Here is a 51,205-nt window from a genome sequence, read left to right on the forward strand (position 1 = left end):
TGTGCCTGCTTCCTCAAGCCTATTCTAACAAATTACGACTGGCTGCGTTAGAGGTACCGGGTTTCATATTCCTTTGGTGCCTTGGAGCGCAGCGGAAAGGAATGGTCATAAATATGAAACTGGTTATTGTAGACCTTGACGGTACCCTATTTGACACAAAAGATGTAAATTACCATGCTTATAAAGAAGCGATTGCACCATATGGGTATGATATGGATTATAAATATTATTGCGAATTCTGTAATGGACGGCACTATCTGGATTTTTTGCCGCAGATTACTACCGATGATAAGGAAATCCTAACTGCAATACACAAGGCAAAAAAGATGGCCTATAGGAATCATCTGGATAAGGCAAAATTGAATAAAGGTCTGGTCGATATTATTAAGCTAATGAAGTCAGAGTATAAAACCGCACTTGTGACAACTGCATCAAGAGAAAACTGTTATGAAATATTGAAGCGTTTTGACCTTGTTAGACTATTTGATCTGATTTTGACACATGATGATGTTACACAAACAAAGCCAAATCCAGAAGGGTTTATAAAAGCAATGAACCACTTTGACATAGCACCAGAGGCAACAATTGTTTTCGAAGATTCTGACGTTGGGTTAGAAGCAGCGAAGAGGAGCGGTGCTTATTATTATAGAACGTATTGTTTTAATTAAAGGAGCACGACATGAAAAAGAAAACAACACAGACGATAAAAGGTGTAGCAATACTGATTATGATTATGCATCATTTTATCGTGATTCCATTTTCTGAGTTGCCATATGTTGTTACTTTGTTTGGGTATGCGTGCAAAATATGTGTGGCAATTTATGCTGTGTTGTCGGGGTATGGATATTTTTTTGCCAAACAGAAAACAGTTAGATATGGATTAAAGAAAATCTGGGGTTTGCTCCAGATCTACTGGCTATCATTGTTTACTTTATTTATCCCCGCTGCTATACTCGGAGGATGGGAATTATCACCGTGGCAGTTAGTGGTCCAATTGTTTGGGTTGTTACCAAATTTGAACTGGTTTGCATGGTATGTTTTTTTCTATTGTTTCTGTATGTTGGTAATGCCTTTACTTTGTAGGTTAGATGTGTTCCGTTTTAAACCGGTGGTAAATCTTTTCCTCATGCTATTTGTTCCAAATATTTTCGTACTAGCTTTAAGTACGATGCCTAATTTTATGCAGGATTTGTACACATGCTTTTTGTATTTTCCGTGTTTCTTAATTGGATATTGGATGGCAGAAAATCGTGTGCTGGAATGGAGTAGCAAAGTAAGATTGTTGCATAATCCCATCATGTGCGTACTGGGAGTTTTTGCGATATTTGCAGCAAGAATTTTGGTTCGCTCTGTTGGTGTTTTTTTGCTTGATGTATTTTACGCACCTGCACTAATCTGTATTCTTGTTAACCTGAGTGAGACATTTGATTGTAAACTAATTTCTGCGTCATTGAATTGCCTGGGGAAGTACTCGACAGGAATTTGGTTTTTTCATGCAGTGTTTTTCTCGACGTATGTTTGTGAGTGGTTTCAACCCATACTACGGTTCGTTTCATGGCCACCCCTTATGTTTGTGTGGCTTGTTGTACTAAGCCTGGGCGGAGCATTTATCTATCAGAAGGTGTTGGATGGATTGCGTGCCTTGCCGCAGCTTGTGAAAAGGAGTTTGTAATGGTCTCTGTTCTTATTCCAGCTTATAATGCAGAAAAAACGATATGTCGCTGTTTAAATAGTGTTTTATCCCAGACGTTTCATGATTTCGAAGTAATTGTTGTAAATGATGGCTCTAAAGACACTACGCTCAGTATGATAAGAGGATATTCAGAGAAGGATGCACGTGTCAAAGTTGTTGATCAGCCAAATCAAGGTGTCGCCACAGCTAGAAATGTGGCTCTGGAACATGCATGTGGGGAATACATCCTTTATGTGGATGCCGACGACTGGATTGAGCCGAACATGCTTGAAAGATTGCTGGAGTTGAGTGATGACGCGGACATTGTTTTTTGCGGGAATGATAATGCAGACACCCCCAGAGAGAAAAAGGAAATAGGTGTGGTAGCGATAGAGTATTGGGATCAACACCAACAAATGTTAGAGTTCATGAAGCATAGACGTATGACGGGTATGCTTTGGAATAAGTTGCTTCGGCGCAGTACCACACAAGGTTGTCGATTTAATGAAAAAACAGGATATGGTGAAGATGCAGAGTTTCTGTGGCAGGTGCTGAAAAAATCGAAGAAGATGGTCGTGACCAGTGAGATTCTTTACCATCACACGTTAGATGAACATAGTATTTCCCACCGTTCGTTTTCAGCTCAGAAATATTCGGCCATTCCAATGTGGGAAGGAATCGTGGAAGAAGTAACGGTAAAATTTCCTGAGTTAGTGCCTCTAGCAAAAGAAAGATTGATGTGCGCAGCAGTATATAGTTTGTATGAAGCTCGTTGCTGCGGATATAACAACCAGTATTATATGAAACATATGAGAAATGTGGTTAGGAAGCAAATTTGCAAGTTTGTTATGTCGAAAAAAATATCGATTAAGTTTAAAATATATGCTTTAGCCGCATGTTTAGGGTATTAATTTTCAACGCATAGTAACTTATAGAGGGGAGAAATACTGTGTCAAATAAAATTGAGGTTTCTGTATATTGTTTGGCATATAACCATGAACCCATTATTAGGAAATGTCTCGATGGGATTGTTATGCAAAAAACGAATTTTCGCTACGAAGTGATTGTCCACGATGATGCTTCAACTGATAATACTGCAAGTATCATTAAAGAGTATGCGGAAAGATTTCCAGACATCATAAAGCCAATTTACCAAACAGAGAATCAGTATTCTCGTGGTGTTAAAATAGTTACAACGTATATTTTTCCTAAGTGCCAGGGAAAATATTTGGCTGTTTGTGAAGGCGATGATTTTTGGACTGATGAAAATAAACTGCAGAAACAATACGATATGATGGAAAGGAATAAAGATATTGTACTATGCGTTCATAGGGCCAAACAAATAAACCTTAAAACGGGGGTGGAGTCTCTGTATCCTCAAGCTCAAAGAGCAGAGGGATACGTGTCTGTTGAGGAAGCCATTTTCTTGGGAGGGGGATATTTCCCAACCTGTAGTTTCTTTTATAGATACCCTTTTAAAATGCTACCTAATGCACACGGTTATGTAACAGGGGATTATCTAACTATTGTATCAGCTGCGGTATATGGAAAAGTATATTTTATGGATGAGTGTATGGCGACGAAAACGTTTCTATTACCATCTTCTTGGGCATATAGGCATCAGAAGGATGTTAGTGCGTATATCAGACATCTTCAGGAACTCAAGCTATGGATGGATGAGATTGACCGAAGTACAGATGGATGCTACGTTGCAAGTATTGAACTGCGAAAACTAAAACTTGATTTTGAAATAGATAGAGCAAATGACAAATATCGGAACTTATTAAGTGAAAAATATAAGCCGATTTTGCGCAAGTTGCCTATTGAAACACAAATAGCCACAAGGGTTCGTGCGTACTTTCCTAAAACTTGCTGTCTCCTTAAACAGACTGTGGTGTGGCTGAAGTCAAGAAAGGGAGGCAATCGCCTTTAAAAATGGTAATCATTTAAGAAATTTGCATGCTATAATAATTACTATGTATAGATAGCTATATGTTTTGTTAAGGATGAAAAAAGCAATTATTTTATAGCATTTGAGATATTTGATAAGCTTTAGAGGGATGACTATGGCTAATAAAAACAATTTGCGAAATCAGGTTATGGGGAATTTAGCCTGGAGATTTGCTGAGAGGTGTGGTGCCCAAGGGGTATCTTTTATTGTATCTATTATTTTGGCAAGGTTATTAGGGCCATCTGACTATGGAACGGTTGCACTGTTGACCGTTTTTATAACCATACTAAATGTATTTGTTGATAGCGGGTTGGGGAATGCCCTAATTCAAAAAAAGGACGCAGATAACCTAGACTTCTCTACTGTATTTGTATTTAATATGATCATGTGTATTGTCCTCTACATTGCTCTATTTTTCCTATCGCCCCTGATTGCTAGTTTTTATGGAGACAGTACATTAACACCACTGATGCGAGCCTTAGGGCTAACATTGGTTATTTCAGGTATCAAGAATATTCAGCAGGCATATGTTTCTAGAAATTTAATATTCAAACGATTCTTTTATGCTACGTTGGGCGGCACGATTATTGCAGCTGTTGTTGGTATTGCGTTGGCCTATCATGGGTTTGGAGCCTGGGCCTTGGTGGTGCAGCATGTTCTGAATGCAACAATTGATACAGCAATACTATATATTACTGTGCGATGGAGACCTCATCTGCAGTTTTCGTGGATGCGCTTTAAGGGATTGTTCGATTATGGGTGGAAACTTCTTGCATCTGGATTGTTAGATACAGTATATAACAATATCCGTCAATTGATTATCGGGAGGTTTTATTCCTCCGAGGACTTGGCCTTCTACAATCAGGGAGTGAAATATCCCCAATTTGTTGTGGGTAACATTAACACAGCGATAGATAGTGTCTTGCTACCCGCCATGTCCAAAGAGCAAGATGATCAGAATAGAGTCAAGGCTATGACCCGCCGCTCAATTGTAACAAGTACATATATTATGGCTCCGATTATGATAGGCATTGCAGTTACCGCAGAACCACTTGTGAATCTTTTATTGACCGATAAATGGTTGCCATGTGTGTTATATTTAAGAATCTTTTGTATTACTTATATGTTTTTCCCTGTACATACAGCAAATTTGAATGCAATTAGGGCAATGGGTAGAAGTGACGTGTTTTTAAGAATGGAAATCGTTAAGAAGATAGTGGGGTTGAGCCTCATGTTTTCTACTATTTTCATTAGTGTAGAGGCCATGGCATATAGTCTTTTATTGACCACGATTATTAGTACGGTTATTAATGCCTTCCCCAACAAAACACTTTTGGGGTATAGTTGGAGTGAGCAGATGAGAGATATACTTCCGGGCATTATGTTAGCAGTTGTTATGGGGGGCTGTGTTTATCCACTTCAGTGGCTTGAGCTTTCTGATATTGCGATTTTGTGCATACAGGTTATACTGGGGATGGGAATCTATATTGGTGGGTCGGCGTTATTAAAACTGGATAGTTTTCAATATATATATGGACTTGTCCAGCCAGTAATTAAGGGGTTTCACCAAAGAGAAGGAAAGCAGTGATTGTATTTGAATATATAGTGGCATGAAAACTCGTTGATTCAGATGCATGTAGACAGTAAAAAATGTGAAATGTTTAGAGGGAGACATATGCGTACATATTCACCAGTCATGAGATGTTATGGTATCGAATTAAGTAATGAAATTTACATAAAGCGTGACGACCTAATCCCGTTTGCATTTGGGGGGAATAAGGCACGAATTGCCGAAGAGTTCTTCGCAGACATGAAAAGAAGCGGTAAGAACTGTATGATTGGATATGGCAGTACGAAATCAAATCTATGCCGGGTTTTAGCCAATATGTGCTATTCCAAAGGTATAAAATGTCATATTATTAACTCTGAAGAGAATGCAGATGCTTGTACTGAAACAAACAACAGTCGTTTGGTTAAAGCATGTGGGGCAACTGTACATTATTGCACAAAAAACAATGTAGCGGAAATAGTAGAACAAGTTATGCTGCAATGTGAGGCAGAAGGATATTCGCCATATTATATATATGGGAATAAATTCGGGAAGGGCAATGAAGCAGTTCCAGTACAGGCGTATGTAAAAGCACATTCAGAAATAACGGGACAGTATGATTATATTTTCTTGGCAACAGGGACTGGAATGACACAGGCTGGACTCTTAGCCGGGAAGAGATTAAATGGTACAAATGAAAAGATTGTTGGGATATCTGTTGCAAGAGGCAAGATACAGGCCACCGACACAATTAGAGAATATTTATCCGCATACTATGAAAACCAAGGCCTGCATATAGATTTGGATGATGAAATACTAGTAGAAGATAGCTACTCGGAGGGGTACGGTTTATACACGCCGTATATATTGGATACGATTAAGCTAATGTATTTAACCAACGGGATTCCTTTAGACACTACGTATACAGGAAAAGCTTTTGCGGGGATGCTATCTTATATTAAAGAGAACCATATTGTCGGGAAAAGAATTCTTTTTCTACATACAGGTGGCACACCGTTGTTTTGGGATAATGTGGACGATATTTTTCGTCAGAGAATTACTCGTTCAATGCTTGAGGAGTTTGTTCGAGAAATTGATTTAGAGTTACCAGTACCACTTTCGCAGAGAGTTGATATAGAAAAGTATGTGGATAAACTCTATGAGAAAGCCCATATTGTTGCGAAAGTGGAGAACGGCAAAGTTGTTTCGGCTGTGATTGGCTATACAGAAAATCTTACTGGGAATATGTCATATATAACTTTGGTCGGTACGTTACCTGAGGGTAGACATAAGGGGTACGCTGCCGAGGTACTTGAAGAGTACATGTCAGATTGCAAGACAAAAAACATTGATGGTATTCACTTGCATACGGAACTAAACAATGCCTCTGCAATTTGTTTATACAAAAAACACGGGTTTACTTGTTGTACGGATGAATGCGAAGGGAATAGTAGGAAGTTGCACATGGTTTGTCGATTTTAATAGGGAGAAATAGATGAATATACTACTGACTTCTGTAGGCCGTCGGGCCTACATGGTAAAATACTTTCAGAAGGCTTTGGCAGGGACTGGGGAGGTGCACGTCTGCAACTCAGACGATTTAACAGTGGCTTTTCAGTATGCGGACAAAAGCGTAATTTCACCACTCATTTACGATAAAGAGTATATTCCGTTTTTGTTGGAGTATTGCCAAAAGAATAAGATATCGGTTTTGCTTTCCTTGTTTGATATTGATCTTTTAGTGCTGGCAAAACATAAGAAAGAGTTTGAAAGTATCGGGACAAAAGTTGTTGTTTCAGATGAAGAATTTGTTTCAATTTGTAACGATAAATGGGAAACATATTTATTTTTGAAAAACAACGGGGTTAATGTGCCAAAAACATATCTGTCCTTAAGTAATGTGCGACAAGCAATTAATAAAGGTGAGATTAATTTTCCTGTCATTGTAAAACCGCGTTTTGGTTGCGGTTCTATAGCAATGGCTATTGCTGAAGATGACGCTGCATTGACATATCTTTATAATCACGCAATCAAATCTATTGAAAAGAGCTATCTGAAATATGAATCAGCCATTGCCGAGGAAAAGGTCATTTTTCAGGAATTCTTATGTGGACAGGAATATGGCGCAGATATTATAAATGATTTGAATGGACATCATATCAATGCTGTGATTAAGAAAAAAATTGCCATGCGTGCTGGTGAAACTGACATTGCCGAAACAGTGAAAAAGCCAGAAATTAAAGCGGTTGCCCAAAAACTTGGAAGAATGAGCCACCATATCGGGAATCTTGATTGCGACATTTTTGAGGTTAACGGAGTTCCATACATTCTCGAAATGAATGCTCGTTTTGGAGGTGGATATCCGTTCAGTCATGTTGCTGGGTGCGATTTGCCAGGGGCGATTGTTAAGTGGTGTCAGGGAGAGAAAGTTCCAAATGAGATGCTCTCTGCTAATATAGGGGTAAGAGCATTTAAGGAACTGACGTTGAGTGTATATTGAATGTGAGGGGTTAGCATGTCTCAAATTAATGTTACTCGCTCCTCAATGCCCACATTTGAGGAATACTGCGAGGAAATCAAAGAACTGTGGGATAGTCGTTGGCTGACCAACATGGGAGCGAAGCACAAGCAATTGGAGGCAAATCTATTGGAGTACCTCCACGCCGACCATGTGAAGCTGTATGTCAACGGTCATCTGGCATTGGAGAATATCTTGGCGGGCATGTCCTTGCCTAAGGGCGGCGAGGTGATTACAACACCCTTTACCTTTGCCTCTACCACCCATGCCATTGTGCGAAGCGGCTTGGTGCCGGTGATGTGTGATATTAATCCTCAGAATTATACAATAGATGTCAATCAAATAGAGGAACTGATTACGGATAAGACCGTGGCCATTGTGCCAGTACATGTATATGGAAATCTGTGTGATGTGGAGCGCATTGACGAGATTGCAAAGAAACATGGATTGAAGATCATCTACGATGCAGCACATGCTTTTGCAGTAAAGTATAATGGAGTGAGTTCCGCCATGTTTGGGGATGCATCTATGTTCAGCTTCCATGCAACTAAGGTGTTTCACAGCATTGAGGGTGGAGCAGTGTTCTATCGGGATGATTCTTTGGGGAAAAAATTGGACGAGCTAAAGAACTTTGGACTGGCGGGGCAGGAGACAGTTGCTTGGGTTGGTGGCAATGCCAAGATGAACGAATTTGCAGCAGCTATGGGAATCTGCAACCTTCGTCACCTGGATGGAGAGATTGAAAAGAGGCGTAAGGTATTTGAGCGCTATCACAAAAATTTAGATGGTGTTCAGGGGCTCAAGCTTGCACAAGTACAGGAGGGCGTGCAACCCAATTATGCCTACTACCCTGTGGTATTTGATGGATACAAATACAATCGGGACCAGGTTTTTGAGATGCTGAAGGGTGCCAATATTGTTGCCAGAAAATATTTCTATCCCCTTGTAAACAGTTTTGACTGTTATAAAGAATATGCTTTTTATGGTAGTGAGAAAACTCCTGTGGCAAAATACATCTCAGATCGGGTTCTAACCCTGCCGATGTATGCAGATTTGTGTGAGACCGATGTGGATAGAATATGTGAGATTATACTGGGGAAATCAACAGCCGATTGACATAGCAAATATGAGTGTTTCTCTTGAGAATAATTGATTCATTGATGTGTGGAAGACAGCTGAGTGCTTGCTGCTAACTTTTACGCACCATCAGAAGACAAAGTGAAAATGGTGCCAGAACGTCGATTGATAGATAGAGGAGAATAGAGATGAAAGGTATTATTTTAGCAGGTGGGTCAGGCACCAGGTTATACCCCCTGACGAAGGTGACATCCAAACAATTGCTACCCATTTATGATAAGCCGATGATATATTATCCGCTGTCGACGTTGATGTTGGCAGGCATTCGAGATATTTTGATTATTTCCACGCCGAATGATACACCAAGATTTCGGGAACTCCTTGGAGATGGCTCGCAGTTTGGTATTCAATTAACATATGCTGTCCAGCCCAGCCCGGATGGTTTGGCTCAGGCATTCCTTATTGGCGAAGAATTTATTGGGAATGAACCTTGCGCCATGATTCTGGGAGATAATATTTTCTATGGCGGTTGGTTTAGAAAGAATCTGAAGCAAGCGGTGGATGATGCTGTGAATGGGTATGCTACCATTTTTGGATACTATGTCAAGGACCCAGAACGCTTTGGAATCGTGGAATTCGACGAGAAGCGAAGGGTTATATCCGTGGAAGAAAAACCAGAGCATCCAAAATCTAACTATAGTATTACTGGACTGTATTTTTATGATAACCGTGTAACTGATCTTGCGAAAAGAGTTCGCCCATCCCAACGTGGTGAATTGGAGATCACAGATTTAAATAAACTGTATTTAGATGAGAACCGCTTAAAGGTACAGGTTCTCGGAAGAGGATTTGCCTGGATGGACACGGGAACTATGGACAGTTTGATGGAAGCTGCTTCATTTGTGGAGAACGTGCAGAAACGGCAAGATGTTGTTATATCAGCTCCAGAAGAGGTTGCTTATTACGAAGGCTGGATTACGAAGGAAAAGCTTTTAGAGGCCGCAGATGCCTATGGAAAATCTCCCTATGGAGAACACCTGAGACGTGTGGCAGAAGATAGATTTGTATTTTAAGAGGGGAACATCATGAATATTGTTGTAACAGGCGGTGCAGGCTTCATTGGAAGTAATTTTATCTTCCATATGTTGAAAACGCATAAAGACTATCGTATTATCTGCTTTGACAAGCTGACATATGCAGGGAATTTGTCAACTCTGAGCAAAGTAATGGAAAACCCGCAATTCGCCTTTATCAGAGGTGATATTTGTGACCGCAAGGCGGTGGATGAGCTGTTCCAAAAGGAACATCCGGATATTATTGTCAATTTTGCTGCAGAGTCTCATGTGGACCGCTCCATTGAACAGCCGGATATCTTCTTGCAGACAAATGTCATGGGCACTGTCGTACTCATGGATGCTTGCAGAAAGTATGGCATTACCCGGTATCACCAGGTATCGACAGATGAGGTTTATGGGGATCTCCCACTGGATAGACCGGATATGTTGTTTACGGAGCAGACCCCCCTGCACACAAGCAGTCCCTATTCCGCTTCCAAAGCATCCGCTGACTTGATGGTGATGGCATACCACCGTACATATGGATTGCCCGTGTCTATTAGCCGATGCTCTAATAACTATGGCCCATATCATTTTCCAGAAAAATTGATTCCCTTGATGATTGTAAATGCCCTCCATGATAAGCCGCTCCCAGTTTATGGCGAGGGCTTGAATGTACGGGATTGGTTGTATGTCGAGGATCACTGCAAAGCTATTGATATGATTCTTCACGGTCAGTGCAATGGAGAAGTGTACAATATTGGTGGACATAATGAAATGAAGAATATCGATATTGTTAAATTGATCTGTAAGCATCTTGGCAAAAGTGAGGACCTCATCACTTATGTTACAGACAGAAAGGGCCATGATCTACGCTATGCCATTGATCCATCCAAGATAACACGAGATTTGGGATGGTGTCCGGAAACTAAATTCGAAGATGGAATTAAAAAGACCATCCAATGGTATCTAGAACATCAAGAGTGGTGGAGAGATATTATCAGTGGAGAATATCAAAATTATTACAAAAAAATGTATGAGAATCGATAATTATTTTTATAAGTAATTGAGTATATTTTTGTGTGTATTACTGAATTTTCCTATCTGCAGCGCCTATAAACACAAGGTGTTTGGGTCATATTTTACTTAGGGGGATTCTTGTTGCCTGGGTCTGTTGATGTGAGTGAGCGGTATCCTTGGCTTGGGATAGTATTATCTACGTGCTCTGGACGTAGTTGTGTGTTATAAAACGAGCATGAAAAGTGAGAAAGCTCCACCGATTGCATAAAACCATTGGCAGGAAGTGGTGGGAATAGGTATATTTTTTGAATTGAAAAAAGGCACGAACTATGATACACTTTCAGTTCGTGGAGGTTACATCAAAATATGTAAAAGAGCAGGATTTGTGTAGGTGATGAGTCTATGGAGAACATGAAAAGTGAAATCGTCATAGACCTGCATACCCATATTTTGCCCCAAATGGACGATGGGAGTCAGGATGTAAACACCTCGGTAGCTCTGCTGCACCTCCTCTGGGAACAGGGGGTACACACAGTGTGTGCCACCTCTCACTATTATGCTCATCAGGAGTGCATGGAGCAATTTCTCCAGCGCAGGCGCCAAGCGGTATTTGCGCTGGGAGATGCACTGGGAGAAGCGGGGGTGGAGGAGTATCCCTCTATCCGCTTAGGGGCTGAGGTAGCCTATTTTCCAGGCATTTCTCAGTGTCCGGAGTTGGAACAGCTGTGCTTGGGCGGTACTCGTACGCTGCTGTTGGAACTCTCATATACCCAATGGACCCCACAGCAAGTGGAGGAAGTGGCCAGCCTCAGTTTGGATCGAGGCTATCAGGTGATTCTGGCTCATCCAGAGCGCTTTTCGCACATGCGGAGCTATTGGAAGGACATGGAGCGAATGATGGCCCTTCCGATTGCACTGCAGATTAATGCCGATTCTCTACTGCACTGGGGGAGCCGAAAGTTGGCCTTGGAGTTATTGAATAGCACACCGCGCCCATTGTTAGCCAGTGACTGCCATAACTTGACTTCGCGCCCGCCTAGATTGGAGAAAGCCCGCCTTGTAGTAAGAAAAAAGCTTGGAGTAGACATTCTGACCCGTATAGACGAAACGGCGCTTCGTTTCACACAACCAACTGGAGGATAAAGCTAGGAGGCTGAGATATGAAGACACGCCAAAGAATTTCGCGGAAAGATAAATTACGAGCTGGCATTGTTGTAGTGGTCTCGTTTGCTGTAATCGGTTTGGGAATATTGGCATTACAGAGGTGGCAAGAGTATCAGCAGATGCAAACAACACCGGCAGACGAGAACAACCGTAAGACCGTGGAGTATCAGGGAACAACTTATGTAGCACGAGATGGAATTGAATCGTACCTGTTTATGGGCATTGATGTGGAGGGGCCAGCCAAGGGCAGCAAAAGCTACATTGGCGGAGGGCAGGCAGATGTACAATTGCTGCTTGTGGTTGACCGTTTCAATCGCACTTGGCAGGTGCTTCAAATCAACCGAGATAGCATGGTCGAGGTACCTGTCCTGGGGGTGAACGGGAAAGAGGTGGGTACAGAATACCAGCAAATTGCCTTGGCTCACTCCTACGGAGATGGTTTGGAGACAAGTTGCGAGAACAATGTGACTGCAGTGTCTAGAATGCTTCAAAACCAGACCATTCAAGGATATGTGGCATTGAATATGGATGCCATTTCGATTATCAATGATCAGGTGGGTGGGGTAGAAGTTACAGTATTAGATGACTTTTCCCAGTTGGACCCATCCCTCGTAAAGGGGCAAACCGTGACCCTAACTGGAACCCAGGCTTTAACCTATATACGAGGACGTCAAGGTGTGGGAGACGAGACCAATCTATCTCGTATGGCTCGGCAGGAACAATACCTAAACGCATTGTATTCGAAGTTGGCAGGGCTCAGTACAGATATTGCCGTAAAAACGTTCCAGGCAGTGGACGATTATATGGTCACAGATATGAATGACCAGTGGTTGAAATTGATGGACCGCTTAGAAGAATATACAAAATTAGAACCACTTGCCATTGACGGAGAGAGTTATTTGGATGAGCAAGGCTCTACGGCATATCAGCTCGATGAGGACAGTCTAAAACAGGTGATGATACAGCTGTTTTATGAACCGATGTCCAAAGTAGATGAATAGAAAAGGAGTGTAGACATGGAGCATAAAGAGACCGTAAATGCACCCCAGCTGAATCAGGCGGTGGTGGATGACGGAGGAGAAATTGATCTGGTAGAAATTTTCTACCTGTTCTGGGGACATGCCATTCAAATCATACTGTGTGCCATCTTAGGCGGTTTGTTGGCATTTGGCTATACCAGGTTTTTAGTGACCCCGCTATACCAGGCGGAAGCGAAGCTGTATATGGTGTCCGCTTCTGCGGGATCTATGATTAGCATCTCTGATTTGCAATTGGGCAGCCAGTTGACTTCTGACTACAAACAGTTGATGGTTAGCCGCCCACTTTTAGAGGATGTGATTGACTCCTTGGATTTGAATATGGGCTATGGTGCACTCAAGGGAATGATTTCCGTAAGCAACCCAACAGATACCCGAATACTAAGTGTGACGGTTACCAGCAGCGATCCAAAACTGAGTTGTGATATTGCAAATGAGTTGGTGGACCAAGCGGTCGTCTACTTACCCCGGGTCATGGAATGCGATGAGCCCAATGTGGTAGAGCGGGCCGTCATTCCCGGTGGGGCCTCCAGCCCCAATTATGCCCGCAATGTGTTCCTTGGTGTGGCGGCAGGCATTGTGATTTGTTGTGCAGTGATTCTAATTCGTTTCCTCATTAACGACACATTTGTTACGGCTGATGACTTGGCACGTCGATTTGGGATTCAGCCGCTGGCATCCATTCCTGAGGCCGATTTGGGTGCCTTCAACAAGCGGTTGAAGCAAAAGAAGTAAGGAGGGAATTGCGTGAAACAGCTTACCATCAATCAGCTGCCACAGCTTCCCTTTGATGTGGCAGAGTCTGTCAATCAACTCCGTGTGAATCTCGGATTTTGCGGAAAAGAAATCAAAGCCATCATGATTACCAGCAGTACTCCGGATGAGGGAAAAAGTTTTGTCTCCGTGAATCTATGGCAGCAGATGGCGCATGTAGGAAATCGAACGCTGCTCATTGACTGTGACTTGCGTAATTCAGAGATGCGCACCCGCTATGGCATCGGCGGTGATGACAAGGTTTTAGGGCTAGTGCATTATCTGGCTGGACAGGTAGAGCTGGATGATATCATCTATCAGACCGATGTGTCTGGTGGCTTTATTATCCCGGTGGCTACCCACATTGCCAATCCTTCTCTATTGTTAGAGGGGGAGCGCTTTGAAAAGTTAATGGCTTATTGTAGAGATTATTTCGACTATGTTATTGTGGATACACCGCCCCTTATGAATGTAGCAGATGGTTTAAATATTGCTACACACTGTGATGGCACTGTTCTGGTCGTGCGCAGCGGAGTGACCTCTCGCCGTTTGGTGGAAAACTCCATTCAGATGCTACAAAAGACCTCTACTCCTTTGTTGGGGACCGTGTTGAACCGTGTGAACACCAGCCGGAAGGCGTATCGCTATTATTACAAACGCTATTATAACAAGTATGGTTATTACGGGGGAAAATGATTTTTTAAAAAACCAGTAATGGACCATGGCACACAAGTGAGGAGGAACTTACATGCGTAAGAACAGAATGATGGGAGCAGCTTTGGGAATTGTCATGGCGGCCAGCGTAGCTTCTTCGGCCTTTGCTGCTTGGGCTCCCAGTAAGACCCAGCAGGAAATTATTTCTGCCAGTGGCAGCGCTAATATTGGTGGGAATAAAACTACAATTACCACCATTGTAGGCGGTGGAAAGGTGCCGGAGGGATATCCGATTACCTCCAGCGGAAATCTGATTCTCTCTCAGGTATCGGATCCTGTGGTCTTGATTACGCCTCTGTCTTTGACTCAGCTGGGTAACCAAGGAGTCGGCGAGGGACTGGCCTACAAAGACAAGGCTGGGTTGGAGACTGAGAGCGGCCTGACTTATGCAGCCAATGCCAAGACAAACCTCGTGTATCAGACTGTGGTGAATGCTCAGGATACCACAGAGTTTTTGTCCAAGTTCCCAGGAGACGTGAAGGGAGCCATGGAAGCTTTGATTGCCCAGAAAATCGAGGCCAAGCGCGCTGAGCTGGAACAGCAGAAGGCTGAGGCAGAAGCCAATGGGGACGAGGAGACTGTGGCTGCCATTGAAAAGCAGCTGGCAGTTTTGGAGAATCCTGACTATGCCAGTGTGAACAATTACTCGCCTCTGGCAGTTTTTGATGTGTCTGCCAGTGCTGCTCTTCTGGAGCAGATGCAGGAGGGCGACACTGTGGATGTCACCTTCGAGCTCAATAGTGTAAATCAGAACAGCGATCTGGTTGCGCTGCACTTTATGGGCGACATTGAGGACTGTGATGCCACGCTTGAGATGGTAAACACTGATTTTGACAATGCCGTGGTGGACTTTGATGTGGAAGTGCTGGATGTTGCGGTGGATGACGGGAAGGCTACCATCACCCTGTCTTCTTTCTCTCCTGTGATGTTGATGACCCGCGTGGAGACAGAGGAAGGGGCTCAACCCAGCCAGGAACCCCAAGCGACGCAGCAGCCGGAAGAGAAGCCCCAGCCCGAGGAGAGCAGCAATATTCTTCCCTGGGTGATTGGTGGAATTGTGGTTGTGGTTGCCGTGGTTCTCTTTGTTGTGGCCAAGAGCAAGAAGAAGACTCCTGTAGAGAAGTGATGAACTGATACATCCTATCCCCGGTTTCCTGGCATGTGAAACCGGGGATAGTTATGTGTGAACACATTCTCAATAGAAAAATAGAGTGGAGAATTCCAAAGAGAGGAGTGTAACTCTTGAGATTAAAGATGACCTGGAAGATTCTCATCATTATGTTGGTGGATACATTGCTCATGGTGAGTAGCTATGCCTTGGCATTGTTAATACGGTTTGACTTTCATTGGTCGCAAATACCTATGACCTATGTCCGTAGCTGGGCACCTTGTCTGATTGTGCAGTTGATTGTCACTGCCATCGTATTTTTCTGGCGCAGAATGTACCACTATATTTGGCGTACGGTCAATGCCCACGATGTCATTCGTATGTGTGTATCGGTTGTGTTGGCATTTGCGCTGTCGAATCTCTGTTGTGTCTTTTTAAGCTTGCCATTGCCCGCAAGTGTCTGGGTCATGGTTTTTGTGTTCCAACTGTGTGGACTGGTGGGCGAGCGCTGTGCATTGCGCCTCTGGTCTGTGGTTCAGTACTCCTATGGGAGAGGCAATAAGGGTGAGGAGCGGATTATGCTCATCGGAGCGGGAGAGTCTGGCCGCATGCTCTCTCGTGAATTGCGTTCTAGTCCCCAGGTAAAGGGACGGCTGTGCTGCGTGATTGACGATAATCCCCAGTTGCATGGAAAGTATTTGGATGGGGTGCGCATCGTGGGTGGCCGCGACCAGATCGAAGATGCAGCCAAGCGGTACGATATCACCCAGATTCTTTTCGCCATCCCCACCATCCAGCAGGAGGAAAAGGCGGCCATTTTGAATATCTGTAAAATGACCGGTTGTCGTCTTCGAGTACTTCCGGGTCTCTATCAGCTGCTCAATGGAGAGGTCAGTCTCTCAGCCGTGAAAGATGTTCAGGTGGAAGATCTGCTGGGACGTACCCCAGTGCAGCTGAACAAGGCGGTGGTGTCCGACTTTCTGGAGGACAAAGTGGTTATGGTTACCGGCGGCGGCGGCTCCATCGGTAGTGAGTTGTGCCGGCAGATTGCCACCTGTCATCCCCGTCGCCTTATTATCCTAGATATCTATGAAAACAATGCCTATGACATCCAGCAGGAGTTGAAGCGACAGTACGGGACAAGACTTGATCTACGGGTAGAAATTTGTTCTATACGAGATAAAAAGCGCGTCTATCAGATTTTTGAGCAGTATCACCCGGATGTGGTATTCCATGCGGCAGCACATAAACACGTGCCCCTGATGGAGGATTGCCCGGACGAGGCCATCAAGAACAATATTTTTGGTACTTATCACGTGGTGCGTGCAGCTGAGAAGTATGGCGTGAAGAAATTTGTCATAATCTCCACGGATAAAGCTGTGAACCCCACCAATTTGATGGGGGCTACCAAGCGGTTCTGTGAGATGATTTTGCAGAGCCGCCGAGGCAGCAGTACCGAGTTCTGTGCGGTACGCTTTGGCAACGTTCTGGGCTCCAATGGTTCTGTGATTCCGCTTTTTAAGCGGCAGATTGCCAACGGTGGTCCGGTGACCATCACGGATAAGCGAATCATCCGCTATTTTATGACTATTCCGGAAGCTGCCATGTTGGTGTTGGAAGCTGGCGCCATGGCCAAGCAGAGCCAAATTTTTGTGCTGGACATGGGACAGCCGGTGAAGATTCTCACACTGGCGGAAAACCTTATTCGCCTGTCTGGTCTGGAGCCGTATAAGGACATTGAGATCAAAGAAATTGGACTGCGCCCCGGAGAAAAGCTGTACGAGGAGCTGCTGATGCAGAGCGAGCACCTGTTGACCACAGAGAACGAGAAAATCTTTGTGGAGGAGCAGCAGGTGATTCCCCAGCGGGATATCATGTGCGGACTGATTTCCCTGGATAACTTCGTATCTGCCCAGCGGCCCAAGGACGAACTGATTGCTCTGATGCGCTACTTGGTGCCAACCTTCCGGGACCCCGACGAGGTAAACCGGGAGGCAGTGGAGCGTCTGGAAGGTGCTCATGAGAAGCAGGCTGTCCGTGCATAACCTCAATATCCGGCACCCAAAGATGTGGCTGGGAGTGTGCATGGCCCTCGGTGTGGCGACACTCTTGATATGGGGAAACTCTATGCGCACCTCCACCCAGTCTGCCCAACAGAGCGGCTCGCTTCTGGCGTTCTTGACGCCTTGGTTGACGGCTCTGGGGATTCACCCGGAGGGATTCCACACCATTCTACGCAAGCTGGCCCACTTCTCCGAGTACGGCCTGCTGGGTGTTCTGTGGACGTTTGAGCTGTGGCTAGGTCCTCACAGGGAGAAGAGAAGGGGTGCGATGGAGCGCCTGAGCCTTTGTATGCTCACGGCCTTTCTAGATGAGACCATTCAACTGTTTGTGCCAGGACGAAGCGGAGAGATCCGAGACGTATGGATTGACACAGCGGGTGCATGGACGGGTATTGTGATCACGACGTGTCTTGCATGCATCGCAATGAAATTCCGAAATAGAAATAAGAATATGTGAGAAAATACCGCCCTACTGCCAATAGAGGCAGTGGAGCGGTATTTTACTTTTCATTTATCTGTGACTACTGTCATTTTGACAAAGGGAGGAACATCATACCACAATATGTTTGTTGACAGTGTTGGACATAGCATGATACTATCACTATGAATTTATATGGAAGGGAGAGAGGTCTATGAAACAAAAGGGGTGGAAGATCGTTCTATCTTCTGTGCTGGCATGTAGTATGCTCATGCCCTATGCGATGGGCGTGCGTACCATGGCTGCTGCGCCAGAGAGTCAACTCAAGGACCATTGGAGCTTTGATTCTCTGACCAGCGATGCAGGGGAGCACACGACGGCGACACTGGAAGGTGACGGCGTGAGTGTTGTAGACAGCGGAAATCCGGTGTTTGGGAATGTGCTTCGATTTGGAGGGGGTACCGACAACTATCTGAAGCTACAAGATTACATCAACACGGGAAAGGGACAAGTTTCCTTTTCGATGTGGTACCGGTACGATAAGACCATTACAGGGGATAAGGACTCTGCATCTACCGTGCTGCTTCAGCACGAGGGGAGTGGGCGTTCCCTGTTGACCCTGCGCTCCAATGGCCAGTACCACACGTATATCAACGGAAAAGATGTACTTTCCCAGAAGTCCGTGTCCAAGGGAGAGTGGCAGCATATCACGGTCACCTTTGACCAAGAGAGTAAGAAGGTAAAGTTCTATATCAACGGTGTTTTGGACAGTGAGCAGGCGCTGGGTGACAGCACCGTGGACCAGCTGCTGACGCTTCGTCTGGGCGCCCATAAAAACGCAGGCAACACGGATCCTCATCCTATGCGGGGAGATGTAGACGAGTTTTATGTATACGAAAAGGTGCTTACCGATGCTGAGGCCCTGGCAGTGTACGAAGATAAGGCTGTGGAGCTGTACCGGGCGGAGTTACAGACTGCTGTGGAGGAGGCCCAGGCCCTCTATGACAGCCATGCTCTGCCCGATGACCACGAATGTGCCGTGGAGCTGGCTCAGGCCATTGCAGCGGTGACGGATGCCACAACCCTGGAACAGATGAAGCAGGCTTATGAGGCACTACAAAATGCCGTAGCCGCATACCAGGCGGCTGTCCCGCTGAACCTGACGGTCAACCTGGACCAAGTGAACCGGGTCATTGATGCAGATTCCATTTTTGGTATTAATCACCGCTATGCGTTTAACGGTTATGGTACCTTTGATTCTGAGACGATGCAGATGAAAGAGGAGTTTACCCAGCTGTACATGAATGCGGGTTTTGGCTCCATCCGTTATCCCGGTGGAACCATTTCCAATCTGTTCAACTGGAAAACCACCCTGGGACCGAAAGAGGACCGCAAGGCCCAGATCCACGGCTTCTATAATAATCCGGGGCAGGGAGGTATTGAACCAAACTTCGGCATTGCAGAAATTGCAGACTTTGCCGACCAGGTTGACTCTGAGATTGTCTATGTGTACAGCTTGGGCCGCGGCAATGCGCAGGATGCAGCCGACCTGGTGGAGTACCTGAATGCAGAAGTAGGCACCAATCCCAACGGAGGCATTGACTGGGCCCAGGTGCGCGCGGATAACGGACACCCGGAGCCCTACCATGTGCGCTATTTTGAGATTGGTAACGAGATGCAGCAGGCCTATGGCCAGGCTGCTGACGGCACTTCTTCCCAGGGCTATTGGACCGACTATGTGTCCGGTGGAGCAGAGAAGGCCTACACCGAGGGCGGAACCGCCACATTCACCCAGAGATATACGGTGGATGAGGAGAATTGGAACAAGGTGGCCTCTCAGTCCGATGGAAGCGCCAATCTGGTACGCTTTTTGCGGTATGCCAACCTCAACCCCGGTATGCTGGATGAAAATGGGGAGATTGTAGACGACCCCAGCTTCCGGGCCATGAATGATGGAGTGCGGGTCTATGTGGGGACCGACGGGAACCTGACGGAATGGACTGTGGTGGACAGCTTGGAGAACTCCGGGCCTGAGGACACCCACTGTGTAGTGAACTACGCCAACGGCTCCATCCTGTTCGGTGATGGCGTTCACGGCAAGATTCCCTCCAAGGGCCAGAACATCTATGCCACCTACAGCGTGGACAGAGAGGGATTCCTTGATGTGTCCAAGGCCATCAAGGAGACTACCCAGAAGATCAATGAGGCGGAGGGCACAAACTACCAGGCCAACGTGTATACCAGCTTTGAATCCAAGGGCTTTATCAATCGCATGAACAGCCTGGGGGCCAACGAGTGGTACGATGGCATGACTATCCACCCCTATTCCGGCACCGTGTCCGGTGGCAGCGATGCGAATGCCTTCTATGACAACGCCATGAAGAAGGCAGAGAATGTGGGCATCCAGCACGTGCAGGACTATGTGGACATGCTGCCGGAGGGAAAGGTGCCTGTGATCAGCGAGTTTGGCATCTTCCGGAACACGGAAGCTCAGGTACGATCCCAGACCCATGCCCTGTACATCGCCAAGGTGATGATGGAGTATGTGAAGCTGGGCAGCCCCTATATCCAGAAGCACTGCCTGGCAGACTGGTATAGCTCTGGGGCAGACTCCCTGGGACCCACCCAGCAGGCGGTGATTCAGGTGGTAGCCCAAGAGGGGGCTGACACCTCCACAGGTGAAGGTGAGTTCCGTTTTTTCTCCACGCCGTCTGCCCATGTGTTTGAGATGCTCAACGCTGGCTTCGGTGACCAGGTGGTGGAGGCCCAGGTGGCGAATGCGCCTACGCTGTCCAACGGCGTGACGGCCATTTCCACCCTGGCCAGCAAGGACGAGGCTGGAAACGTGTACATCGCAGTGGTCAATGTGGACCGTGAGAAGGACTACAGCGTGCAGCTGAACATCCCCGGTATGGATCTGTCTGGCCGCGCCGTAGAGATTCAGACCCTGGCCTCTGAAGGCATTGCCGATGAGAATACCCTGGAGAATCCCGACAACGTATCCATCGAGACGACTCAGATGGTCATGGGGGACAACCCTGTGGTGGAGCTTCCCAAGCACTCCTTTGTGGTGATGAAGGTGATGGCACCTCAGCCTGAGACCTACACCGTGACTGTAAACACCCAGGGCCAAGGCACCGCTTCTGCCTCTGTGGAGACTGCCACGGCTGGTACTACCGTCACCCTGACGGCCCAGGCCGCCCAAGGTTGGCACTTTGTGGAGTGGAAGAGTGACGATGTCACCGTTTCCGACAACGCCTTCCTGATGCCGGAGCAGGCGGTGATCGTGACTGCTGTGTTTGCCCAGGATAGCCAGCCCGCCGATGTGGACAAGACTCTGTTGGAGAAGACCATCGCCTACGCTGAGACGCTGGACACCACCGGTGTCACCGACTCCGCTGTGGTTGCTTTCCAGAAGGCGCTGGCCGAGGCCAAGACCGTGATGGCCGACACCAATGCCACCCAGGAGCAGGTGAATGCCGCTTGGGACAACTTGCTGGAGGGCATTTGGGTTCTGGGCCTCACCCAGGGCGACAAGACCCTGCTGGAGCAGCTCATCACCAAGGCCGATGCTATGATGGCCGATGTCGACAAATACGTGGAGGCCAACTGGAAGCAGTTGGTGGACGCTCTGGCTACCGCCAAGGACGTGATGGCTGACGGTGACGCCATGGACGAGGACATCCAGCCTGTGGCGGAGGCCCTGCTGAATGCCATTCTGGCCCAGCGCCTCAAGGCCGACAAGACCATTCTGGAAGACCTCATCAACAAGGCTGAGGGCATCAACCTGAAGGGCTATACCGCCGAGTCTGTGGCCACATTCCGCACGGCTCTGGCCAATGCCCAGGCAGTGATGGCGGATGAGAGCCTCAGCGAGGACGATCAGAGCGTGGTGGAGCAGGTGGTAGCCCAGCTCAGCGCTGCCATGGATGGACTCACGGCCCAGGGAGCGTCGGAGCCCAGTGATAAGCCGGAAGCTACCAACCAACCTGAGGCCACCCAGAAGCCCCAGGTCACAGAGAAGCCCAGCAGTGTGCCCCAGACTGGTGATTCCGCTCACCTGATGTGGTATGTGGCCGCTTTGGCCACCGCTGTGAGCTTGCTGGCAGGGGCTGCTGTGGCCGTGCGCAAGCGTAGAAACTAAACATACAGAAAATAATAGAAACAACCGGAGAGGCCAGCCCATTGGGGCTGGCCTCTCCGGTTGTGATTTATGTGATTTACAAGTGGAATTAAGCCTTATATCCGTTGGGGTTTTGGGACTGCCACTTCCAGGAGGAAGCGCACATCTCTTCAATGCCGTACTGGGCTTTCCAGCCCATCTCGTCCCAGGCCTTCTGGGGGTCAGCATAGCAGGCGGCAATGTCGCCGGGGCGACGGGGGTCCATGACGTAGGGCAGTTCCTTGCCGCAGGCCTTCTCATAGGCGTGGAGGATATCCAGCACGCTATAGCCCTTGCCGGTACCCAGGTTGCACACAAAGAGGCCGCAGTTCTGGGATACCTTTTTAATGGCAGCCACATGGCCTCGGGCCAAATCCACCACATGGATGTAATCCCGGACGCCGGTGCCATCGGGGGTGGGGTAGTCTCCACCAAAGACGTGGAGCTTCTCCAGCTTGCCCACGGCTACCTGGGCGATGTAGGGCACCAGGTTGTTGGGGATGCCGTTGGGGTCCTCGCCGATGAGACCACTTTCGTGGGCGCCGATGGGGTTGAAGTAGCGCAACAGAGCCACGTTCAGGGTGGGATCGGCCTTGCAGTAGTCCATGAGAATCTTCTCGATGAACAGCTTGGTGGTACCATAGGGATTGGTGGTGCCGCCGGTGGGGAAGTCCTCACGGATGGGCACCGTGGCGGGATCGCCGTACACGGTGGCGGAGGAGGAGAATACAAAGTTCTTCACGTTGTGGGCCCGCATGGCGTTGAGCAGCACCAGGGTGCTGGTGAGGTTGTTGGTGTAGTATTCCAGGGGCTTGGCAACGCTCTCACCCACGGCCTTGAGACCGGCGAAGTGGATGACCGAATCAATGTCGGGGTACTGCTTGAAGATCTGCTCCACGGCGGCTGCATCGCACAGGTCTGCCTCCACAAAGGGAATGGTGGTGCCAGTGATCTGCTCCACGCGATGAATGGCCTCGGGGCAGGAGTTGACGAAATTGTCCACGACGACAATGTCGTGGCCGGCCTGAATGAGCTCCACACAAGTATGGCTGCCGATATACCCGGCGCCTCCGCTGACGAGAATTGACATGATTGTATGCCCTCCTTTGAATACTGGTGAAAACGGAAACTTACACTGCGTGACCCTTGGCAATGACCACATCCACCACTTGCTGGGCCAGAGCCTGGCACTGATCGTGGTCAGGGGCCTCCACCATGACCCGGATGAGGGGCTCGGTGCCGGACTCGCGCACCAGAATGCGGCCGGTATCGCCCAAGGTATTGGCCACAGCATCCACCGCAGCCTGTACATCGGCGTCATCCTGGGCGGTTTTTTTATCGTGGACCCGGACATTGATCAGTACCTGGGGATAGATGGTAACCGGAGCGGCCAATTGGGTCAGAGTTTTGCCCTGGGCCAGCATGGCCTCCATGATCATCAGAGCGGTGAGAATGCCGTCGCCAGTGCGGGCGTGCTGGCTAAAGATGATGTGGCCGGATTGCTCGCCGCCCAGGCAGTGGCCGTTTTTGACCATATTCTCATAGACATACTTGTCACCCACGGCGGTCTTCTCATAGGAGATGCCCACCTCATCCAGGGCTTTGTACAGACCAAAGTTGGACATGACGGTGGTGACGATGGTGTTGTTGGCCAACTGTCCCAGGCTCTTGAGGTAGCAGCCATAGAGGTACATAATGTGGTCACCGGTGACCACATTGCCGTTCTCGTCCACGGCCAGGCAGCGGTCAGCATCGCCGTCAAAGGCAAAGCCCACATCCATGTGGTTTTCCACCACGTAGCGCTGGAGTGCGCCGATGTGGGTGGAGCCTGCATCCATATTGATGTTCAGTCCATCGGGATTGGCGTGGATGGTGTGTACCTCAGCGCCCAGAGCCTCGAAAATCTGGGGGGCAAGTTTCCAGGCGCTGCCGTTGGCGCAGTCCAAAGCCACGCGCTTGCCCTGGAAGGAGTGCTGGACCAGAGAGATGAGGTGTTGGGCGTAGTGATCTCGGCCAGCCACATCGTCAATGATGCAGCCGATGGCATCTCCGCTGGCCATGGGCAGCTGCTCCAGGATCTCACCGTCCAGCATCAGCTTGCCGTCCAGATAGTCCTCCACCAGAGAGATGACACCCTCATCCATCTTCTCGCCATCTCCATTGATGAGCTTGATGCCGTTGTCATAGAAGGGGTTGTGAGAGGCGCTGATCATCACGCCGCAGTCGTAAGCGCCGTTGCGAGCCATGTAGGACACAGAGGGGGTGGTGGTGACGTGCAGCAGGTGAACATCTGCCCCGGAGGCGGCCATACCAGCGCTGATGGCATACTCCAGCACATAGCTGGAACGGCGGGTGTCCTTGCCCACCACGATGGTGGCACGATGGCCCCGACCATAGTAGTAGCCCAGGAAACGGCCAATCTGATAGGCGTGGTCGGCGGTGAGGCCTACGCCGGCCTTACCGCGGAAACCGTCGGTTCCAAAATATCTTCCCATGAGATTATCCTCGCTTTCTTTATTGGAATGCATCAACCCTGACGCTGGGTGATGTGGTCCTTGTCCTTATAGATACTGCCCTGGGGGATGACGCCCCGGACGCAGCTGGTGGGGTAGACGCTGGTGTGGCGGCCCAGAATGGTGCCGGGATTGAGCACAGAGTTGCAGCCCACTTCCACATAGTCGCCCAGCATGGCGCCTACCTTTTTTCGGCCAGTCTCCAGCAGCTCATCTCCCTTGATGACCACTGGGGTCTTGTCGGACTTCACGTTGGAGGTGATGGAGCCAGCGCCCATGTGGCTCTTATAGCCCAGAATGGAGTCGCCCACGTAGTTGTAATGGGGCACCTGAACGCTGTCAAAGAGAATGACGTTTTTCAGTTCCACGGAGTTGCCCACCACGCAGCCTTCGCCAACCAGAGCGGAGCCCCGGATGAAAGCGCCGTGGCGCACCTCGGTGTTGGGGCCGATGATGCAGGGGGAGCCCAGGTAGGCGGAAGGCATCACCTTGGCGGTGCGGTGTACCCACACCTGGGGCTGAGGCTGATCGTATTCCTCCGGGGACAGAGTGCTGCCCAGGGAGAGAATCAGCTGGGAGATTCCCTCCAGTGCCTCCCAGGGATATTCGAATTGCCGCAGATAATCAGCGGCAACGGTATGCGAGAGGTCAAAAAGGTCTTGAATTTTCACATCCATGAAATGTACCTCCAATTTTACTTCTTTACATCTTATTAATATAGAGGAAATCCATGAAGTTTTCAATCACTGATTCTATTGAATTTCTTTCCAAACATAACGTGTGAAACTGTCGAATTGCCGGATGAGACACTTCGGCTCAGCTGTAGCGGTATTTGTCAGGTAAAAAAGTGTAGCGGTAATCTATGTAGCTAGAGTAGACTGCGCTGAAAAAATAAGAAGAGAAAAATGAGGCGTGTATCTGGTGAATGTTGAAAAAATCTGTCGATGTGCATAAAAAAACAGACGAAAGCTGTGGTATATTAGTGGTATATTACAAATAAGGAGAATGGGCAAATAATTGAATATTGATGCAATATGTGGTAAAATATAAAAAGTTAAAGCACATTTTGGAAAATTTTATCTGGAGTGAGGGAAGAACGATGAAAAAACGATGGGAACGGTTGATTGCCGCAGTTATGTCTGTGGTGATGGTGCAGACCGTGTGCCCGCCGCAAGCGATGGCATTGGCTGCATCGGAGGTGAAGGAAGCAGCGGAGTATCTGGAAATTGACCAGCTGTTTTCTGCCACGCAATCGGCGGTCACCACCGACTCCCCGGAGAACGTGGAGACCCAGACCAGCGCCGCACTGTTTCAAGACGGAGCGGTGCGCATTTATCATGCCCTCCAGCTGTATGCCATTGGCAGCAATGCGGTGGTGCACAGCGGAGATGCACAGGCGGAGACCTTTGGCACAGGTACGGTGCTCACCGATGAGAATGGTCAGGTCCTGCTCTATGATTCGGATGGCAGCTATCAGCTGATGAACGACATTGCGCTGCCTGAGGGAACGGCATGGACGCTGCCCAGTGGCTTCTCGGGCACCTTTGTGTCGGAAGGGGAGAGCACAGAAGCGCCGTTGTACGATGAGGATACGGATACTATCTACATCTACAACAACTATCAGCTTCTGACACGGGCCGCTGAGGACGAACTGAAGACAGTCCTGTCTGGCGATAACGTGGCGGAGACCTTCGGCCTGGGCCAGGTGGTGTATGCTGGCGACCAGCAGCTGGAGTATACCCAGGAGCACAACTATGTGGTGGCCCAGAGCTTTACCGGAGAGATGCCGGAGCTGAAGGCGGAGGAGATTCTGTCGGAGACGACCCAGGATGCCACAGCGGAAGGTAGACAATTTGCTGGACAAGTCATTTATTATGAAAATGCAAACACTGCCCAGGAAAAAGCATATATTCTGATTGGCAACGCCGAGCAGTTAGGGGCGATTGGATCAGATAAGCCTGTTTACACAGCTGTATATAAAAGAACGTGGGTTATTGGTTGGAATTCTCACTGGGAAATAGAGTATGATAAGGACAATAACCCTATTATGCTGTATGGTGGTGATGCTGATCTGCTTCAGAGCCAAAATGGCAAAAAGAACTATGCATTCCATGGTATAGATGATGATGGTGGATTAGTCGGTGACAAACGCTGCGGAGTTAACCAAAAAACTGGAGAAATCGACCCTAATATGGATATTGATGAAAGTGGGCAGACTTACTCTTCTGATGCCAACTATATCATCTTCCGGAATATTACGTTAACACCTGCTGATAATGGTGGAGGAAACTGGACGCCTTTAATGTTCTCAGGAACCATGGAAGGTCGGCTATATATGCAAGTTGCCAATCCCTCTAATCCTAACGACCAAAGTCAACCTACGATCTCTGGGATAAGTATATCAACAGATAATACACTGAATCCAGAGGATGATCGCACAGGCACGGGAGTAGGTTTCTTTTCTAACATTATCAACGATAGTATCTACAGAGGAACGCCAAAAGCTGTTTATGTGAAAAACCTCATATTAGAAGTAGAAAATGTAGAAAACCAATATACAAAAGTTGACGATGGGACCATATCGCTTTTAAGTATTATTTTGAAATTCTTGGGTCTACTACTGGATGGCCTAACTGCTGGTCAATTAGGGTTACAGGATTTGCTTACTGCAGACGATGAATCAATGGAATTCTATGCAACGGGGGCTTTTGCTGGACGTATCATTGGCCCTGTTACGGTAGAGAACTGTAATGTGTCCCTCGGAACTATTACGAGCGAAAAGGGAATGGTCGGTGGCTTTGTGGGTAGTGCAGAGGGCCTAACGGAATATGAGGGCCTAAGTAATATACTAAGTGATGTGGCTGAAGGCCTAGAAACCATACTGAATAAGATCCCAGGTTTGGGCTTAGGCGATTTGGTGCCGGTTTTACTAAAAAACCCGAAGCTGGTAAATCTTGACAACCTGATTCCAATTGGATACAAAGCGCCTGTTATCGATGATTGCCATGTGACTATGACAGATAGTACAATTATTGGTTCAGAGAAGACCTCGTTCAACGGCGGGTTTGTGGGATGCCAAACAGGTGCTACGATTAGCGATTGTAGTGTGTACGGCATTACGAGTGTCAAAGCATCAAATTATGCCGGCGGTTTTGCTGGAGCAATTCGGGATGGAGCAATCGAGGGGTTACTATCCGGTGGTAACATCGATTTGTTTGAGGATGTAATACCAAATCTGAGAGGGATTGACCCATCTGCCAAAAATATAAACTGTAGTGTGAATGTGCCAGATGCAGATAAACCGCTGATTCAGTGGACGGTTCAAGCGGGGGATTACGCCGGTGGCTTGGCTGGTATCATAGCGAACAGTGACGTTTCAAGGGCTGTGGTGCAGGGGCTCAAGAAGGTGGCGGCAACGGGCGATTACGCCGGTGGCTTGACCGGACGGGCGACCCTGGGATCAGGATTGACTATGGTAGGAGAAGTAGAAGAGGGCGAGGAAGATTACAATATACTGGGGCAAGTCACAAATCTTCTTGAGGGTGTTCTTACAGGAAATACGGATGAACACTTGCAACTTCTTAATGCACTGGGGGTATCTCCATCCAATATTCACAGCTGCACGGTAACAGGCAGTGAATTAGAGATTGAAGCTGTTAATTTTGTCGGCGGTTTTCTTGGACAAGGTGACGGAACACAGATAGGAAAAGTGGATAAAGGAGTAAAAAACTCTGTTTCCAATTTGAATTCCATAACTGCCAAAAACGGCAGTTATGCCGGTGGCTTTGTGGGACAGTTAGTACCCGCCAATGCTGGTGGTGTGCTTAACAGTACCTTGGGCCTAATATCGCTTCAAATACCTGATGTGTCCTATGTAAGCGTTTGCGGACAGGCCGATGGCTTCACTGTCCAGGCATCATCTGGAAGCTATGCTGGCGGTGCTATTGGCGTCGTAGTGGGAGGAACAATTGACAACGTAACAGTTACAAACCTGCTATCTGTCACTGCGAATGCTGAGAATGGTATAGCCGGTGGATTTATGGGAAGTAATAATGCCAGTGGCTTGGTGAGTACTGGTGGATTGAATTTGTTAGGGCTGAATATTGTAACGGTTAGTGAGTTGCTCAATGCGGTCAACTATCTGCTCACCGACTGCACCAACTGCTATGTGAGCTTTACAGGCAACGCCGCACCCCAGGTGAGTGCCGCCAGTGCGGGTGGCTTTGTGGGCGAGATGTACGGTGGCAGTGTCAATAATTCTGACATGACAGACAATCGAGGTGCAGTACGAAATCTTTCTAATGTCCAAGGAACGTATTACGCTGGCGGCTTTGCCGGTAAAATTTGTTCTGGCAATCTGGCAGATGCCGGCGGCGGGATCGAGCTTGCGGAATTGGAAGTAAATGTCACAGATTTGACTGATGTTTTGCAGGGTTATGTGCCCAAAGTCACATCGGCGGATGTGTCGTCTGCAGAAACTGGACTGAAGGTACAGGCATTAAAGCAAAAGATGCGGGAGGACAACACAACCGTTGCAGACAAAGATTCCGGTGCCGCAGGTGGATATGCGGGCCTGGTTCGTGGCGCTCAGATTTCCTACAGTGATGTGAACGCCCTGGCAACCCGAGGAAGCTTTAAAAGTGAAGAAGTTTCCAACAGCGATTGGGCGGTGAAAGCACCCGCCTACGCCGGAGGATATGCGGGTAAAATCGACTTGGGCTCCCTGGCTACGGTGGGTGATAGCGTGTCGCTCCTAGACATTGTTGGCTTGGATGACATACTCTCGGCACTGAGTGTGGTGGAGTCACGTCTGGAGCAGTGTGACGTAACTGGGAAAAGCGGTGGCTTCAATGTAAAGGCATCCAATGTTACAGAGGAAAAGACTGTAACGAGTGCCACCGTAGGCTCGGCCGGCGGCTTTGCAGGTGAAATCAACGGAGCCTGGCTCAATGGATGTGACGCAGGCAATTATGAGTATATCGAGGGTGTGGTCAGTGCTGGCGGATATGCAGGCACGGTCCAGCCTGGAGATATGGTCAGCTTGCTGGAAGGGCAGACGAACATCCTCGAAATTGTGAATGCAAGTGGTCTGCTCAGTGCATTGAAGACGTTTATTCCTCGCATTTACAACAGCTCGACGGCTGCTGTGCCTTGTGGTGGCTATATCGAGGCCACTGGGACTTCTGTCGATGAGCAGCTGAAGGGCATGGCTGGTGGCTACGTAGGTTACAATCAGGGCGGCCGTATCTGGGGTAATGTTAAGACGGACCCTGCTGATGTATCGAAACAACCAGCCGTTTTGAAGGACCAAAAAACGGCGACGACCCACCGGGTACGTGAAGTTGTCGGCGTAGAGTTTGCTGGTGGTTTCACCGGACTCATGAAGTCCGCCAACCTGGTGGATAGCGGGAGCGTAAAACTGCTGCCCACAGAGGAAGGAGCAGTTGCTAAACTTTCGGTGCCGGTATCTGCACTTGAGGTTGTCTATGCGATCCAGACCAATACCCAGACAACTGGCCCGCTGCGTGGACTAGACGAGGATACCTGGAAGGCATGGGTAGCTGCAGTGGGTTCCAGCGGTGTGTATGGAGAGGAACTTGTTCAGGCTTCCTATGGTAATCTGGCGCAGTACATCTATGGCTACACGGTAACCGCAAAAGCAGAAGATGAAGGAAGCAGTTTGGTTGACGGCGGCGCCGCTGGCGGCTATGTGGGACGCATGGAGGCCGGAGTCATTACCAACGCCTATGCGCAGGATGTCAAAGCCGTCACTGCATTCCGTAGCGCCGGTGGTTTTGCCGGTGAAATGGAGACAGGTTCTGTTGCTAATGTTGGAAACATAGAGATTGCTGGACTAAAAGTCACAGGAAACCTGCCGATTGTAAAATCCTTTGTACCGGTGGTCTATGCCTCGCGTGTAGACGGATATCAATCTGGCATGACGATCAAAACAACCAGTGATACTGAAAACAGTGCCATTGGAAATGCCGGCGGTTTTGTGGGCGTAGCTTATGGCGCTCAACTGTGGCGAGAAATTCCAAAAGATGAAGATTTGGACTTTGTGCGGGTGACGGAGCAGGCCGCTGAAGTTCAGAATCTAAAGTATGTTTACGGCTCTCAGTATGCTGGCGGTTTTGCAGGCCGAATTGACTCCGCAAGTGCAGCGAACGTTGAGGTCGGGGCGGACTCCGGTGTGCTGGACCAGATTCTGGAGCATCTCATTCAAGCGGTCACGGGAGATGTTTCCAATTTGCTGTCTGTGCTGGATGCCACAATACCCACAGTGGAGAGTGCATGGGTGAATACTAGCGTGAAAAAGAATGCCAAGGCGTCCATCACCAGAGATGATTTGGAAGCCACCATGGACTTTGCAGTTTTGGATGCCGACCAAGCAGCTGGTGGTTTTGTGGGTATGGCTTGCGGCGCTGTGTTTGGTAAGCGAAATGCTACCACAAAGATGACAGAGGAAATCCCTGACACTGCATTGGTGATTTCTGGTGTGCGCGCGGTGGCCGGAGGTGAACATGCTGGCGGTTTCTTCGGTCTGGCAGAAATGGGCGGCGTGGCTCAAATTGCTGAGGGAGGCACTGGCATCCTCAACCTTCTGGTGCTCAATAATGTGGACGTTCTCAACGCCTTCCGCACCTACTTCTACGATTGTTATGTGTTTGGTTCTGCTGAGGGAATGTCGGTCTATGCGCGAACGGACTCCAGGGATGGAGGCGATAGCACAAGTGGCAGTGATGCAAACCAAGTCTATCACAACGGAAATGCCGGAGGATTCGGCGGCAGCTTGCTCAATGCAACCGTACTGCGTAGTCATGTGAGAAATTTGAAGCTGGTCAACGGCCTCAATTATGTGGGCGGCTTTGTGGGCCTTAGTGGTAAGAGTGGCGTCTTGGACCTGGATAAGGCAGAAGTGCTGGAAAATGTGTTGATTGCCGCTGCGGGCCTGATGGACATTTTCGGCTCCCACATGGATGACAGCTCCGTCACTGGTATGGCCAATCAGGTGGGTTACACCCTGGCCAGTAAGGGCGGGAAGGATTGCATTGCCGGCGGTTTCATCGGATATGGCGACCTCTCGCGGGTCAACAACTGCAAAGTAGACCAGCTGAAGCAAGTGTACAGCGATGCCCAAGCCGGTGGCTTTGTGGGACGTACCAGCTATGCCTATCTTGCCAAGGTCGATAGCACTTCCCCAGTGTTGCTCAATCCTCTGTTGTATGTGATTAATAAGTTGCTTGATGCTCTGTATGTCGGGAAGTTGGAAGATATCGGTGCGATTCAGGTAAAAATCCCTGGCTTGGAGAAGGCGTTGGAGCTAGAGGTACTGAGTGAGGGCGATGTACTTTCTGTAACGCTCTTTGACTTGAAAATTTCCGTTGCTCTGGTGAAAGACAACGGAGATGGGACTAAGGATATGGCTCAAATCCATATCGGAGACTCTTATGTGGAGATACCATGTTCAAAGGACGGTATTACCGAAGATGCCTTGAAAATCGGTCTCATCAAGGCCAACCGCACCAAGGTGGATGGCTGCACGGTCACCGGTGTCACCAACGGCTACGATGTGTTTGGCGGCGGAGCCGGAAATGACACGGATGGTACTGACGAACACGGCTACGCTGGCGGCTTCGTGGGCTACAACAATGAGGGCCTGCTGCAGAACAACACCATGTATCGTGCCGATACCATTCGCGGCTCTGTAAAATCCGTTGATATTGATGGAGAGAAAGTAACCCTTGGATTGGTTGGAACATTCTCTGGCGAGACATCTCTGAAGACGGTGTATGAGAATATCAACGATCTGAAGGACATCGAGGGCGTGAACAATCACTACTTCGTCTACCGCCTGAATAAGTATGGTGATCCTCTGGATGAGATCGTCAAGGGGGATAAACAACTGAATCAGGTGGATACTCAAAGGAATAAAGAGTTGGTGCCGTACAAGCAAGATGGGGACTATAACGTTTATGCGGTGTGGCATCTTGGTGGAGATGATGATATTACTGTTGCAAAAGATCAGACCTATTTTTCTGCCATGTGGCAGGATGCTCAACTGAGCAGCAGAAAATATCCCAACGCCAAGTTCCCGGTGAATGTGTACGTTTCTGCGGCCCAGGCTAACCTGATGCTGGGGGTGGCCACCGAACAGAATGAGGACCGGACGATTCCTGGTGCTGGTGATATGCAAGACCCCTGTGGAACCGAGATGCTGCTGACCGTACAGAAAATTTGGTTTGATGATGGGAGTATTGAGAGACCCGAGGAAATCAATGTGACGCTGCTTCAAGGCTTCAAGCCCTCGAAGGAGGGGGAAGAGCCCACTATGAAGCCGTATCAGGTTCCTGTGGAAGATCAGTATCAGCCAGGAGAACCCGGTGCGTCTGTTGTAGATAATGTCTTGAAGGAGAATCCTTTCCAGATGAATAGCGACATGGTAGGTGCGGACCCCGATATTTGGACCACCCAGTTCTATGTACCGATGCGTGCGGAACAGGGGGAGAACGGGGAACTTGGTCAACTGTATACCTACGATGTTTCGGAGGAAACAATTGATGGCTATGTTACCTTCTATTACAAGCCAGACGACTACACCATTTACATCTTGAACTTCCAGATTTCTATGCTGATGGCAGACGATACTGTGGTCATCGATTACGGTTTGCCCGTGGCAGTAGATGTTTTGGACAATGATGCACTGGGGTCCTATCAGATTGCGGGCGAGTTGGCGGGCGTTGCTCAGTATGACGCTGAGAAACTGCACAAGACATTTGACCAGACAACGGCATTGACTCAGCATGAGCAGCAACTTTCCTATGGCAAGGCGACCATCGATGCACCTAAGGGAGTCGTGGCTGAGACCTCGGAGACCGACGTTAAGCCCGAGACCCCGGAGACCGATGGTAAGGCTGAAACCTCAGAGACCAACGCCGCTTACAAGCGAGACGTATACTATGTGCCCGATACCATGCAAATGGACTCCCTGGAACGGATGCTGTATGTGGTGGCGTTGGATTCTAAATACGTAAAAAATGGCCAAAACTACATCACGGGTGAGCTCTCAATCATTCCAGCAACCGAAATCTTCTATGAAGATAATTTTGGTGCGATAAAGCCTAATCCGGGTTATACAAAGGACGATACAGAGATAGTATGGACGCCTCTGACCGGAGAGGGCTCTGATACACAGCAGGATACCGACCGTCCAGGCAGTGCAGAATTGGGCAAGCTGTGGGATGATTCGTACGGAAATGATACCCACTACGAGAAAGATGCAACTTACAGCAACGGGACCGCATGGTATGTTGAGGTAGGGGAAGACACAAAGACCTCCCCCAGCGTAGAATTTGCGTTTACAGGAACGGGATTTGATTTAATTAGTGTGACCAGCGGAGATACTGGATATGTCCTGATTGAGGTCTATGATAAGGGAAATAAGCTCGTTCGAAGGTCAGTGATTGATACATATTATGGGTATGTGTATGATGCTGAGAAAGATGAGTGGATTGTGGACGAAAATGCGGATAACTCCAATGCGTTGTATCAAGTGCCCATTGCAAAGGTTGATGGTTTGGGATGGGGAGAGTATAGCGTAAAAGTAATGCCTGTTTATGAGAAAGCTTTTGACCATCATTATCAGGAAGGCGGTCAAGACAATTCCTACACATTCTATTTAGATGCCATTCGTGTATATAATCCAGCAAATCCCTCGGGCAATGCCTATGAAGATATCAAGGATGTTTACTTAGAAGATGGGGAATTCAATCCTCACTTCAAGGAAATCCGTGATATTCTCCTCGATGCAAATAATACATCTGCGGTCACTGAGATTGGCGCGGTTTTCGTGGATGGACATGGAACCTTGACTGACATCGAAGACTATAAGGCGTATGGACCTAAAAATGAGGTCTACTTGGCCCCGGGGCAGGCGATATCGTTCAATCTGGAGACGACATCAGAGGATATTCCTGATAAGCTGCAGTTGTCTGCAAAGCTAGAAAGTGGAAGTTCCACACAGATGACCATCGAACTGGCTGTTCCTGATCAAGATAAACAGTGGGTCTCGTTCCGGGCAAAGACGTACACGATCGAGACAGCGTATGATTTGTATTACGAATTTGGTGAACAGTGTGTGTGGGAAGCCCAAAAGAATGAAGCGGGCGAGGTTGTCTATAAAACCAAGTTCCCCATTGTCATCCGAAATTCCAGCAGTTCGACAACGGAGGGGGCGGATGTGGTTCCCACGGATGATCCCAACGCAAATCTGGACGACAAGGTTGGAAATCTGCTGTCCCTGACCAACCTGCAATGGACAGGAAATGCTAAAATCAAGCAAGAAGGCGATGGAACTGCCACAGTCCAGAGCGAGGAGAACCGTACTGCACAGCAAGACTTGCTGGTGACAAGCAGTTGGGAAAATGTAGAGGCCGCCTATTACTTGCTCAATCCTGTGCAGCAGTACACCGTGACCGTGAAGTATCAGGATGAGAACGGAAATTCTTTGGCAGAGGACCAAGTGCTCCAGGTTTACGATGGCGCAGAATATGATGCCACGAAACTTCTGGAACAAGCCATCAAAGGATATCAGTTCCAGCGGGTTCAGGGAGAGGCAACTGGTGTGGCCACAGGCGATGTGGAGATTGTTGTGATTTATCAGAAGCTGAGAATGGAAACCCTACAGCAGCTGATAGACCGCGCCAAGACCATGGTGGACTGTGCCCACAAGTACGTCCAAACCCAGTGGGAAGCTCTGCTGGATGCACTGGAAGCGGCGGAGCAGCTCTTGAGCGTGGAGCATGTGACTCAAGACCAAGTGGACGACACAGCCAGTGCGCTGCTTGAGGCGATTATGGCCCAGCGTTTCCAAGCGAATAAGGAGAACTTGGAGGCGATTTTGGAGCAAGCCAAGGACATGGACCTCTCCGGCTACACGGTGGAAAGCGTAGCAAGATTCCAGGCGGCGCTGGATGCAGCGCAGGCTGTGATGGATGACGATAGCCTGAGTGAGGAAGAGCAGCAAACGGTGGATGCAGCGACCGAGGCGCTTGCTGCGGCCATGGAGGGGCTGACGGCTGAAACGGAGCCGGAAGAGCCGGAAGCCACAGATGCCCCCCAGGCGACCGATGCGCCTGAGGTAAGCCAGCAGCCCGAAGCTACCAACGCTCCACAGACAACGGATGAGCCCCAGGCGACTCCGGAGTCGGAGGCCCAGGTTCCCCAGACGGGAGATGAGTCTGGTTTGACCATCTGGCTGACAACTCTGTTTGTCTGTGCTGCGGCTGGAATTGGCATGGGTATGAAAATCAAGACTCGAAAAGAAGAGCAGTGACAAATACCTGATATGGCCGGTGGCTTCCCCTGGAAAGGGGAAGCCACCGGGGCACTGGAGGAAAAGATGGATCGTTCCAAAGGACAGACAAGAAAAAAACGTAGAAACACACTGGTGTGGAAAGGCGCGGCTCTGGCAATTATGGTAGCCGTGTGTGTGGGCGGCCTTTTTGTGTGGAGCATGTGGAGGAAAGACCAAGAACAGAAACAAAATATGCCCGTATATTTAAAAAGCGGCATATCCATTGAACGTGTGGAAGCTTATGACGGACCCTTTTGGGAGGATGGCACAGACCGTGCCGTAGAAGACGTATGGCAATTGACGGTGCTCAATACGTCAGACCAGGACATACAGTATTTGAAAATCGTGGCCAAGGACGAGAATGGAACCTCCTTGGGAGAATTTGAAATAACAACGTTGATTGCAGGAAGTACTGTCCAGGTGTTGGAGGCGTCTGCTGTGCAGATGCCTGGAAATGCCCAGTCTTGTACTTATTCCATAGAAAATTTGGCCTATTTGAAGCAGGAACGCTCGCTGCATACGGATAAATTTACCCTGTCCGTGGCGGACCAGTGGATTCGATTGGAGAACAACAGCAGCGAGAACATCGAAAACGACATTTATATTTACTATAAAAGAATCGAGGATAATGTATTACAAGGAGGAATCACCTATCGGGTGAAATTTGCCGGAGGTCTGGAGGCCGGAGAGAGCCGGGAAGAGCAGACCCAGCATTTTGACCCAGATACATGTGAGATTATGTATTTGACCTATCAGCGAGGAGCGTTTCAATGAAAATTTCCAAGGAATTTATGTTGCGGGAAATTGCAGGAGAGTACATTGTTGTGCCCACAGGTAAGGCTGTATTTCAGTTTATGGGGTTGATTACGCTAAATGAAGTGGGGAGGTTTTTGTGGGAATTACTTCAAAGTAAAGAATACTCTATGGATCAACTGATACAGAAAATTTGCCAAAGCTATGAAGTGGAAGAGGCTGTTGCTCAGAGCGATGTAAGAGAATTCATAGATGCTTTGAAAAGTAGAGGCATTTTGTCTGATGATTGAGCGAGATAGAACTGAAATTCAATAACGATATAATTAGTGGGAGAGAGCAAATGAAGAAAACATATGAAAAGCCTATGGTATATTTTGAAGAGCTTAGTTTTGATACGACCATAGCAGATATGTGTAGCGCCGTTCTTACAAACAATTGCCAAACAAATGCGGCTACAGGTGATCTCTGTACAAAATATGAGATTCCAGGGAGTATCTTAGGGTTTGTTTATTTTGACGCAAAACTAGAGGTTTGTCAGGCGTCAATGGAGTGTTATCATGTTAATGCAGGGGTGTTTGGGGGCTCCTAAATATGTATGGGTCAATTCAATATACTGTTGCAGGACTTCGACTACAAATCAATTGGCAACCCTATATGATTAAACTGAAAAAAGAATACCCATATTCTGCGTATATGTCTCAAGAAGAACCGTGTGATGTGAACGTGATGATACGTCCAGCATCTCAGTTGATGAGACGCAATACAGACCCGGTTTTTGCCAGTAGCAGAAACCGGGCTTATTACGAGTACGGAAAAATATATCGCTATCGAGGTACATTTCTGAATGTAGATGAGGAAAACTGGCTTGGCTGTCAAGTCGTAGACCCATTGGAGGAGAACGTGATACAGGTATATTTGCCGTGCCGACAAAAAGCAATAACTGAAGGAAGCCTGTTTGCCGCCATGGGTTTGGATTATCTATTGTCATACAGGGGGAAAGTGGTGCTCCACGCTGCCTATATCCAGTGTCTTGGACAGGCCGTTCTCTTTACAGCCCCATCTGGCACTGGAAAGTCTACTCAGGCGGAACTGTGGCGCCAGCATCGACCAGGGACTCGCATTGTCAACGGAGACCGGGCGGTGTTCAGTGTAGAGGATGAACGAACGATGGCACATGGCTTTCCGTTCTGTGGGTCCTCTGGAATCTCCCACAACATATCTTGCCCGTTGAAAGCCATCGTGGTCTTGCGCCAAGGGAAGAAAAACCATCTGGTGCGCCTTGTGGGCGCTCAGGCTGCCACAATTCTGCTCTCGGAATGCATGGTTCCGTTATGGGATCGGATTGCCACGCAACGTGTGATGGACACTGTGACGCAGGTAGTAGAGCAGTGTCCCATTTATCTGTATCACTGTCTTCCGGATGCCTCGGCAGTGGAGCATTTGTATCATGTAATCTATGAAGGAGGGAAACCAGATGAATGAGCCATGGTGGAGTCAGGATGTGCCCATCAGTCAAATGCTGTCTCGAAAGGCAGCTGTGCGGGGCATTCCGCTGCATGGTACCTTTGAGCTGACCAGTCGATGCAATTTTAGCTGTAAAATGTGCTATGTGCACGGCATGGAAAACATGGAGCAGTTGGAACAGCAGGAGCTGACAACGCAAGAGTGGCTGGACATTGCCCGCCAGGCAAAAGAAGCCGGAATGCTGTTTTTGTTGCTCACGGGTGGGGAGGCCATGCTGCGCCGGGACTTTATCGAGCTGTATGAACCGCTGTGTGACATGGGATTTCGGGTGGTCATCAACTCCAACGGCTCCATGCTTACCCCAGAAATCGTAGAGTGCTTTTCTAAGCGCCCTCCTGCTCGGATCAACATCTCCCTCTACGGGGCTTCCGATGAGACCTATCGCTCCTTGTGTGGCGTGCCGGCCTACGAGTCGGTGAAAACGTCCATCTATCGTCTGCGGGAGATGGGGATATCGGTTCGGGTCACCATGATGCTGACCACTTATAATTGCGGGGATATGGAGCAGGTGCACCAGACTGCACGGGATGCAGGAGCGCTGTGTGCCATGTCCTCCTATCTCTTCCCGCCGATTCGGTTGGATGAACAGACCTGTGGGAATAATCCTGGACGCTTAGCGGCGGAGGAGGCTGGGGCTTACCTTGTGCGCCGGGAGCGCCTGTTAAGCAAAGATGAGGAGTTTCTGAAACGGGCCCAGTGGGCGGTGCAACAGTCAGCTGCCTTCAACCAATCGTCGTCTGAGGGACTCCCCATGCAGTGTTTGGCGGGGCGAGCCTCTTTTTGGTTGACCTGGGACGGAAAGATGCGTCCCTGTGGCCTGTTTGACCGAATTGAAATGGATGTGCGAGAGGTTGGCTTTGCGAAGGCCTGGAAAGAAATTCATGAGAAAACTCTTCAAATTCGGTTACCACGTGCCTGTGCCAATTGTCCTGACCGAGTGCTTTGCCACAACTGTGCTGCCATGACCTTAGCAGAGACCGGGGCATTTGACAAAAGACCAGAGTACGTATGTCGGATGGTGGAGGGCATGAAGACAGAGTATGCCAGACAACTGAAGAATATGGAGTGATGGAATAGTCATGTTTGACTGGAAGCGTATCAGACGCAAGATTGCAGAGGGTGCCCTTCAGGAAATGAAACGGGAAGGACAGTGGATCTTCCAGCGCATGAGAAAGTATTGGGGTAGCATATTATTCTACTTGGTTATAGGAGTGTTGGGAACACTGCTAGGATTGGCAGGCAGTATTAGTTCCAAGTATCTGATTGACGGAGTCATGTTTCAGAATTTGAATTTGCTGCTTGCAATGCTCTTGTTGCTGATTTTGACTGGCCTAGCTAAAGTTGGGTTAGATGCGTGGAGCGGGATTTATCTGCGAAGGGTAAGCTTAAAGGTGCAGAATGAGTTGTTGGCACAGGTTTATCATGATATTTTTTGTACTCGTTGGCAGAGTATGAGTAAATACCATAGTGGTGATTTGCTCAGTCGTTTGAATAGCGATGTCAACACAGTATCTGCCAATGTGCTGAGCTGGTTTCCTTCGTTTGTTACCACTGGTGTGCATGGTTTGGGCAGTTTGGCGATTATGCTGTATTATGACAAGACCATGACCGTGATTGCGTTGCTCAGTGCACCTGTTTCGTTGTTGCTATCTCGGGTATTGTTGGTACGCATGAGGGATCACAACAAGAAGATGCGACAGGTGGGCAGTGAGCTGATGGGCTTTACAGACGAGTCATTTCAACATGTACACACCATCAAAGCGCTGCACCTTACGGATATATTTGAAAATAGACTCAAAGCAGTGCAAAATAAATATATGACAGAGGCGGAAGAGTACAACCAATTTTCAGTACAAGCCGCCTCCTTTATGTCTGTGCTGAGTTTGATGGTATCCGTGTTGTGTATGGCCTGGGGAGTATTTCGACTGTGGAACGGATATATCACCTATGGTACGATGACGTTGTTCTTGCAGCTGGCGCGCTCCTTGAGCAGAGACTTATCTGGTATAATTCGAATGGTACCCAGCGCTATCTCAGCTCTTACTTCGGCCGGGCGAATCATAGAAGTCACTGAATTGCCCAAAGAGCCTGTAGGGAATTCGGTCAACATTCAGCACATTGAAGATCAGAAACAGTATGGTTTGTCCATCCGGTTGCAGGAGGTTAGCTTCTCTTACAAGCGGGGAGAGGTTGTGTTGAAAGGGTGTAGCTTAGAGCTGAATCCTGGTGATTACGCTGCAATAATGGGACGATCTGGCTGTGGGAAGACTACTTTGCTTCGTATGGTATTGGGGATGATTCAGCCAGATGAAGGAAAGGCTGCCGTCGCGGCAGTGGACGGGGTCTCTGAGCCATTGGGGGCAGGGACACGAGAGTGGATTGCCTATGTTCCTCAGGGAAATACCATTTTTTCCGGATCGATTGCGGAAAATTTGCGAGTGGTGGTTCCAACAGCCACGGAGCAAGAAATGATAGAGGCACTCCAGGTGGCATGTGCGTGGGAATTTGTTAGCAAACTGCCAGGAGGCCTACAGGGCATAGTAGGAGAAAAAGGAATTGGTCTGTCTGAGGGACAAGCTCAACGTATTGCGATTGCAAGAGCGGTACTAAAAAAAGCGCCCGTGATACTGTTTGATGAGGCTACGTCGGCACTAGACCAAGAGACGGGGTGTCAGATTTTGCGCAATATTAAGCAACATATGACATATTGTACCTGTCTGATTGTCACCCATCGTACTTCTGTGCTGGAGGTCTGCAATCGCTTTTTTTACATGAGAAATGGACATTTGACGGAGGATACACGGTCATATGCACAACAGTGACGGCAAATACTGGAAGAGGTCGGGTGAAACATGTTGCACGGTCCAAACCAGGATATATCTGCAAGAGATAGAAAAGATGCTTCATGAGAACCATTCGGCATCTATTCCGGTATCTGGAATAAGTATGTACCCGTTTTTAACCCCCAATTGTGATTATGTTGGATTGAGGCCCATGGATACTGTGCGGTGTCGTCCAGGAATGATTGTACTTTTTAGGCGTGAGAGTGGAGCATATGTTCTGCACAGAATTATCAAGTGTAAAAATGAAAGCGTCTTTTTGGCTGGGGACGGACAGTGCATACTAGAAGGCCCTATCCATATCTCGCAGGTAGTGGGATGGGTTTCACATGTGTATCGACGCGGGAAATGGGTTGCGCTTTGGAGAAGGAAAGGATTTATATTCGGTGTTTTATGGCGTTGGGCATTTCCCATCCGTAGATATTGGTTTGGTGGTGCTCGGCGATTGAGTGTACTTGTGGCCGGTAGGAAAGGATGAGGTGGGAGTGTATGAGAGTAATTCGTTGGCTTGTGGTGGGGCTGTTTGTGCTGTCTCTTGGATTATGGACGCTGGTGAGATATCAGGAATGGAAACGACAAGATGTTCATGCACCGATCATCACAGCACAGCCCGAGGTGCTAAATTTGTCGGTGGATGAGATGAAAACCGGTCTGATGGAAGGCGTGCAAGCCTGGGATGAAGAGGAAGGAGACTTGACAGAGCAAGTCATTTTGGGAGGACTCTCGTTGCTGAGTAGTGATGGAAGTTGTTATGTAAGCTATACTGTATTTGATCGAGCGAATCATTCCGCAACCCTACGACGAAAAGTTGTGATGGAAGATTATCACTCCCCTCAATTTCAGCTGATCTCTGCATTGGTGTTTGAACAGGGTGGAAAAGAAGATCCGATATCTTACATACGAGCGTTTGATATGCTGGAGGGAGAGATTACAGATTCGATAACTTCGCTAGAGAATGATCTGGACATGGGGCAACCAGGGGAATACATGATTCAAGTTCAGGTTGCCAACTCGATGGGAGATTTGTCGGAACTGAGTTTGCCAGTGCATGTACTCGAGCAGGGGGAAGTGGCCTTGGAGAATCAATGCCCTTTGTTGTATTTGGCCTGCGGCGAGTCGTGGAATGCCTACGACTATGTGTGGGCCATTTCGGGACAGGGAGAAGAGAAGCTCCAGATAGAGGATGGGGTGGATGCATCAACCCCCGGAGTGTATCAGGTGCACTACTGGGCTGGAAAACAACACACATGGATGACGGTTGTAGTATACGAATAGGGTGAGAAATGATGGAAGAAAGAGAATTGTTTCGCTGGGATGAATTGAGCTGGTATTCGGTACTCCGTGATCTGGTTATCAATCTATGGGTTGTGGTTTTAGCTGGTTTTACGGTGTGGATGGGAGTAGACAGTGTTGTACAGCTTCGATATGTTCCGGCGTATACGTCCTATGCCACAATGGCGGTTACCGCAAAGGGAAGCGATATTAGCATTTACTCCAACCTCACAGCCACAACTCAAATGGCAGAGGTGATTGGAGAGGTGTTTGCCAGCAATGTTCTACGCGAGAAAGTGGTTGAGGAGTTAGCCGTAACAGAGTTTGATGGCGAAATTAAAGCAGAGGTAATACCAGAGACCAATATGCTCACAATTCAGGTCACGGCACCTACTGCCAAGCAGGCCCATCAAGGTTTGTGGTCAGCTATAAATCATTATGACGAAGTTTCAAACTATTTGTTTACCAATGCTGATTTAATGATGCTTCAACCACCGTCCGTACCCCAAACACCTTCAAATACCCCAAACATCCGACACATTCAGAAAATAGCAAGTGTTGGAGCGGCAATCTTGGTGGCGGCAGGATGTGTGTTGTTTACTGCGTTACGTCCAACCGTTCAGACCATGCAAGGGGCACAGCGGAATCTAAATGGAAGTGTCTTGGGTGATGTACCGTTTGAGCGGAAGTGGAAAAGTACAAAAGACATCATACGCCGAAGAAAGAAATCCATTCTGTTGAATGACCCAGGGGTTAGTATGGGATTTTCTGCATCCATCAGAAAAATTGCAACTCGCCTGGAGCTTCGGATGAAACACAGTGGGCACAAGATTCTGTTGGTGACAAGTGTAGGAGAGAATGAGGGCAAATCATCGGTGGCAACCAACATTGCCCTGGCGTTGAAGGAAAAGGGGCGGAGGGTTCTGCTATTGGATGGTGACCTGCGAAAGCCTGCCATTCATAAGGTGCTACAATTGCCCAAAGAGGATGCTGTGTGCATAAATGACTATCTCAACGATCGGTGCGAGGGAACGAATACTGTCTATTACGATGAGGACAGCGGTCTACACGTAGTCCAATCCGGTGATCAGCGTGTGAATGACGGAGTACGGGGGAATGCAACAAAGATATGCCAACTAATCCAAGCTCTATCAGAAACGATGGACTACATAATTGTAGATTCGGCACCTATGGCTGTGACAAGTGATACGGAATATCTGCTACAAGCAGTGGAAAGCGTGTTGTTTGTTGTGCGACAGGATTGGTGCGGGGTGGATGCCATTAACGATAAGCTCGAGATTCTTCGGCAAAATAATGTGCGAATCCAAGGCATCGTGCTCAATGCAGTGCATCCATTTGGGTTTGGTAGCAGAAGTCGGGATCGGTATTACGGATACGGTCGAAGAACGCGCGGGAAAAAGAAACTGGAGGCAGAACATGAGCGAGAAAATTGAGCGTTCAGAACATGAAATTGATCTATTGTTTCTGATAGAAAGCTTGGTAAAACTCCTGTGGCGACACTGGTGGTGTCCTGTGGTGCTTGCCTTGGTTTTTGGTGCTTTCAATTATGGCTATACATATAAAACCTATGTTCCCATGTACTGCAGCGAGGTTTCTGCAACCGTCATGGTGGCAACCAATCCTCGGGGAGATAGCTATGGGTTTTATTATGATAGTAGTGCAGCCAATCAGCTGGCAAACACCTTCCCTTATATTTTGAGTAGTCCTATTTTACTTGATGAGTTGAAGGCAGAACTAGGTTCGGAGGTGATTCAGGGGAACTTGGCGGTTTCCCTGGTGGAAGGGTCCAATATGTTGACTATGTCTGTGACTAGCCCCGATCCTGTGGAGGCAGAAAGAATTTTACAGGCACTGTTACAAGTATATCCTAACGTAGCTCGTGTGGTAATAGGCGATATCGAGTTCCATCTGATTGATACGCCAGCTGTGCCCAATGAGCCATGTAATTTTCCTAACTATCCCAAAGCGGTGGCGCTAGGAGCTGTTTTGGGGGCAGTGGTGGGAGTAGCTGTTCTATTTTTGGTCGCATTGCTCCATAAGAGAATCCATAGTCCCGATGAACTCAAACCTGTGAGCAACATTGTGTGTCTGGGTAAAATATCCGCACTCAGAAAGAGAAAGTGGCGCCATCCTTCTATTTTGGAAGAAGAGATGAGCTTAGGATTTGTAGATGAAATAGACAGCCTTACGTTATCAGTGCGGAGAGAGTTGGATGAGATACAGGGAAAGGTCGTAGTTGTAACCAGCACAGTGGCTACAGAAGGAAAATCCATGGTTGCAGAAAATCTGGCTTATGCATTGGCCAAACAAGGGAAACGGGTTACTCTGATTGATGGAGACTTGCGTAAGCAGGATATGTGGACAAAGGTAGGAGGAAGTGGTAAATACGGCCTGATGGATGTAGTGTTAGAGCAAGAAGGTCAACAGAGAACGTTGGAGGTGTGTGAGAAATCCGGGATCTCCTTTGTGGGAGGAAATGCTCCTGTCCCCGCCGTTGCTGAAATTTTGAACTCAGGTAAATTGAGCGAGTGGCTTGAGACGTTAAGGGGGACTATGGATTATATAATAATTGATAGCCCGCCCATGCAACTGTTCGAAGATGCAGCTGTATTGTCTGGGTATGCCGATGGAGTACTCTATGTAGTAAGACATGATTGGATACGAAGAAATCAAATCATGGAAACCTTGGATCAGCTAGCGGAAGTACACACTAAAATCCTTGGCTTTGTATATAACGGTCAGCCTCACTCACATAGCCGGTATGGTTACGGATATGGGTATGGATATGGCAAATACGGCTATAGCTACGGTAGATATGGAAATAGGTGAGGAGAGAAAGCATGAAAAGGAAACTGTTTTTTCTGCATGCGCTGGGAGTTTTAGCTGCCATCCTACTGGGAGTCCTACTGATGTATGCCGTACAGCAGCGGCCGGAGCAAGTAAATTCAGCTCTGACCAAGAAAACACAGAAATGCCAGATCCAGTGGAGTCCGGAGATACTGGTGTACGATGGAACGAGTGAGCTAGATATAATGCAAGGAGTGCTTGTTACAGATGAGGACGGAAATGATCGTACCTCTGATGCCCGTGCAGTGCTCCAGAACACAGAGCAGCTAAACCAAAAAATGATTTATTACTCATTGAACGGATATAGCGAGAAATTAACAGACCAGGGACGGATGCTGCTTTTGGAAAACTATACTGGTCCAACCATACAGGTGGATTCGGAAGTACAGTTGACAGTAACTCAATTGGGGAATTTACCAGGAGTATTGGCTGAGCGGAAGCAGCTGGAAGCGGATAATGGATACGGTAAGGAGATAACGGGTCAAGTATCATGGTATCGGGAGAAAACTGCAGAGGGAGAGTATAGTATTTTTTTCACGGTGTCAAATGAATTTGGCGATGTAGCAACTGCACAGTGCAGAGCATACATAGATGGTGTGAAAGATGATATTGTGCTAACCTTGCGACAGGAACAAATATCCATTTCTCAGAATGAACCGTTTGTACCCCTTGACTGGGTCCTTGAAGCGGAAGATGCCAATGGAGAAAACCTGATCGATGGAGTAGAGGTGGAAGGAACGGTCAATTCTTCTGTACCGGGGAACTATACGATTACATACCGGTTAACATCCTTGGACGGAAGACAATGTGCAACAAGAAACCTAAGCGTAAAGGTCAACGAGAGCGCATAAGGCCAGAATACCCAAGAGTGGCGTCAGCAGTTTGTTGAGCATATCCTCGATACTACCATGTACCAATTTTCGGATTTACCTTTTGACGCAGACTCATTAAACCGTACAAGCTTATCAGGCATGGTTTGCTATCCCTTTTCGAATGATGTGTTACAACTTCATTCGACCAGAGATTTGCAAACCATGCCTTTTTATATGCAAATATATGATACTTATACTGCCTTACGGACGGCGTCCGCCCATGCCACCCATGCCCCCCATCTGGCCGGGCTGCATGTTGTCGGTGTGAGCTTCCCCGTTGGCGCTGCCGCCACCAGTGGTGATGGTGTAGGTTCCATCATCTATCTGCATCCAACTGCTGGCACTGACACCATCTCCGTCGGCGGTGATGGTGTAATTTCCATCGCCCAGATAGACAAAGCCCTTTTCGGTGTCTTCCTCATTGTCGCTTTGAATGCCGTCCTTCCCGGTTTGGAGGGTGAAGGTACCGTTGGCAATGGCCACACTGTCCTTGCCAGACAGGCCGTGGCTTGAGACGTTGATCTCGTAGGTACCGCAGGTGACCACCAAGTCATCTTTGGACACCACGCCGTGTCCCCCCTGAGAGGTGATGGTGACGGTGCTTCCGTCCACGGTGACGGCGTCGCTGTCGCAGGTAGAGGGGGAACCCGGCGGAATGTGGACGGCACTCTCCTCGTCATAGCCGATCTCAAAGTCCCGGTCACTGAACAGCTGGGACAGGTCCACATTGCTGGAGGTGGCAGACGGAGAGGATAGCTGGTCCTGACTGGACGTTGTGGGGGTGGGAGAGTCTGTCTTGCATCCGGGCAACAGCAGGAGCGTAGAGAGCAGCAGAGTGCATGGTTTTAGAGATTTCATGATGTATCATCCCCTCTTAGAGTTCGCAGGAAGCGGTCTCTTGGCGAGAAACTGTGATTTCCAGGTTTCCGTTGCGGCAGCGCAGCTGGCCAATGAATTCCTTTTCCAATTTGGGGTCCCGGAGGGTGAGCTGGTAGGTTAGGCGCAGCAGGCTGCCCATGTTGGTAGTCTTCACCTGGGAGAGCTCGCAGCGGTTGGTGTAGCGCTGGAGCAGGTCGTCAAAGACATCGGTATAGTCCAAATCTTCGGGAATGGTGATGTGCAGGGTCTTGTAACAGGCAGATTTCTTGCCGGAGCCGAAGTTTACCAGGTGGTAGAGGACGCTGACACCGCCCAGCATAATGGCGATGACAAAGCCGTAGCCGATGTATCCCATGCCCATGACCAGCCCTGTTCCCATGGCCAGGAAAATGGCGCCAATCTCTTTGGCGGAGCCGGGTACCGAGCGGAAGCGCACCAGGTTGAAGGTGCCCGCCGCCGCCACTCCCGTGCCGATGTTGCCGTTGACCATCATGATGATGACGCATACCACGGCGGGGAGCAGAGCCAAGGTGGCCACGAAGCTTTTGGTGTACCGGGTGCTCACCATGTAGGCCAGGGCCAGCAGCAGCCCGGCCACCAGTGCTCCACCCACACAGAGCAAAAAATCAGTGATGGAAATCAGTTGGGTAAGATCGGTGTCAAATACACCGCGAAAGAAATTAGGCATAACGGAGTCCTCCTAACCGCTGTTGGTTTGTCATGTGTTGATAGGCCGTCCCATACTTGGAGAACGACGTTTTGAAGATGTTGTGCTGGGTCAGGGCGTGAACCATCCACAGGGGAATCCCCCCAGAGGTTTTGATCTCCATGAGGGTCTGACCGGGGGAGAGGATGGGGGTGCCATAGACCTCACTACACAGGAAGAGATGGTCCTGACGGTACAGAATGTGATCGTCAAAGGTGACCCGGAAGTCCCCACCGTCCACCGCGTAGAATGCCTCCCGCTGATAGCTGAGAAAGACGGTGGGAATCAGCGGGTGATAGTAGGAGCGGAAATACGCAATCTCATGGCCAATCTGCGAGGACACCGGAAGCGGGGTATCCTGGCCCAGGCTCTGACTGACCAGTCCCTCGGGAAGAGACAGCCGCCGCTTGTAGACAACGGATTTGTACTTTTTCTTCAGCTCTACAAACACCGGCTCCTCTGGAGAGACCTGGCGGTAACTGCGCACCCGCAGCTTTTCCTTATAGCAGGGCCGCTCCAGAGAGCGGCGAATGAGACGGAACGTTTCCGTGTCGCAGTAAATGTTTCGTATGGTCACACGGCCATATTGGTCTAGCTCCATGTGTCCGTCCATGGCCTGTAGCACTGCCCGCTTTTGAGTCGGGTTCAGCAGATATTTGAGTTCGTAGCGCTGGAATGTCATCTGTGCTGCCATCTCTGGATGCCCCTTTCCATCAGGAATCTGTTACGGGAGACAGTATACCGAGGCTACCTTAATCAAACTTAAAATTTTTACACCCCATTTACAAAAGAAAACCGCTAAATTCAGAGCATGTTCACCAGAACAAGGATGACTGTACAGATGAAATAGTACGGTGTGATGGCATATGGGATCACCTGCAACTTACAAGATATTACAATTTATTCTTAAAATATTACAAATGTTGCACAAAAGTGTTGACACAAATAGGGGAGAAGTCGTAAGATAAACTCGAACTGGAATGTCATGGGATCTGGAAAGAGGGCGTCGGGATACCTCCAGGGGCGCTTGCAGCTGCATCACAACTGCGTGGACTGTGCTTTCTCATGTCCAAGGACATGTGTAGATATTAGCAAACAACTTATTGCAGGGAGGTACTTTATTATGAGAAATTGGATCAAAAAAGGCCTTGCACTGGTTCTGACAGCCGCTATGGTGGTAGGCGTTTCGCCGCTGCGTGGTTCGGCTGCTGATACGGACAGTGCGCCTGGCATCGCCAGTGTTCCTACTGTGCAGTCCGCAACGGCTGGAGAAGGCAGCTTTACTCTGACCAGTGAGGCTCGCTTCTTCATCGTTGCAGACAGCGATCCCACTGGGACGGATTTGGCTACCTATGTTCAGACGGCCAATTCTGAGTTTGCCGCTCGGGGCATTCCTGGTGATTCCGTGCTGCCCATCGTCTATGGCGATGAGTCCATGGCCAAGAGCGGCGATATCGTCGTGAAGGTGGATGGAACTGCTGTGACGGACAGCCAGGGTTATACACTGGACATCACCTCTGACAACATCACCGTGACTGCCAATTCTGCCATCGGTGTGCTGTACGGACTGCATACCGTGCTTCAGAGCATGATTGCCAACGGCACCACTGTGATGGCTGGCACCGTCACCGACTATCCTGACGTTCCTGAGCGCTCTTTGTACCTGGATGCTGGACGTGTATTTTACACCGTTGACATGATGAAGTCCTTCATCCACACTCTGTCTTGGAATAAGATGAATGTGCTGTACCTGGATTTCTCCAACAATAACGCCACTCGCTTCTTCCTGGACGACATGAACGTGACTGTGGCTGGCACCGACTATGATGTTTCTACCTGCAAGCCGGACAATGGCTATTGGACTGAGTCCGATATGAATGAAATCCTGGCCGAGGCTGAGCAGTACGGCGTTCAGATCATTCCGACTCTGGACAGCCCCGGACACATCGGTGGCGTGTATAGCATCAATAACAGCTGGTTCTATCGTGCCAGTGCCACCGACTACGATGCCAAGGTTGGTAAGATCACTCTGGACCTGTCCAACGAGGACGCCTATGCCTTTGGTCAGGCTCTGGTGGCCAAGTATGTGGACTACTTTGCTTCCAAGGGCTGCACCAGCTTCAACATTGCCGCAGACGAGGCCTCTTACGCAGATGGTACCCACATGAACAGCACCGACCCTCGGTTTGTCAACTATGTCAATGACCTCAACGACTACATCGTCAGCAAGGGTATGACCACTCGGATGTTCAACGATGCCGTCAAGAGCGTGGATTCCGGTGTCAGCAAGGATATCATCATTCTGTATTGGGTGCCCGCTTCTCCAAATGCTCAGGCCCTGCTGGCTGCTGGCTACGATGTGGTGAACTTCGTCTATACTTATGTCTACTATGCATACGGCGCTTCTAGCTATTGGAATGCAGACCTGAGCAAGGTATATGGCTGGAATCCCGGTATCTTTGGCGATAGTGCAAATGCTGAGCTGGGGGACAATGGATATGCATACCCCGACAGCGTCGGTAAGGTGCTGGGCGGAAACTTCGCCATTTGGTCTGACTATGGATATAACTATGGCAAGACCGGTGCCGACGTCATCAAGGGCACCAGCTGTGCCTATCAGCGTTCTGATTACTCCGTGAGACAGAAGATTTACGCCGTGGCTGAGCGCACCTGGAATCAGGACGGTGCTACTGCTAGTTTGTCTGATTGGGAGGCTACTCTGCTGGATGCCCCTGCTGGAATTTCCGTTTCCACTGGCGATATGGACGCTACCGTGCTGCCCGAGGCTTCTGCTGTAACTCCCGCCGCCCCCTCTAAGGTGGACAAGACCCTGCTGCAAGAGACCTATGACTATGCCGTGACCCTGTCCACGGAGGGTGTCACCGACTCTGCCAAGGCCGCCTTTGAGAAGGCTCTGGCCAACGCCGAGGCCGTTCTTGCTGACGACAACGCCACCCAGGACGAGGTCAACGCCGCTTGGGACGCTCTGCTGGAAGGTATCTGGGGTCTGGGTCTCACCCAGGGCAACAAGGACGTGCTGGAGATGCTCATTGAGCGGGCAGACGGCATGATGGAGAACGTCGACAAGTATGTGGAGGCCAACTGGCAGGAGCTGGTGGACGCTCTGGCTGCCGCCAAGGATGTGATGGCTGACGGCGACGCCATGCAGGAGGATGTGGACAAGGCCGCCGACGCCCTGCTGGATGCCATTATGGCCCAGCGCTTCAAGGCGGACAAATCCGTCCTGGAAGAACTCGTCAACCGTGCCACCCAGATGGTTGAGAATGCCGATAAGTATGTGGAGACTCACTGGCAGGAGCTGTTGGACGCTCTGACGGGGGCTCAGGCAATCATGGCTGAT

General features: G+C 48.6%; 35 protein-coding genes. 29 read left to right on the forward strand and 6 right to left on the reverse strand.

Features of this window, described 5'->3' with window-relative positions; genetic code table 11:
* From B5F98_RS09285 to B5F98_RS09370, 17 genes are all read left to right on the forward strand, one after another.
* Nucleotides 1-668: HAD family phosphatase (locus B5F98_RS09285; RefSeq protein WP_206418108.1), on the forward strand; the 668-nt coding region annotated here is incomplete at its 5' end.
* An 11-nt stretch (nucleotides 669-679) separates the two neighbouring features.
* A complete protein-coding gene (locus B5F98_RS09290) occupies nucleotides 680-1,672 on the forward strand; it encodes an acyltransferase family protein (protein ID WP_087371739.1) in 993 nt (330 codons plus the stop codon).
* On the forward strand, nucleotides 1,672-2,583 hold the full coding sequence (locus B5F98_RS09295) for a glycosyltransferase family A protein (RefSeq protein WP_087371742.1): 912 nt from the start codon (nucleotides 1,672-1,674) through the stop codon (nucleotides 2,581-2,583). The genes B5F98_RS09290 and B5F98_RS09295 overlap by 1 nt, the downstream gene beginning before the upstream one ends.
* Before the next feature lie 38 nt (nucleotides 2,584-2,621).
* Nucleotides 2,622-3,605: a glycosyltransferase family 2 protein gene (locus B5F98_RS09300; RefSeq protein WP_158099825.1), complete on the forward strand. Its 984-nt coding sequence runs from the start codon at nucleotides 2,622-2,624 to the stop codon at nucleotides 3,603-3,605.
* Nucleotides 3,606-3,738: 133 nt separating this feature from the next.
* Nucleotides 3,739-5,211 (forward strand): lipopolysaccharide biosynthesis protein, encoded by a 1,473-nt coding sequence (locus B5F98_RS09305; protein ID WP_087371749.1) that lies wholly within the window; start codon nucleotides 3,739-3,741, stop codon nucleotides 5,209-5,211.
* A 108-nt stretch (nucleotides 5,212-5,319) separates the two neighbouring features.
* Entirely contained in the window at nucleotides 5,320-6,654 is a 1,335-nt protein-coding gene (locus B5F98_RS09310; protein ID WP_158099826.1) for a pyridoxal-phosphate dependent enzyme, read from the forward strand.
* Nucleotides 6,655-6,667: 13 nt separating this feature from the next.
* Complete coding sequence (locus B5F98_RS09315) at nucleotides 6,668-7,672, forward strand: ATP-grasp domain-containing protein (RefSeq protein WP_087371755.1); 1,005 nt, start codon at nucleotides 6,668-6,670, stop codon at nucleotides 7,670-7,672.
* A gap of 15 nt (nucleotides 7,673-7,687) precedes the next feature.
* Nucleotides 7,688-8,806, forward strand: a complete 1,119-nt coding sequence (locus B5F98_RS09320; protein ID WP_087371759.1) for a DegT/DnrJ/EryC1/StrS family aminotransferase — start codon at nucleotides 7,688-7,690, stop codon at nucleotides 8,804-8,806.
* Nucleotides 8,807-8,955: 149 nt separating this feature from the next.
* Entirely contained in the window at nucleotides 8,956-9,840 is an 885-nt protein-coding gene (rfbA, locus tag B5F98_RS09325) for a glucose-1-phosphate thymidylyltransferase RfbA (protein WP_087371761.1), read from the forward strand.
* A gap of 12 nt (nucleotides 9,841-9,852) precedes the next feature.
* The gene (gene rfbB / locus B5F98_RS09330) at nucleotides 9,853-10,872 is read left to right on the forward strand and encodes a dTDP-glucose 4,6-dehydratase (protein WP_087371764.1); all 1,020 of its coding nucleotides are present in this window, start codon (nucleotides 9,853-9,855) and stop codon (nucleotides 10,870-10,872) included.
* 372 nt (nucleotides 10,873-11,244) lie between these two features.
* Nucleotides 11,245-11,985 carry a CpsB/CapC family capsule biosynthesis tyrosine phosphatase gene (locus tag B5F98_RS09335; protein WP_087371767.1) on the forward strand — a complete coding sequence of 247 codons (741 nt, stop codon included), beginning with the start codon at nucleotides 11,245-11,247 and terminating at the stop codon, nucleotides 11,983-11,985.
* Nucleotides 11,986-12,002: 17 nt separating this feature from the next.
* Nucleotides 12,003-13,007, forward strand: a complete 1,005-nt coding sequence (locus B5F98_RS09340; protein ID WP_087371770.1) for an LCP family protein — start codon at nucleotides 12,003-12,005, stop codon at nucleotides 13,005-13,007.
* A 15-nt stretch (nucleotides 13,008-13,022) separates the two neighbouring features.
* Nucleotides 13,023-13,778 (forward strand): Wzz/FepE/Etk N-terminal domain-containing protein, encoded by a 756-nt coding sequence (locus B5F98_RS09345; RefSeq protein WP_087371773.1) that lies wholly within the window; start codon nucleotides 13,023-13,025, stop codon nucleotides 13,776-13,778.
* Nucleotides 13,779-13,790: 12 nt separating this feature from the next.
* On the forward strand, nucleotides 13,791-14,492 hold the full coding sequence (locus B5F98_RS09350) for a CpsD/CapB family tyrosine-protein kinase (protein ID WP_087371776.1): 702 nt from the start codon (nucleotides 13,791-13,793) through the stop codon (nucleotides 14,490-14,492).
* Nucleotides 14,493-14,544: 52 nt separating this feature from the next.
* Nucleotides 14,545-15,636, forward strand: a complete 1,092-nt coding sequence (locus tag B5F98_RS09355; RefSeq protein WP_087371779.1) for a hypothetical protein — start codon at nucleotides 14,545-14,547, stop codon at nucleotides 15,634-15,636.
* A 362-nt stretch (nucleotides 15,637-15,998) separates the two neighbouring features.
* Nucleotides 15,999-17,663 (forward strand): nucleoside-diphosphate sugar epimerase/dehydratase, encoded by a 1,665-nt coding sequence (locus B5F98_RS09360; RefSeq protein ID WP_242961643.1) that lies wholly within the window; start codon nucleotides 15,999-16,001, stop codon nucleotides 17,661-17,663.
* A 650-nt stretch (nucleotides 17,664-18,313) separates the two neighbouring features.
* Complete coding sequence (locus tag B5F98_RS09370; RefSeq protein WP_087371784.1) at nucleotides 18,314-22,243, forward strand: LamG-like jellyroll fold domain-containing protein; 3,930 nt, start codon at nucleotides 18,314-18,316, stop codon at nucleotides 22,241-22,243.
* A gap of 88 nt (nucleotides 22,244-22,331) precedes the next feature.
* Here B5F98_RS09370 and galE read toward each other — a convergent pair whose 3' ends face one another.
* Genes galE through B5F98_RS09385 form a run of 3 tightly spaced genes read right to left on the reverse strand, consistent with a single transcriptional unit; the run spans nucleotide 22,332 to nucleotide 25,451 of the window.
* Nucleotides 22,332-23,351: a UDP-glucose 4-epimerase GalE gene (galE, locus tag B5F98_RS09375; RefSeq protein WP_087371787.1), complete on the reverse strand. Its 1,020-nt coding sequence runs from the start codon at nucleotides 23,349-23,351 to the stop codon at nucleotides 22,332-22,334.
* A gap of 40 nt (nucleotides 23,352-23,391) precedes the next feature.
* Nucleotides 23,392-24,756, reverse strand: coding sequence for a phosphoglucosamine mutase (gene glmM, locus B5F98_RS09380; protein ID WP_087371790.1), 1,365 nt, complete (start codon nucleotides 24,754-24,756; stop codon nucleotides 23,392-23,394).
* Between the two features lie 32 nt (nucleotides 24,757-24,788).
* Complete coding sequence (locus B5F98_RS09385; protein ID WP_087371793.1) at nucleotides 24,789-25,451, reverse strand: UDP-N-acetylglucosamine pyrophosphorylase; 663 nt, start codon at nucleotides 25,449-25,451, stop codon at nucleotides 24,789-24,791.
* A gap of 350 nt (nucleotides 25,452-25,801) precedes the next feature.
* On the opposite strand from B5F98_RS09385, the gene B5F98_RS09390 reads away from it, so the two are divergent.
* The 11 genes from B5F98_RS09390 to B5F98_RS09440 all read left to right on the forward strand — a co-directional run bounded on the left by B5F98_RS09390 (nucleotide 25,802) and on the right by B5F98_RS09440 (nucleotide 46,238).
* Complete coding sequence (locus B5F98_RS09390) at nucleotides 25,802-36,109, forward strand: MucBP domain-containing protein (protein WP_087371795.1); 10,308 nt, start codon at nucleotides 25,802-25,804, stop codon at nucleotides 36,107-36,109.
* Nucleotides 36,110-36,121: 12 nt separating this feature from the next.
* Nucleotides 36,122-36,904, forward strand: a complete 783-nt coding sequence (locus B5F98_RS09395) for a hypothetical protein (protein WP_087371798.1) — start codon at nucleotides 36,122-36,124, stop codon at nucleotides 36,902-36,904.
* A complete protein-coding gene (locus B5F98_RS09400) occupies nucleotides 36,901-37,173 on the forward strand; it encodes a PqqD family protein (RefSeq protein ID WP_087371802.1) in 273 nt (90 codons plus the stop codon). The genes B5F98_RS09395 and B5F98_RS09400 overlap by 4 nt, the downstream gene beginning before the upstream one ends.
* Before the next feature lie 50 nt (nucleotides 37,174-37,223).
* Entirely contained in the window at nucleotides 37,224-37,472 is a 249-nt protein-coding gene (locus B5F98_RS09405; protein ID WP_087371805.1) for a hypothetical protein, read from the forward strand.
* A gap of 65 nt (nucleotides 37,473-37,537) precedes the next feature.
* On the forward strand, nucleotides 37,538-38,365 hold the full coding sequence (locus B5F98_RS09410; protein WP_143482775.1) for a hypothetical protein: 828 nt from the start codon (nucleotides 37,538-37,540) through the stop codon (nucleotides 38,363-38,365).
* Nucleotides 38,358-39,476 (forward strand): radical SAM protein, encoded by a 1,119-nt coding sequence (locus B5F98_RS09415; protein WP_158099827.1) that lies wholly within the window; start codon nucleotides 38,358-38,360, stop codon nucleotides 39,474-39,476. The genes B5F98_RS09410 and B5F98_RS09415 overlap by 8 nt, the downstream gene beginning before the upstream one ends.
* A 10-nt stretch (nucleotides 39,477-39,486) precedes the next feature.
* On the forward strand, nucleotides 39,487-41,229 hold the full coding sequence (locus B5F98_RS09420) for an ABC transporter ATP-binding protein (RefSeq protein WP_087371813.1): 1,743 nt from the start codon (nucleotides 39,487-39,489) through the stop codon (nucleotides 41,227-41,229).
* 507 nt (nucleotides 41,230-41,736) lie between these two features.
* Nucleotides 41,737-42,522 carry a hypothetical protein gene (locus tag B5F98_RS09425; protein WP_087371816.1) on the forward strand — a complete coding sequence of 262 codons (786 nt, stop codon included), beginning with the start codon at nucleotides 41,737-41,739 and terminating at the stop codon, nucleotides 42,520-42,522.
* Between the two features lie 11 nt (nucleotides 42,523-42,533).
* Nucleotides 42,534-43,973 (forward strand): CpsD/CapB family tyrosine-protein kinase, encoded by a 1,440-nt coding sequence (locus tag B5F98_RS09430; protein WP_158099828.1) that lies wholly within the window; start codon nucleotides 42,534-42,536, stop codon nucleotides 43,971-43,973.
* Nucleotides 43,957-45,369 carry a polysaccharide biosynthesis tyrosine autokinase gene (locus tag B5F98_RS09435; RefSeq protein WP_158099829.1) on the forward strand — a complete coding sequence of 471 codons (1,413 nt, stop codon included), beginning with the start codon at nucleotides 43,957-43,959 and terminating at the stop codon, nucleotides 45,367-45,369. Before B5F98_RS09430 ends, B5F98_RS09435 begins: the two co-directional genes overlap by 17 nt.
* Nucleotides 45,370-45,380: 11 nt before the next feature.
* On the forward strand, nucleotides 45,381-46,238 hold the full coding sequence (locus B5F98_RS09440) for an immunoglobulin-like domain-containing protein (protein ID WP_087371826.1): 858 nt from the start codon (nucleotides 45,381-45,383) through the stop codon (nucleotides 46,236-46,238).
* 222 nt (nucleotides 46,239-46,460) lie between these two features.
* Here the strand turns inward: B5F98_RS09440 and B5F98_RS09445 are convergent, their stop codons facing one another.
* The 3 genes from B5F98_RS09445 to B5F98_RS09455 are packed head-to-tail and all read right to left on the reverse strand — an operon-like array spanning nucleotide 46,461 to nucleotide 48,538.
* Nucleotides 46,461-47,117 (reverse strand): carbohydrate-binding domain-containing protein, encoded by a 657-nt coding sequence (locus B5F98_RS09445; protein WP_087371829.1) that lies wholly within the window; start codon nucleotides 47,115-47,117, stop codon nucleotides 46,461-46,463.
* A gap of 16 nt (nucleotides 47,118-47,133) precedes the next feature.
* Nucleotides 47,134-47,826, reverse strand: a complete 693-nt coding sequence (locus B5F98_RS09450) for a DUF4956 domain-containing protein (protein ID WP_087371832.1) — start codon at nucleotides 47,824-47,826, stop codon at nucleotides 47,134-47,136.
* Entirely contained in the window at nucleotides 47,819-48,538 is a 720-nt protein-coding gene (locus tag B5F98_RS09455) for a polyphosphate polymerase domain-containing protein (protein ID WP_087371835.1), read from the reverse strand. Before B5F98_RS09455 ends, B5F98_RS09450 begins: the two co-directional genes overlap by 8 nt.
* 429 nt (nucleotides 48,539-48,967) lie before the next feature.
* Here B5F98_RS09455 and B5F98_RS09460 point away from each other — a divergent pair.
* Nucleotides 48,968-51,205, forward strand: a 2,238-nt coding sequence (locus B5F98_RS09460; RefSeq protein WP_158099830.1) for a family 20 glycosylhydrolase, incomplete at its 3' end; no start/stop codon positions are given.

It is taken from the genome of Pseudoflavonifractor sp. An44, assembly GCF_002161675.1.
Lineage (GTDB): Bacteria > Bacillota > Clostridia > Oscillospirales > Oscillospiraceae > Enterenecus > Enterenecus faecium.

Excerpts from the sequence above, each read along its gene's own strand:
- B5F98_RS09290 (WP_087371739.1), top strand. The coding sequence starts at position 680 with ATGAAAAAGAAAACAACACAGACGATAAAAGGTGTAGCAATACTGATT.
- B5F98_RS09295 (WP_087371742.1), top strand. The coding sequence starts at position 1,672 with ATGGTCTCTGTTCTTATTCCAGCTTATAATGCAGAAAAAACGATATGT.
- B5F98_RS09305 (WP_087371749.1), top strand. The coding sequence starts at position 3,739 with ATGGCTAATAAAAACAATTTGCGAAATCAGGTTATGGGGAATTTAGCC.
- B5F98_RS09310 (WP_158099826.1), top strand. The coding sequence starts at position 5,320 with ATGAGATGTTATGGTATCGAATTAAGTAATGAAATTTACATAAAGCGT.
- B5F98_RS09315 (WP_087371755.1), top strand. The coding sequence starts at position 6,668 with ATGAATATACTACTGACTTCTGTAGGCCGTCGGGCCTACATGGTAAAA.
- B5F98_RS09320 (WP_087371759.1), top strand. The coding sequence starts at position 7,688 with ATGTCTCAAATTAATGTTACTCGCTCCTCAATGCCCACATTTGAGGAA.
- rfbA (WP_087371761.1), top strand. The coding sequence starts at position 8,956 with ATGAAAGGTATTATTTTAGCAGGTGGGTCAGGCACCAGGTTATACCCC.
- rfbB (WP_087371764.1), top strand. The coding sequence starts at position 9,853 with ATGAATATTGTTGTAACAGGCGGTGCAGGCTTCATTGGAAGTAATTTT.
- B5F98_RS09335 (WP_087371767.1), top strand. The coding sequence starts at position 11,245 with ATGGAGAACATGAAAAGTGAAATCGTCATAGACCTGCATACCCATATT.
- B5F98_RS09340 (WP_087371770.1), top strand. The coding sequence starts at position 12,003 with ATGAAGACACGCCAAAGAATTTCGCGGAAAGATAAATTACGAGCTGGC.
- B5F98_RS09345 (WP_087371773.1), top strand. The coding sequence starts at position 13,023 with ATGGAGCATAAAGAGACCGTAAATGCACCCCAGCTGAATCAGGCGGTG.
- B5F98_RS09355 (WP_087371779.1), top strand. The coding sequence starts at position 14,545 with ATGCGTAAGAACAGAATGATGGGAGCAGCTTTGGGAATTGTCATGGCG.
- B5F98_RS09360 (WP_242961643.1), top strand. The coding sequence starts at position 15,999 with ATGTGTGTATCGGTTGTGTTGGCATTTGCGCTGTCGAATCTCTGTTGT.
- B5F98_RS09370 (WP_087371784.1), top strand. The coding sequence starts at position 18,314 with ATGAAACAAAAGGGGTGGAAGATCGTTCTATCTTCTGTGCTGGCATGT.
- galE (WP_087371787.1), bottom strand. The coding sequence starts at position 23,351 with ATGTCAATTCTCGTCAGCGGAGGCGCCGGGTATATCGGCAGCCATACT.
- glmM (WP_087371790.1), bottom strand. The coding sequence starts at position 24,756 with ATGGGAAGATATTTTGGAACCGACGGTTTCCGCGGTAAGGCCGGCGTA.
- B5F98_RS09385 (WP_087371793.1), bottom strand. The coding sequence starts at position 25,451 with ATGGATGTGAAAATTCAAGACCTTTTTGACCTCTCGCATACCGTTGCC.
- B5F98_RS09390 (WP_087371795.1), top strand. The coding sequence starts at position 25,802 with ATGCAATATGTGGTAAAATATAAAAAGTTAAAGCACATTTTGGAAAAT.
- B5F98_RS09395 (WP_087371798.1), top strand. The coding sequence starts at position 36,122 with ATGGCCGGTGGCTTCCCCTGGAAAGGGGAAGCCACCGGGGCACTGGAG.
- B5F98_RS09400 (WP_087371802.1), top strand. The coding sequence starts at position 36,901 with ATGAAAATTTCCAAGGAATTTATGTTGCGGGAAATTGCAGGAGAGTAC.
- B5F98_RS09405 (WP_087371805.1), top strand. The coding sequence starts at position 37,224 with ATGAAGAAAACATATGAAAAGCCTATGGTATATTTTGAAGAGCTTAGT.
- B5F98_RS09410 (WP_143482775.1), top strand. The coding sequence starts at position 37,538 with ATGATTAAACTGAAAAAAGAATACCCATATTCTGCGTATATGTCTCAA.
- B5F98_RS09415 (WP_158099827.1), top strand. The coding sequence starts at position 38,358 with ATGAATGAGCCATGGTGGAGTCAGGATGTGCCCATCAGTCAAATGCTG.
- B5F98_RS09420 (WP_087371813.1), top strand. The coding sequence starts at position 39,487 with ATGTTTGACTGGAAGCGTATCAGACGCAAGATTGCAGAGGGTGCCCTT.
- B5F98_RS09425 (WP_087371816.1), top strand. The coding sequence starts at position 41,737 with ATGAGAGTAATTCGTTGGCTTGTGGTGGGGCTGTTTGTGCTGTCTCTT.
- B5F98_RS09430 (WP_158099828.1), top strand. The coding sequence starts at position 42,534 with ATGGAAGAAAGAGAATTGTTTCGCTGGGATGAATTGAGCTGGTATTCG.
- B5F98_RS09435 (WP_158099829.1), top strand. The coding sequence starts at position 43,957 with ATGAGCGAGAAAATTGAGCGTTCAGAACATGAAATTGATCTATTGTTT.
- B5F98_RS09440 (WP_087371826.1), top strand. The coding sequence starts at position 45,381 with ATGAAAAGGAAACTGTTTTTTCTGCATGCGCTGGGAGTTTTAGCTGCC.
- B5F98_RS09445 (WP_087371829.1), bottom strand. The coding sequence starts at position 47,117 with ATGAAATCTCTAAAACCATGCACTCTGCTGCTCTCTACGCTCCTGCTG.
- B5F98_RS09450 (WP_087371832.1), bottom strand. The coding sequence starts at position 47,826 with ATGCCTAATTTCTTTCGCGGTGTATTTGACACCGATCTTACCCAACTG.
- B5F98_RS09455 (WP_087371835.1), bottom strand. The coding sequence starts at position 48,538 with ATGGCAGCACAGATGACATTCCAGCGCTACGAACTCAAATATCTGCTG.